Source organism: Mycobacterium sp. (assembly GCF_052143115.1).
Classification (GTDB): domain Bacteria; phylum Actinomycetota; class Actinomycetes; order Mycobacteriales; family Mycobacteriaceae; genus Mycobacterium.
In genome coordinates this window covers 54,719-109,151 of sequence record NZ_JBKQTQ010000066.1, presented here as the reverse complement: position 1 = coordinate 109,151, position 54,433 = coordinate 54,719, and the positions used below count along the sequence as shown (strand labels likewise).

Annotated in this window: 52 protein-coding genes, 1 tRNA gene and 5 pseudogenes (1 of these 58 only partly in view); 30 read left to right on the top strand and 28 right to left on the bottom strand. The window is 64.8% G+C overall.

From position 1 onward, the window contains the following. Positions 1-286 precede the first annotated feature (286 nt). Positions 287-457 (bottom strand): annotated as a pseudogene (locus tag ACLQI9_RS07740) (helix-turn-helix domain-containing protein); the annotation flags it as partial. Between the two features lie 109 nt (positions 458-566). Between ACLQI9_RS07740 and ACLQI9_RS07735 the strand changes: the two are divergent. From ACLQI9_RS07735 to ACLQI9_RS07705, 7 genes and pseudogenes are all read left to right on the top strand, one after another. Next, positions 567-851: pseudogene (locus tag ACLQI9_RS07735) on the top strand (ATP-binding protein); the annotation flags it as partial. 17 nt (positions 852-868) lie between these two features. Then, positions 869-1,072, top strand: coding sequence for a hypothetical protein (locus ACLQI9_RS07730; RefSeq protein WP_442378107.1), 204 nt, complete (start codon positions 869-871; stop codon positions 1,070-1,072). 324 nt (positions 1,073-1,396) lie between these two features. Then, positions 1,397-2,152: a long-chain fatty aldehyde decarbonylase gene (locus tag ACLQI9_RS07725; RefSeq protein WP_442378106.1), complete on the top strand. Its 756-nt coding sequence runs from the start codon at positions 1,397-1,399 to the stop codon at positions 2,150-2,152. Continuing rightward, a complete protein-coding gene (locus tag ACLQI9_RS07720; protein WP_442378105.1) occupies positions 2,149-2,817 on the top strand; it encodes a hypothetical protein in 669 nt (222 codons plus the stop codon). Before ACLQI9_RS07725 ends, ACLQI9_RS07720 begins: the two co-directional genes overlap by 4 nt. A 2-nt stretch (positions 2,818-2,819) precedes the next feature. Continuing rightward, the gene (locus ACLQI9_RS07715; protein WP_442378104.1) at positions 2,820-4,031 is read left to right on the top strand and encodes an SDR family oxidoreductase; all 1,212 of its coding nucleotides are present in this window, start codon (positions 2,820-2,822) and stop codon (positions 4,029-4,031) included. Positions 4,032-4,352: 321 nt separating this feature from the next. Then, positions 4,353-4,844: an acyl-CoA thioesterase gene (locus tag ACLQI9_RS07710; RefSeq protein ID WP_442378103.1), complete on the top strand. Its 492-nt coding sequence runs from the start codon at positions 4,353-4,355 to the stop codon at positions 4,842-4,844. Between the two features lie 15 nt (positions 4,845-4,859). Beyond that, the gene (locus ACLQI9_RS07705) at positions 4,860-7,466 is read left to right on the top strand and encodes an MMPL family transporter (RefSeq protein WP_442378102.1); all 2,607 of its coding nucleotides are present in this window, start codon (positions 4,860-4,862) and stop codon (positions 7,464-7,466) included. A gap of 209 nt (positions 7,467-7,675) precedes the next feature. On the opposite strand, the gene ACLQI9_RS07700 is transcribed toward ACLQI9_RS07705, so the two are convergent. Next, complete coding sequence (locus ACLQI9_RS07700; protein WP_442378101.1) at positions 7,676-8,128, bottom strand: hypothetical protein; 453 nt, start codon at positions 8,126-8,128, stop codon at positions 7,676-7,678. Between the two features lie 74 nt (positions 8,129-8,202). On the opposite strand from ACLQI9_RS07700, the gene ACLQI9_RS07695 reads away from it, so the two are divergent. Together ACLQI9_RS07695 and ACLQI9_RS07690 are read left to right on the top strand one after the other, a co-directional pair. Further along, complete coding sequence (locus ACLQI9_RS07695; RefSeq protein WP_442378100.1) at positions 8,203-8,367, top strand: hypothetical protein; 165 nt, start codon at positions 8,203-8,205, stop codon at positions 8,365-8,367. A gap of 287 nt (positions 8,368-8,654) precedes the next feature. Further along, positions 8,655-8,900: pseudogene (locus tag ACLQI9_RS07690) on the top strand (tyrosine-type recombinase/integrase); the annotation flags it as partial. Between the two features lie 76 nt (positions 8,901-8,976). On the opposite strand, the gene ACLQI9_RS07685 reads toward ACLQI9_RS07690, so the two are convergent. Continuing rightward, positions 8,977-9,048: transfer RNA gene (locus ACLQI9_RS07685), tRNA-Thr, on the bottom strand. A gap of 79 nt (positions 9,049-9,127) precedes the next feature. Next, the gene (locus ACLQI9_RS07680; RefSeq protein ID WP_442378099.1) at positions 9,128-9,874 is read right to left on the bottom strand and encodes a hypothetical protein; all 747 of its coding nucleotides are present in this window, start codon (positions 9,872-9,874) and stop codon (positions 9,128-9,130) included. A gap of 125 nt (positions 9,875-9,999) precedes the next feature. Between ACLQI9_RS07680 and ACLQI9_RS07675 the strand changes: the two genes are divergently transcribed. Beyond that, positions 10,000-10,719 (top strand): response regulator transcription factor, encoded by a 720-nt coding sequence (locus ACLQI9_RS07675; RefSeq protein WP_442378098.1) that lies wholly within the window; start codon positions 10,000-10,002, stop codon positions 10,717-10,719. A 53-nt stretch (positions 10,720-10,772) separates the two neighbouring features. Continuing rightward, a complete protein-coding gene (locus tag ACLQI9_RS07670; RefSeq protein WP_442378097.1) occupies positions 10,773-12,278 on the top strand; it encodes a sensor histidine kinase in 1,506 nt (501 codons plus the stop codon). A 203-nt stretch (positions 12,279-12,481) separates the two neighbouring features. Here the strand turns inward: ACLQI9_RS07670 and ACLQI9_RS07665 are convergent, their stop codons facing one another. Beyond that, entirely contained in the window at positions 12,482-12,904 is a 423-nt protein-coding gene (locus tag ACLQI9_RS07665) for an HIT family protein (protein ID WP_442378096.1), read from the bottom strand. A gap of 243 nt (positions 12,905-13,147) precedes the next feature. Here ACLQI9_RS07665 and ACLQI9_RS07660 point away from each other — a divergent pair, with 243 nt between their 5' ends. Further along, a complete protein-coding gene (locus ACLQI9_RS07660) occupies positions 13,148-13,684 on the top strand; it encodes a YceI family protein (protein WP_442378095.1) in 537 nt (178 codons plus the stop codon). A gap of 16 nt (positions 13,685-13,700) precedes the next feature. Here ACLQI9_RS07660 and ACLQI9_RS07655 read toward each other — a convergent pair whose 3' ends face one another. The 10 genes from ACLQI9_RS07655 to ACLQI9_RS07610 all read right to left on the bottom strand — a co-directional run bounded on the left by ACLQI9_RS07655 (position 13,701) and on the right by ACLQI9_RS07610 (position 23,153). Beyond that, positions 13,701-14,579 carry an SDR family NAD(P)-dependent oxidoreductase gene (locus tag ACLQI9_RS07655; RefSeq protein ID WP_442378094.1) on the bottom strand — a complete coding sequence of 293 codons (879 nt, stop codon included), beginning with the start codon at positions 14,577-14,579 and terminating at the stop codon, positions 13,701-13,703. Further along, complete coding sequence (locus ACLQI9_RS07650) at positions 14,576-15,001, bottom strand: nuclear transport factor 2 family protein (protein WP_442378093.1); 426 nt, start codon at positions 14,999-15,001, stop codon at positions 14,576-14,578. Before ACLQI9_RS07650 ends, ACLQI9_RS07655 begins: the two co-directional genes overlap by 4 nt. 14 nt (positions 15,002-15,015) lie before the next feature. Further along, positions 15,016-17,070 carry an oxidoreductase gene (locus ACLQI9_RS07645; RefSeq protein WP_442378092.1) on the bottom strand — a complete coding sequence of 685 codons (2,055 nt, stop codon included), beginning with the start codon at positions 17,068-17,070 and terminating at the stop codon, positions 15,016-15,018. 15 nt (positions 17,071-17,085) lie between these two features. Continuing rightward, the gene (locus tag ACLQI9_RS07640) at positions 17,086-18,213 is read right to left on the bottom strand and encodes an NDMA-dependent alcohol dehydrogenase (protein ID WP_442378091.1); all 1,128 of its coding nucleotides are present in this window, start codon (positions 18,211-18,213) and stop codon (positions 17,086-17,088) included. 153 nt (positions 18,214-18,366) lie between these two features. Beyond that, complete coding sequence (locus ACLQI9_RS07635) at positions 18,367-18,930, bottom strand: nuclear transport factor 2 family protein (RefSeq protein ID WP_442378090.1); 564 nt, start codon at positions 18,928-18,930, stop codon at positions 18,367-18,369. 5 nt (positions 18,931-18,935) lie between these two features. Next, the gene (locus tag ACLQI9_RS07630) at positions 18,936-19,142 is read right to left on the bottom strand and encodes a ferredoxin (protein WP_442378089.1); all 207 of its coding nucleotides are present in this window, start codon (positions 19,140-19,142) and stop codon (positions 18,936-18,938) included. A 2-nt stretch (positions 19,143-19,144) separates the two neighbouring features. Continuing rightward, positions 19,145-20,500 (bottom strand): cytochrome P450, encoded by a 1,356-nt coding sequence (locus tag ACLQI9_RS07625; RefSeq protein ID WP_442378088.1) that lies wholly within the window; start codon positions 20,498-20,500, stop codon positions 19,145-19,147. Then, positions 20,497-21,324, bottom strand: a complete 828-nt coding sequence (locus ACLQI9_RS07620) for an SDR family oxidoreductase (protein WP_442378087.1) — start codon at positions 21,322-21,324, stop codon at positions 20,497-20,499. The genes ACLQI9_RS07625 and ACLQI9_RS07620 overlap by 4 nt, the downstream gene beginning before the upstream one ends. Further along, the gene (locus ACLQI9_RS07615; RefSeq protein ID WP_442378086.1) at positions 21,325-22,539 is read right to left on the bottom strand and encodes a cytochrome P450; all 1,215 of its coding nucleotides are present in this window, start codon (positions 22,537-22,539) and stop codon (positions 21,325-21,327) included. After that, the gene (locus tag ACLQI9_RS07610) at positions 22,536-23,153 is read right to left on the bottom strand and encodes a TetR/AcrR family transcriptional regulator (protein ID WP_442378085.1); all 618 of its coding nucleotides are present in this window, start codon (positions 23,151-23,153) and stop codon (positions 22,536-22,538) included. Before ACLQI9_RS07610 ends, ACLQI9_RS07615 begins: the two co-directional genes overlap by 4 nt. A 178-nt stretch (positions 23,154-23,331) precedes the next feature. On the opposite strand from ACLQI9_RS07610, the gene ACLQI9_RS07605 reads away from it, so the two are divergent. From ACLQI9_RS07605 to purD, 5 genes and pseudogenes are all read left to right on the top strand, one after another. Continuing rightward, positions 23,332-24,801, top strand: a complete 1,470-nt coding sequence (locus ACLQI9_RS07605; RefSeq protein ID WP_442391415.1) for an aldehyde dehydrogenase — start codon at positions 23,332-23,334, stop codon at positions 24,799-24,801. A 14-nt stretch (positions 24,802-24,815) separates the two neighbouring features. Next, positions 24,816-25,565: an SDR family oxidoreductase gene (locus tag ACLQI9_RS07600; RefSeq protein WP_442377027.1), complete on the top strand. Its 750-nt coding sequence runs from the start codon at positions 24,816-24,818 to the stop codon at positions 25,563-25,565. After that, the gene (locus tag ACLQI9_RS07595; RefSeq protein ID WP_442377029.1) at positions 25,562-26,419 is read left to right on the top strand and encodes an NAD(P)-dependent oxidoreductase; all 858 of its coding nucleotides are present in this window, start codon (positions 25,562-25,564) and stop codon (positions 26,417-26,419) included. Before ACLQI9_RS07600 ends, ACLQI9_RS07595 begins: the two co-directional genes overlap by 4 nt. Beyond that, positions 26,419-26,853: a carboxymuconolactone decarboxylase family protein gene (locus ACLQI9_RS07590; RefSeq protein ID WP_442377031.1), complete on the top strand. Its 435-nt coding sequence runs from the start codon at positions 26,419-26,421 to the stop codon at positions 26,851-26,853. Before ACLQI9_RS07595 ends, ACLQI9_RS07590 begins: the two co-directional genes overlap by 1 nt. A gap of 19 nt (positions 26,854-26,872) precedes the next feature. After that, positions 26,873-28,120: pseudogene (purD, locus tag ACLQI9_RS07585) on the top strand (phosphoribosylamine--glycine ligase); the annotation flags it as partial. Between the two features lie 18 nt (positions 28,121-28,138). On the opposite strand, the gene ACLQI9_RS07580 reads toward purD, so the two are convergent. The 3 genes from ACLQI9_RS07580 to ACLQI9_RS07570 form a co-directional block, all read right to left on the bottom strand. Further along, positions 28,139-29,347, bottom strand: a complete 1,209-nt coding sequence (locus tag ACLQI9_RS07580) for an FAD-dependent oxidoreductase (RefSeq protein WP_442377033.1) — start codon at positions 29,345-29,347, stop codon at positions 28,139-28,141. Next, complete coding sequence (locus tag ACLQI9_RS07575) at positions 29,340-30,071, bottom strand: TetR/AcrR family transcriptional regulator (protein ID WP_442377035.1); 732 nt, start codon at positions 30,069-30,071, stop codon at positions 29,340-29,342. The genes ACLQI9_RS07580 and ACLQI9_RS07575 overlap by 8 nt, the downstream gene beginning before the upstream one ends. Before the next feature lie 74 nt (positions 30,072-30,145). Further along, entirely contained in the window at positions 30,146-31,726 is a 1,581-nt protein-coding gene (locus ACLQI9_RS07570; protein WP_442377037.1) for a gamma-glutamyltransferase family protein, read from the bottom strand. Positions 31,727-31,866: 140 nt separating this feature from the next. Here ACLQI9_RS07570 and ACLQI9_RS07565 point away from each other — a divergent pair, with 140 nt between their 5' ends. After that, the gene (locus tag ACLQI9_RS07565; RefSeq protein WP_442377039.1) at positions 31,867-33,042 is read left to right on the top strand and encodes a thiolase family protein; all 1,176 of its coding nucleotides are present in this window, start codon (positions 31,867-31,869) and stop codon (positions 33,040-33,042) included. On the opposite strand, the gene ACLQI9_RS07560 is transcribed toward ACLQI9_RS07565, so the two are convergent. Together ACLQI9_RS07560 and ACLQI9_RS07555 are read right to left on the bottom strand one after the other, a co-directional pair. Next, a complete protein-coding gene (locus ACLQI9_RS07560) occupies positions 33,039-33,746 on the bottom strand; it encodes a TetR/AcrR family transcriptional regulator (RefSeq protein ID WP_442377041.1) in 708 nt (235 codons plus the stop codon). The two genes, ACLQI9_RS07565 and ACLQI9_RS07560, sit on opposite strands and share 4 nt — an antisense overlap. 75 nt (positions 33,747-33,821) lie before the next feature. Beyond that, positions 33,822-34,730, bottom strand: a complete 909-nt coding sequence (locus ACLQI9_RS07555) for an alpha/beta hydrolase-fold protein (protein WP_442377043.1) — start codon at positions 34,728-34,730, stop codon at positions 33,822-33,824. 175 nt (positions 34,731-34,905) lie between these two features. Here ACLQI9_RS07555 and ACLQI9_RS07550 point away from each other — a divergent pair, with 175 nt between their 5' ends. Further along, a complete protein-coding gene (locus ACLQI9_RS07550; protein ID WP_442377048.1) occupies positions 34,906-35,574 on the top strand; it encodes a TetR/AcrR family transcriptional regulator in 669 nt (222 codons plus the stop codon). A 5-nt stretch (positions 35,575-35,579) separates the two neighbouring features. On the opposite strand, the gene ACLQI9_RS07545 is transcribed toward ACLQI9_RS07550, so the two are convergent. Beyond that, a complete protein-coding gene (locus tag ACLQI9_RS07545) occupies positions 35,580-36,437 on the bottom strand; it encodes a DUF429 domain-containing protein (protein ID WP_442391413.1) in 858 nt (285 codons plus the stop codon). Positions 36,438-36,490: 53 nt separating this feature from the next. On the opposite strand from ACLQI9_RS07545, the gene purB reads away from it, so the two are divergent. Together purB and ACLQI9_RS07535 are read left to right on the top strand one after the other, a co-directional pair. After that, complete coding sequence (gene purB / locus ACLQI9_RS07540) at positions 36,491-37,909, top strand: adenylosuccinate lyase (protein ID WP_442391411.1); 1,419 nt, start codon at positions 36,491-36,493, stop codon at positions 37,907-37,909. Further along, positions 37,906-39,156 (top strand): cytochrome P450, encoded by a 1,251-nt coding sequence (locus tag ACLQI9_RS07535; RefSeq protein WP_442383972.1) that lies wholly within the window; start codon positions 37,906-37,908, stop codon positions 39,154-39,156. The genes purB and ACLQI9_RS07535 overlap by 4 nt, the downstream gene beginning before the upstream one ends. On the opposite strand, the gene ACLQI9_RS07530 is transcribed toward ACLQI9_RS07535, so the two are convergent. Next, a complete protein-coding gene (locus ACLQI9_RS07530) occupies positions 39,153-39,773 on the bottom strand; it encodes a hypothetical protein (RefSeq protein ID WP_442383974.1) in 621 nt (206 codons plus the stop codon). The genes ACLQI9_RS07535 and ACLQI9_RS07530 overlap by 4 nt on opposite strands. 86 nt (positions 39,774-39,859) lie before the next feature. Between ACLQI9_RS07530 and ACLQI9_RS07525 the strand changes: the two genes are divergently transcribed. Both ACLQI9_RS07525 and ACLQI9_RS07520 read left to right on the top strand, forming a co-directional pair. Further along, a complete protein-coding gene (locus ACLQI9_RS07525; RefSeq protein ID WP_442383976.1) occupies positions 39,860-40,753 on the top strand; it encodes a phosphoribosylaminoimidazolesuccinocarboxamide synthase in 894 nt (297 codons plus the stop codon). A 123-nt stretch (positions 40,754-40,876) separates the two neighbouring features. Further along, the gene (locus ACLQI9_RS07520) at positions 40,877-43,024 is read left to right on the top strand and encodes a S9 family peptidase (RefSeq protein WP_442383978.1); all 2,148 of its coding nucleotides are present in this window, start codon (positions 40,877-40,879) and stop codon (positions 43,022-43,024) included. Here ACLQI9_RS07520 and ACLQI9_RS07515 read toward each other — a convergent pair. Beyond that, positions 42,950-43,399: a DoxX family protein gene (locus tag ACLQI9_RS07515; protein ID WP_442383980.1), complete on the bottom strand. Its 450-nt coding sequence runs from the start codon at positions 43,397-43,399 to the stop codon at positions 42,950-42,952. The genes ACLQI9_RS07520 and ACLQI9_RS07515 overlap by 75 nt on opposite strands. A gap of 93 nt (positions 43,400-43,492) precedes the next feature. Here ACLQI9_RS07515 and ACLQI9_RS07510 point away from each other — a divergent pair, with 93 nt between their 5' ends. Continuing rightward, positions 43,493-44,056: a TetR/AcrR family transcriptional regulator gene (locus tag ACLQI9_RS07510; protein ID WP_442383982.1), complete on the top strand. Its 564-nt coding sequence runs from the start codon at positions 43,493-43,495 to the stop codon at positions 44,054-44,056. A gap of 5 nt (positions 44,057-44,061) precedes the next feature. Here ACLQI9_RS07510 and ACLQI9_RS07505 read toward each other — a convergent pair whose 3' ends face one another. Beyond that, positions 44,062-45,654 (bottom strand): DHA2 family efflux MFS transporter permease subunit, encoded by a 1,593-nt coding sequence (locus ACLQI9_RS07505; protein WP_442383984.1) that lies wholly within the window; start codon positions 45,652-45,654, stop codon positions 44,062-44,064. 77 nt (positions 45,655-45,731) lie between these two features. Between ACLQI9_RS07505 and ACLQI9_RS07500 the strand changes: the two genes are divergently transcribed. The 3 genes from ACLQI9_RS07500 to ACLQI9_RS07490 all read left to right on the top strand — a co-directional run bounded on the left by ACLQI9_RS07500 (position 45,732) and on the right by ACLQI9_RS07490 (position 48,705). Next, positions 45,732-46,220 (top strand): glutathione peroxidase, encoded by a 489-nt coding sequence (locus tag ACLQI9_RS07500; RefSeq protein ID WP_442383986.1) that lies wholly within the window; start codon positions 45,732-45,734, stop codon positions 46,218-46,220. Between the two features lie 79 nt (positions 46,221-46,299). Next, positions 46,300-47,004, top strand: a complete 705-nt coding sequence (locus ACLQI9_RS07495; RefSeq protein WP_442383988.1) for a DUF2334 domain-containing protein — start codon at positions 46,300-46,302, stop codon at positions 47,002-47,004. A 27-nt stretch (positions 47,005-47,031) separates the two neighbouring features. Next, entirely contained in the window at positions 47,032-48,705 is a 1,674-nt protein-coding gene (locus ACLQI9_RS07490; protein WP_442383990.1) for an FAD-binding dehydrogenase, read from the top strand. 67 nt (positions 48,706-48,772) lie between these two features. Here ACLQI9_RS07490 and ACLQI9_RS07485 read toward each other — a convergent pair whose 3' ends face one another. Further along, a complete protein-coding gene (locus ACLQI9_RS07485) occupies positions 48,773-49,411 on the bottom strand; it encodes an MBL fold metallo-hydrolase (protein WP_442383992.1) in 639 nt (212 codons plus the stop codon). On the opposite strand from ACLQI9_RS07485, the pseudogene ACLQI9_RS07480 reads away from it, so the two are divergent. The 3 genes and pseudogenes from ACLQI9_RS07480 to purQ all read left to right on the top strand — a co-directional run bounded on the left by ACLQI9_RS07480 (position 49,388) and on the right by purQ (position 51,093). Further along, positions 49,388-50,115, top strand: a pseudogene (locus ACLQI9_RS07480) (ATPase). The gene ACLQI9_RS07485 and the pseudogene ACLQI9_RS07480 sit on opposite strands and share 24 nt — an antisense overlap. A 67-nt stretch (positions 50,116-50,182) precedes the next feature. Next, a complete protein-coding gene (gene purS, locus ACLQI9_RS07475; protein WP_325679977.1) occupies positions 50,183-50,422 on the top strand; it encodes a phosphoribosylformylglycinamidine synthase subunit PurS in 240 nt (79 codons plus the stop codon). Further along, on the top strand, positions 50,419-51,093 hold the full coding sequence (gene purQ, locus ACLQI9_RS07470) for a phosphoribosylformylglycinamidine synthase subunit PurQ (RefSeq protein ID WP_442383995.1): 675 nt from the start codon (positions 50,419-50,421) through the stop codon (positions 51,091-51,093). The genes purS and purQ overlap by 4 nt, the downstream gene beginning before the upstream one ends. A gap of 13 nt (positions 51,094-51,106) precedes the next feature. Here the strand turns inward: purQ and ACLQI9_RS07465 are convergent, their stop codons facing one another. From ACLQI9_RS07465 to ACLQI9_RS07455, 3 genes are all read right to left on the bottom strand, one after another. Further along, on the bottom strand, positions 51,107-52,534 hold the full coding sequence (locus ACLQI9_RS07465; protein ID WP_442383997.1) for a WS/DGAT/MGAT family O-acyltransferase: 1,428 nt from the start codon (positions 52,532-52,534) through the stop codon (positions 51,107-51,109). A gap of 105 nt (positions 52,535-52,639) precedes the next feature. Then, positions 52,640-54,274, bottom strand: a complete 1,635-nt coding sequence (gene fadD12 / locus ACLQI9_RS07460) for an acyl-CoA ligase FadD12 (RefSeq protein WP_442383999.1) — start codon at positions 54,272-54,274, stop codon at positions 52,640-52,642. Between the two features lie 3 nt (positions 54,275-54,277). Continuing rightward, positions 54,278-54,433, bottom strand: partial view of a lysophospholipid acyltransferase family protein gene (locus tag ACLQI9_RS07455; protein WP_442384001.1) — the 3' portion only. It continues 642 nt past the right edge of the window; only the last 156 of its 798 coding nucleotides appear in the window; its start codon lies beyond the right edge, outside the window — the gene reads right to left on this strand; its stop codon occupies positions 54,278-54,280.

The window sequence follows — 54,433 nt, the reverse complement described above, 5'->3', positions numbered from 1 at the left end:
CGATCGCCTTGCCAAGAAATGCATTGAGTTTGTCTTCGGTAGCGGTCATCGCCAGCTCCTCTGTTCACCGCGGCTCAACGCTAAACCGGTCCGGCGTCAACCGGCGCTGATTTCACATCTCCCGGTTGTCTTACATTTTGCCTACCGGCTACGCGCAGCACGCGGTCGCTGCGGTCATCCGACCCTCCGCCGCTTCCGGCCCCCGGTTTCCCAGTTCACCAGCATAGGGCGCAAGACGGCGAAGACGCGGTTTAATCAGGCCGCCATCAGCGGCACGTATCGCGCGTTAAGTGGGCGTATCCCTGCTGTCTGTCTCCTTGGCCAGCACGCGATACACAGTTGCCCTGCTAACGCCGAGCGTGCCCGCGATGGTGGTGACTGGCTCGCCGCTTGCATGCATCCGCCGCGCCAACGCCGCCTTCGACTGATCGAGCGCCTTGGGTCGGCCGACGTGCCTGAGACGTGGATGTCTCTGCCGGATTCGGACGATGTTCAAGGTAAGACCGTCTCTGTTGTGACATTCTGCGGGTGTGTCGGCTCCTCCGGCGGCTGCTCCTTCAGGCGTGGTGACGTTTCTGTTCACCGATGTGGAGGGTTCGACCCGTCGGTGGGAGGCGGACGCCGATGCGATGCGGGCGGCTCTGGCCGCACACGACGAGGTGTTGCGCGGGGCGATCGAGGGGCACGGGGGCTGGTTGTTCAAGCACACCGGCGACGGCGTGTGTGCAGTGTTCGCCTCCCCCACGGGTGCGGTCGATGCGGCGGTGGCTGCCCAGCGGGCGTTGGGGTTGCCTGTCCGGATGGGGCTGGCGACCGGCGAGGCCGAGTTGAGCGAGGGGGATTACTTCGGAGCGACAACGACCTGCCGGTGATCAGTAAGCCCGACCACCGCTATCGGCCGGTCCAGTACTACGACGCAGTGGAGACCGAGGCGTTCGGGCAGGCCCGCATCACGGCCGCCGTGCGTGCCCGGCTGGACGAACTGATGCCCGAACCGCTCGACGCCGTACTTGAACGCGAGGCGCGGCAGCGCGTCCCCGTCGCCGAGCGACCGCGCGAAAGGGAAGACTGATGCGGTACATCGACGTGGAACGGGCTGCGCGAGAGGAGAATTGGCGCCGCCAACCTGGCGTTGGCTCTCACCCACGCTGCGCGCGAGGCGTTAGAGGTCAAGCGCGGACGGCCGACCAAGGGGCAACGACTATGACCGCGCCCAACACACCACCAGCAACCAAGTGCACCAAGACCGCGCCAAGCGATGCATCGGATGAATTGATGAGATCGGCGCGGCTTTAGCGGGGCCGATCTGACCCAAGCGGACTCAGTCGAATTCGAGTAGCCGACTACTCGTGTCGTTCGACGTTACGCCGTGTCTGATTTACAGGAAGAGACGTCCTTGGAGGCTATCGTGCAACCTGTTCCGAATCCCGAGCGTGTGGGTACGCGGCACGTCGACGAGCAGCTGTCGATGGATCGGTTGATGGGGCTGGCGGTGTTTGGCGAGAAGGTCGCCTCGCGCACGTATGCTCTCATGGCCGACCTCAGACCTGACGACGCGTCGCTACTGCGCAAGTTTGCCAGCATGGAGGGCAAGCACGGTACATGGTTCGCCGCGGCGAGCGCGGCCAATGGTTTTCATCCGGACCGCGCTTTCGCCAATAAGGAGCTCGGTTACTTGATCGCGCAGGTGGACGACCACCATCGCGCCGGAGACTTCGATGCGCTCGCGGTGCTACAAGGGTTCATCGTCGAGTGCCTTGCGATCTCGACCTATGCACCATTCGTCGAGGTTGGTCGTCGGTGGAACATGCATGAGTTGTTCGCGCGCGTACTCGACGAAGAGCGCTACCACGTGGACTGGGTGACACGTTACTTGCGGTTGCGCTTCTTCGATCGCGACGCCGACTTTGTCGCGCTCGTCGAACGTGTCAATACGCAGGGAGTGGACTGCGTCGGCGGAACCCTGATGAACATCACGGACTACCTCGCATGCGTCGGGGTCTCGGGCGCCGACTGTGCCGGCGCGATGACCGACGAATACACGGGCCTCCTCGAACGCGTCGGCATCGAGGAGCGGCGTGCCATGAAGAGCGTGATGAGTTTGTTCATTCCTCTCGTTCGAAAGTATCGCCGTGGGGAGAAGACGAAGTGAGTCATCCCCCCGCAGCTGCCGCGGCCCAGCACGATGAGCTCGATGGCGACGAGCTTCTCCTCTGGGCAATCATGCGGACGTTCGAGGTTCAAGCGTTTGCCCAGTATCGAGAACACACGCCCCAGCTTGCGGTACCAAAGGACGGAGTAGGCGCGTTGCTCATCCGGGTCTCGGGGGATGATCGTCTCCTCGACGGAAGCGTGCTTGGTGCTTCGATGAAGGCGCTGGTGGCAAGTGCGAGCGAGGCTCGCCACGAAGGCGAGATCCTGGTGATCCAGGGGCTGGTGCTCGAGCGCGTCCGTCAGGTCGTGTACTCCAACCTCGCGGGACTCGACACGCTGTCGGAACGCTCGAGGTCGATGGCCGCAGTGCTGCAAGCGGCGAGCGCTGCGACCGTCGCGCTCGCTCCACCGTTGTTCGCGTTCGCATGCAGCGGCCGAGGACAGCAGCCGTTCTCGATGTTCGCCGAGGCTTCAGATGACGTGCTCCACAAGCTCGACTCCGTTGGAGAAGGGGTAGACGAGGTATTCGGTTCGCGCTTCGGTTTGCGATTCGCGGACATCATCGGCGACTTCGTGGCCGATCTCGTGCCTACCTGCGGGAAGTTCGGCATGGACCGCCGCAAGGTCATGTCACATCTCGCTGGCGCGCTCATGGGGATCTGACGATGCGCCCCCGGAAACCATCCATCATGGTCACCGGCGCCAGCGGCTACATCGGGCGCTTGATCGCGGCGACGCTGCTCGAGCGAGAGCCACAGACGACGACGATCCTCGCACCGGTCCGAGCGAATCACGACCATGCGAAGCTGCGCTCGCTGATCGCGGACGAGCTACCGACGAGAGATGCGGACGTTCGTGCTCGCATGCTCGATCGCCTCGTATTCTTGCCCCTACCACCCACCGGCAGCTTTGCAACCCAGCTCGTGCCACACCTGTTGCAAGCGCTCAACGAGTACGAGCTCGTGTCGGTGGTCCACGTCGCCGGTTGCCTCAGTTACTTCAATGAAGCCAAGCTGCGCGAGGGGAACGAAGAGCTCACGACGCTCATGCTCGAGCTGGCGCGAACGCTTGGCGTTGGTATGTTCGTCTACCTATCAACGGCGTTCTGCTCGGGGTATCAGAACGAGCCGATCCCCGAGGCTCTCCACGGAGATCCGCCATCCGATCCGAACGAGTACACCAAGTCCAAACGTCGCACCGAGTCGATCGTGGCGTCGAGTGGTGTCCCGTTCCAGATCCACCGGCCCTCGGTCGTGGTTGGCCGGAGCACCGACGGGTATTACTCGGGAAAGCCTTACGGGGCTTACCAGCTCTGGACCGGCCTCTGCCGCTTCCTCTGTGACCGATACCGAAACGTGATCCACGTCGTCGCGCCTGAGGTGCCTCTCAACGTCGTGCACCAAGATGCCGTTCAGGCGGGTTTCTACGCGGCGTTCAAGAGTCTGCCGGCTGGCGCGATCGTTCACCTCGTCTCGCGCAGGGCTGCCGTCCCCACGGCGCGCGAGTGCTGGCACCTGTGGATGGAGGCATGTGGTCGACCGGCCGAGGTCTACTATTACGACCAGTTGTCGGACCTCGACCGCACATCGCTCGACGAGCCACAGCGTCTGCTGGTGGAGTTTGGCGAGGCCAACATCGAGATCTCGACACATGACTGGCAGTTCGAGACAGGGGCTCTCGACCTGCTGCGCCACGGGACACTGCACTATCCCGACGCGACCCGGTCCTCGATGGCATCGTGTCTCGACTGGTTTCTCGCGAGAAACGCTTCCGCGCAGGCGTTCATGAGCGCTCACGCGCCGCTGCGTGACGGCGTTCGTCCGATCGCGGTTCCGGTGCCAGCCGGATCAGGCCGGGAAGTCGAGCCGCACGACTAGTACCAGTACCGCGACACAGGGGAATGGACCGGTTCCGCGGCACGGTCCGACATCCATCCGAGCGAGAAGTGATTCACAGGAAGAGCGGAAGATCGGAAGAGTTTTTCGGTTCTCCCGCAGGATCTGTGGGTTGACGACGGCGTGATCGCGCCGCGCAACGCCCCTCACCTCGTCGCCCTGGTCCGTGCTGGCGCCCGCTTCGAGAAAGGCAAACTCGTCTGGCAGTCATGGCCAGCGCCAGCGATTCCTTGTCACCCTCCGCTCAAAACGGGTAGTGGACTACGCGTGTCATGGCCAGCCGGCCGTTCCTAAGCTGCGTCGATGGACTTCGCTCGGCTCGACTGCCTCGCCCGCATGGGCATGATGTCCGCAGCGCTTCGGCGCCGATGGAGCGGCACGGTGGCGATGGCGCAGGTCGACTTCTATCGGCCGCTCAAACCGCTTGAGAAGTTCGAGATCGGAGCGCAGGTGCTTTCGTGGAACCACCCCTGGTTCTACATGCGGCAGACGTTCCGTACGCGTCAGTGCCCCAACAGGATCGTCGCGACCGGGTATGTGAAGACGATCTTCTGCTCGCCGTCCGGGCAGGTGGCGCCTGAGGACGTGGTCCGAATGGCCCTCGGTCATGACTTGCAGGCGCCTACCAAGCCCGATCATCTTCGGGTCAAATCCGAACTCATGGGTCCTGCCGCCGTTGTCAACGCGTCCGTCGTGGAGCCGCACCCCCGAGCGGTGATGGAGATGAGCCACGAGCCGGTCCACCACACACCCGGCCTGTTGATCGAAGAGCCCGCTGAAGCTCTCCCTGCCTAAACGGAAGGCGCTGTCGTGCTACAGAAAATCGCCATATCGGCCATCGCCGCCCCGCGGCGAATCATCGCCGTCGCACTGCTGATCATGGTCGGCGCGGCTATCTTCGGCATTCCGGTTACCACGAGCCTGTCCACCGGTGGTTTTCGGGATCCGACGTCGCAGTCCTGGCGCGCGTCGCAGCTGCTGGCCGACAAGTTCGACATCGGCGACATGCAGCTGGTCCTTGCTGTGACCTCTGATGCCGGTGCGCACAGCGAGGCGGCCCGTGCCGCCGGTGACAAGCTGGTTTCGCTGTTGAAGAGCTTGCCGTACGTGACCGACGTGAAGTCCGCGTGGACAGCACCGCCGGGCGCGGGCCAAGCGCTAGTCAGCAAGGACGGCAAGACCGGATTGATCGTGGCCGGCATCACCGGTGGTGAGACCGGCGCGCAACAGCACGCGACGGATCTGCTCGGTCGGCTGCCCCGCTTCAACGGCGTCACGGTCAAGGCAGGTGGTGAGGTGACCACCTACGTCCAAACCATCGAACAAACGAAAATAGACTTGCTCGTGATGGAGGCCATCGCCTTCCCGTTGAGTTTTGTTGTGCTGGTTGGGGTTTTCGGCGGACTCTTAGCGGCGGCGCTGCCCTTGGCGGTTGGCGTGTTCGCGATCCTGGGCTCGATGGCGGTGATGCGGGCAATTACGTTCGTCACCGACGTCTCGGTTTTTGCGTTGAACCTGATCCTGGCGATGGGACTCGCGCTAGCCATCGACTACACGCTGCTGATCGTCAGCCGGTTCCGCGACGAGTTGGCCGACGGCGCAGGACGCGACGAGGCATTGATTCGCACTATGGCAACCGCGGGCCGGACCGTGCTGTTCTCGGCGACTACGGTCGCGCTGTCGATGATCGCGATGGCGTTGTTCCCCATGTACTTGCTGAAGTCGTTCGCGTACGCGGGTGTCGCCGTGGTCGCTTTGGCAGCGATTGCCTCGGTGACGTTAACACCGGCGATGATCGCTCTCCTCGGTGACCGGCTCGACGCCTTGGATCTGCGCGCTGGGATCCGCGGTATGCTGGGCCGCCCCCAGCCGGTGCGACGGGCGATCCGGCAGACATTCTGGTATGGCTGGACGAAAGCCGCTATGCGGCGCCCAATTTCAGGCGGCCTGGCGATCGTCGCAGTGTTGCTGCTACTGGGCGCACCGTTCCTTGGCGTCAAGTGGGGTTACTTCGATGAGCGAGTGCTGCCCGGCTCGGCGTCCGCACGCGAAGTCGGTGAGGCGCTGCGTTCCGATTTCGCGGTCAATTCTTTGACTGATGTGATCGTCGTCATTCCCGATATGGCCGAGGTGACACCAACCGAACTCGGCTTGTATGCCGCCGGGTTATCAAGTGTGCCGGATGTGTCCTCGGTCTCGTCACCCGCCGGCACGTACGCCCACGGCGCCTTGGTCGGCCCGCCCTCGGCCCCGGCCGGATCAAAAGCCGGCAGCGCATTCTTGACAGTTAACTCCCTCGCGCCGCTGTACTCGCGGGCATCGGAGACTCAACTGAATCGGCTGCACGCCGTCGCAACTCCCGGTGGCGCAGAGGTCCAGATGACAGGCTGCGCGCAGATCAACCGCGACAGCGCGAAGGCGGTTTCCGCACGGCTGCCGCTGGTGTTGTCGGTCATCGCGGCGATCACCTTCGTGCTGCTGTTCGTGCTGACCGGCAGCGTTGTGCTACCGCTAAAGGCATTGTTACTCAACATGTTGTCGTTGACCGCCACATTTGGTGCGCTGGTATGGATCTTCCAGCAAGGGCACCTCGGTGGCTTCGGCACGACGGCCACCGGCACGCTGATGGCAAGCGTACCTGTGCTGTTGTTCTGCCTTGCTTTCGGGCTCTCGATGGACTACGAGGTGTTCTTGATTTCGAGGATCCGGGAGCTTTGGATGGCATCAGGAAAGACCCACGCTGACAATGCCGAAAGCGTCGCATTAGGCCTGGCCCGCACTGGCCGGGTGGTGACGGCCGCGGCGGTGCTGATGGCGGTCACATTCGCCTCGCTGATGGCCGCGAAGGTGTCAATCATGTGCATGTGCGGTGCTGGAGTGTCGTTGGCGGTCCTGATGGACGCCACGCTGGTTCGGATGCTGCTGATGCCGGCATTCATGCGGATACTGGGCCCGCTGAACTGGTGGGCGCCTGGATCTCTGGCGCGCCTGCATCGGCGCTTCGGTATCTCCGAATCCGGGGAGTTGCCCGAACTTGCGCGCCCCGGAAGCCACCACTCCGGTGAGGCGATACGGGGGCTAGCCGATTTGCAGAGACGACCACACCGACGCGATGACCGCGCTGGGCGCGATGGAGACGCCGAAACCCGAGGCGGGCAATGTTGTGCCGCTCGACGAAGTCGGCGGAAGGGAAATGAGCGGCCCGCTGCATGGAGTATGTCCGAAGCATGCTTCGGGTGCTTGGTCGCGACATACGCACAGAAGACGAGCCAGATTAGCCACGCGCCAAAGATGAGTAGCGGGATGACGCATGTGGGTGAGATCAGCAACACAGTAGGCCTCCAAGCCATAACTGGCTGCTCCGGAAGCCAGCGTCGTCCGGTTTGGAGTCCTGGCCGAGGTCCGTTCGCCACCTGATACCAGGCGGAGATACCTGGGCTGACCGCAATTCCGAAGCGACGGCTGACCCGCTGATCTCGAATATCTCAGCTGAGACGAATTCGAGGATTCGTCGTGCGGTACGACTGCGGTGTGTGGTGTTGCTCACTCGTACTGGACCGCGCGATGGCTGCGCTTGTGCGATGGAGGGGGCCGACCTACGGCGAAAACGTTGCGCCGCTGTGGGGTTAGTCCTCGTGCTGAGCCAGGTCCTTCAGCTGCCGAATCAGTTCTTCTAACAACTCGCTGTCCACGTGGATGCGGATCACCACCGGCTCGGTGATGTTCTGCCCTTCGGCGGCCAGTAGCCGCGCGGGCATACTTTCAACAATCGCAACGTAGTCCTCGATGAAGTCCTCCATCCCGGCCAGCGGTTCGTCCACGAGGCGGGCGCAGGTGTCGAGTGCATTGATGAACCTGGCGGGGGCGGAGACGCCGCGAACACGTTGTGCCAGTTGCAAGTACCTGTCGTAGAAGTCCATGAGCCGAGTCGTGGCGTGGACGATGCCTTCGGGATCAGCGGCACTCTCGTCATCCTCAGTGCCGAAAACCGATTTGAAAGCGTCGGTCAGTATGAACCCGTTCATCTGGTGGCCGACCTGCTCGACGTCGTACATCATGTTCGCCGCCAACTCCTGCAACTCGCCGACGATACGAGCCGGCCGCCACCATCGCCGGGTTCGCCGTCACAAGCCCTGTCGCTGCACTTCCCGCCATGGCAGAGTTCCGCACCGCGATTGCTCACCTTCGCAATGTGCTGGGTGAGGCGACCTACGAATCGCTCGCCCGCGAAGGCGCGACGATGACCGTCGCAGCCATCGTGACGTACGCATACGACCAAATCGACGAGGCCCGAACAGAACTCGAACACCCCAGCTGAATGCCCCCTCAGGAGCGGAGGCGCTCGGCGGGGGGTAGGGGTGCAAAAGGCTGTCCGAGCGCCGTACCCGCACCCCAAGTGCAGTGCCCCGCTGGGCGCGCCGGGTGAGGGGCGACGGCCCCGGCTGATTTACCTCCGGCCGGGGCCGTTCGCTTACTCTCCGTGTTTAAAACGTACTTCGTAGTCAAAACGTACTTCGACGGTTCGCTACCAGCCGGGTGCACAAGCGCTTACCGCGGGCGAAATGTGTTGCGCCGTAACCTACTGCTACGGAGAAGCGACGGCGAAGAGGCACGCTCAGCGACTTCTGGCGGGAACTGTGCAGCGCGGCCAAGGTGAGGCAGATTCGGCTGCACGACGCACGGCACTCCTGCGCCAGCATCATGCATGCGCAGGCGGTACCGATCGCGGTCATCTCCGGCTGGCTTGGGCACGCCGATCCGGCGTTCACCATGCGGACCTATGTGCACGCGCAGAACGACGCGTTGAAGGCGGCTGCGGCCACTTTGCAGAAGGTTGTGACACGCTCGTGACACCAAGCCACCAGTCGAACACCCTTGCTGCGTGCAGTCAAGAGAGTTTATGCAGGTAGGAACGGGTGTGCAACGGAGCCTCCTGTCAGGATTGAACTGACGACCGCTCGCTTACAAGGCGAGTGCTCTACCACTGAGCTAAGGAGGCCGGCTTTAACCGGTGTCAGCCTAGCGGGGCGACGATGCGGGCCGGAACGGCCCGCTGAGGAGCCGCGCAATCCGACGGTTCACTCGACGTCGGGGCCGGAGCGCTCGTGGTCGATGACCCGCTGGGAACGCACGGTCCGCGGCGGAGTACGGCGTGACGGGCGGCGGCCGGGCAACGGAATCCGCTCGGCGATGCTGCTGAGCGGATTGACCACCATGGTCAGCGACATGACGGCATCCTGCAGGGCGGCGATGGCCGGTTCCAGCGCCTCCATCCCCGGTGCCAGGCGGCTGAGCGTGTCGGCGACGGCGGCGAGCTGCTCAAGCGGCCCGTTGCGGGCGGTCAGCTTGTCGATCAGACCGCCCTCGGCGAGTAGGCGATCGGCCAGCCCGTCTTCAGCGAGCAGCCGCTCGATCAGCCCGTCGTCGGCGACCAGCTGATCCGCCAGCCCACCGGGCTTCAGCGCGCGTTCCAGCCCACCACCCTCGGCGGTCAGCCGATCGAGCAGCCCGCCTTGCTGGGTCAGCATGTCGACCACCCCACCGGGACGCAGCAGCCGATCGATCGGCCCGTCGGTAGCAAGGGCGCGCCCAATCGGCGCGTCGTCGTCGAGCAACCGGGCCAGCTGGTTGGCCCGGGTGATGGCGTCGTCGATGCCCAGCATGTGCGCGACCGCATTCGACCCCGTCGCCGGGCCTGCCTCACCCAATGTTCGATGCGCCAGGCCAAGCGCCGACGTCGCAACGCCAAGGCCCGCGTCGGCGGCGGCGAGTCCGACTCGCACGGGCGCGGTGGCGATGCTCGCCAGGCTTTTGCCGAGGTTCATTCCCCGAGTGTATTCGCGCCGCTCGCAGCGGCCGGGGACTGTTCGCAGAGCAGTGAGCGCCAACTGACAGCAAGTCCACAGCATTTGTCGAGGCTGTGTTGACCTAAGTGCGAGGAAATAGACAGATGGCATCGGCAATAGCAACAGAAGCTACTCCGGAGGCACGGGTACTCGTCGTTGACGACGAAGACAACATCGTCGAACTTCTGTCGGTCAGCCTGAAGTTCCAGGGCTTCGAGGTGCACACCGCGAAGAACGGACCGGCGGCGCTGGATTTGGCTCGCGAGGTCAAGCCGGATGCGGTGATCCTCGACGTGATGATGCCTGGGATGGACGGCTTCGGAGTGCTGCGCCGGCTACGCGCCGACGGCATCGACGCGCCTGCGCTGTTCCTCACCGCCCGCGACTCGTTGCAGGACAAGATCGCCGGCCTGACCCTCGGCGGAGACGACTACGTCACGAAGCCGTTCAGCCTGGAAGAGGTCGTCGCTCGGTTGCGAGTCATCTTGCGGCGCACCGGCAAAGGTGTCACCGAGCCTCGCGCTGCCCGGCTGACGTTCGCCGACATCGAACTCGACGAGGACACCCACGAGGTGTGGAAGGCCGGCACGCCGGTGTCGCTGTCGCCCACCGAGTTCACGCTGCTGCGCTATTTCGTGATCAACGCCGGCACCGTGTTGAGCAAACCGAAAATCCTGGACCACGTCTGGCGCTACGACTTCGGCGGTGACGTCAACGTTGTCGAGTCCTACGTGTCGTATCTGCGCCGCAAGATCGACACCGGCGAGAAGCGGCTGCTGCACACCTTGCGCGGGGTGGGCTATGTGCTGCGGGAACCGCGATGAGACGCAGCGCGGCCGCGCCGTGAAACAGCGCAGCGTAGGCGCAGAATAACCAGATGCCGAGACACCATCGGGCCGCACTGCCGCTACGGGTCGGCTTGGTCGCCGCCACCCTGCTGCTGGCAGCATGCGGGCTGACAGCCTCCGGCATCGCCGTCACCTCGATCCTGCGACACAACCTGATCAAGCGGGTCGACCAGACGCTGCAAGAGGGGTCGCGCCGTAGCTGGGCGCAGGCGCCGCTTGGGACCTCCCCCGTGCGCCGCGGCCCGACCCTGGAGCGTCCGCCGTCGCACTTTTACCTGCGTACCATCTCCCCAGACGGGCGCACCTGGACGGTTGTCAACGACAGCAATGCGCAACCCGCATTGCCTGAAAACAACGATGTCGGCCCCAAACCGACAACGGTCGGATCGGTCGATAACTCCGGCGTGCAATGGCGGGCGGTGTCGGTGCGTGGGCCGGATGGTCGGTTGGTCACCGTTGCCTACGACCTTTCCGACGTTCGGGAGACGGTCCGGTCACTGGTCTGGTTGCAGCTCGGTATCGGTGCCGCAGTGTTGGTGGTCCTCGGGCTGGCGGAGTTTTGGTCGGTGCATCGAAGCCTGCGACCGTTGATGGAGGTCGAACAGACCGCCGCGGCGATCGCCGCCGGACAGCTGGATCGACGTGTCCCCGAACGTGATCCGCGAACTGAGGTCGGTCGGCTTTCCTCGGCACTCAACGGAATGCTCGCGCAGATTCAGCGGGCGTTGGCGTCCTCTGAATCCTCGGCGGAGAAGGCGCGTACCTCCGAAGAGCGGATGCGGCGCTTCATCACCGACGCCAGCCATGAACTGCGCACTCCATTGACCACCATCCGCGGCTTCGCGGAGTTGTATCGTCAGGGCGCCGCCCGCGACATGGAAATGGTGATGTCGCGAGTCGAGAGCGAATCGCGCCGGATGGGCCTGCTGGTCGACGATCTGCTGTTGCTGGCCCGGCTGGACGCGCAGCGACCGATCGAGCAGAACCGGGTGGACCTGCTGGCGCTAGCCAGTGATGCCGTGCACGACGCGCAGGCGATCGCGCCGAAACGCAACATCACCATGGAGGTGTTCGACGGTCCCGGCACCCCGGAGGTGCTCGGCGACGAGCCCCGACTACGTCAGGTGCTTGGCAATCTGGTGACCAACGCATTGCAGCACACACCGGAATCCGCTGACATCACCGTGCGGGTCGGGACCGAAGGCGACGACGCGATTGTGGAAGTCGTTGACGAAGGACCCGGCATGAGTCAGGAGGATGCGCTGCGTATCTTCGAACGGTTCTATCGCACCGACACGTCACGCGCGCGGATCAGCGGAGGCACCGGGCTGGGGCTGTCGATCGTCGACTCGTTGGTCCTCGCCCACGATGGCACCGTCACCGTGACCACGGCGCCCGGGCAGGGCTGCCGCTTCTACGTCAGCCTGCCGCGCATCGCCGACGTGCCGGCCCGCGTCGGTTCGGGCCGTGATGACGGTTTCGCGCGCCGGACGCGCAGAGCCGGGCAATCGAGCCGGACGGCTACCCGGACATAGAGTTATACGACGGCGAGCAACGTCCGCACCTGTGCACGATGAGAGCAGCCAAGGGCCGATTCGATGACGACTCAGAATCAAAACGACGATTCAGTCGAGGGCGATGACTCTGCGGTCGCGCTCGCTGCGTTGTATGCAGCTGAACGGACCGAGGTGCAAAACATTCTTGGGCACGCACTTAGCCTGTTAAGCGTCCTCATGGCCTACTCGACGTTCATCGGTGTTGCCTGGGCGGCGAGGGCCGCCTTGATCTTGGCCTGCGCCTCGTCCAGGGATGCCGGAGATGGATTGTTATCGACGTTGGCGAAGCCGAAATCGCTCAGGCTGCGGGTCGGGAAGACGTGCACGTGCAGGTGGGGAACCTCGAGCCCGGCGATGATCACCCCGGCACGCTGAGCGTCGAACGCCCGGCAGACGGCCTTACCGATCAGCTGCGCCACCGACATAACCCGGCCGAGCGCGGCCTTGTCGATGTCCTGCCATTGATCGATCTCTGCTCGCGGCACGACCAGCGTGTGTCCCTGCGTCATCGGCTGAATGGTCAAGAAAGCGACGACCTCGTCGTCCTCGTACACGAACCGGCCTGGCAGTTCTCGGTTGATGATCTTGGTGAAGACGGTAGTCATGAGCGCCGCTCCTCCTCATCGCTTCGTCCCCCGCAAGCGGGGCCCCACTGCATCGTCGCCGACGCGGGCCGTGCGCCTCAGCATATGAGTCCGGTCGCGCCGCCACCCTCGGCGGGGCATCTGGCGCACTTCGCTGTTGCGGATAGGCCGCAGGGACTATCGTCGAATGTTAGCTGGTGCAGATGCCGACGGGTTGGCAGCGGCGCTCCGCGGTCAACCCGCGCTGATATGCAGGGAGATGACATGTTAACTGTCACAACATTTCTCAGCAGTCCGGAGTCGGTGGGCGTTTGGAACGTGGTTCCCGAGCGATCCTCCATCCGGTTCGAGAACAAGACGATGTGGGGCGCGATGAAGGTCCGCGGCGATTTCACCGAATTCAGCGGCGGGGGGGAAATTCAGGACGCTCGAACGGTATCCGGCCGACTCGAGGTCAAGGCCGCCTCGGTGCACACCGGACTGGGAAAGCGCGACGAGGATCTGCGCTCACCGGACTTTTTCGATGTCGAGAAGTATCCGAACATCACCATCGTCGTCACCGGCGGCGAGGCCACCGGCGCGGATACCGTCCGCCTGCAGGCCGACCTCACCGCCAAGGGAATCACGGCGCCGCTGCCGCTGCAGACCACCGTCGAGGTGCTCGGTGGCGGCGAGGTGCGGCTGACAGCAGAGACGACGGTCGCACGCAAGCAGTTCGCCGTGGAAGGCAACATGTTCGGCATGGTGGGCGCCAAGACGACGCTGAAGGCAGACCTCGTGTTCCATCACGAGACCGGGTAGGCCCCAAACGAGCGGACTAGGCGGCCCCACTGTCGATCAGCGCGGAGACCTCCGCCACCGACCACGGTGGTGAGTCATGGTGGTCTCGGTAGCCGATCACCGCAGGGGTGGTTCGCGGGTACCGTCCTATGAAACCGCCTGACGCAACAAAGATTTCGCCGGTCAGCCGCTCAGCGAGATCACTGGCCAGATAGACATAGGTGGGAGCGACGTAGTCCGGTCCGGCTACGTCCAGCGATCCTTGCAACGAGACGTCGTCAAGCAGCCCCCGCCGGTTCAGCTCAGTGACGTGCGCGACGTAGTCCGGCCCGGTGGACAACCGCGTTCTGGCACCGGGGCACACCACATTGGCGCGCACGCCATGCTCTTTCAGTTCGGCGGCGATCGCCAGCGTCAGGCTGTTGACCGCACCCTTGCCGGCCGGGTACCCGGTGCCGCCGTAGTCACCCAGAAACGCGAACGAGCTGGTGTTGACGATGCTGCCGGCGCCTTGGTCGACCATCTTCGGGGCGGCTGCGCGGCAGGTCGCGAATACCGTGCCCAGGTGCGCCTCGATCAGCTCATCGAACTGGGCGGGGGTGATGTCGAGTATGGACGATCCCGGCGGTTCGGCGATGCCGGCACAGTTCAAGAGGATGTGGATGGCGCCGAACTCGTCAATGCACCTGTTCACCAAAGATTCGGCGGCCCGGTCATTTGATGGTGACCCGGCATGGGCCACCGCGCGTCCGCCGGCGGCGGTGATCCCTTCGGCGGTGGCTCGGGCAGCGTCTGCGTCGCGGCCGTTGACCACCACACCGGCACCGTGCCGCGCCAGCAAGGTCGCGACGGCCGCGCCGATGCCCCGCGATCCGCCGACCACGACGGCGCCGCGGTCGGCTAGCAGCGAGCTCACTCCTCGGTGCCGAATGTCATCATGTCGAGGTTCCAGTAGCCGCGCATATTCGTGATCAGCCCGGCCTCGTTGACGCGGTAAGTGAACACGCCGCGCACCTTGCTGGTGATTCCGTTGTCAAACTTGCTGCGCAGCACCAGGATATGCGCGATCTCGTTGGGGTCGCTGGACGGAAATGTCTCCTCGCAGGTGATTCTGAGCTGGTTGGCGGCGATGTTGGCGTCATAGAACCCGGCGACCCCGTCCTTGCCCCGCACGCCGGTGCCTTCGGGGTTGGTGACGGACTTGCCGATCGGGTCCTCGACGACGACGTCGTCGGCCATCAATGCCAGCCAGCCTTCCCGGTCATGGGCCTGCACGCAACGCCATGACGACTGCGAGGCAGTCAATGCGGGGGACTGCTGAACGGTTTCCTGGGACATGTTTACTCCAATCGTTATATGGCGCAGGCGGCACGGGCGCCGTCCTCGGTGGCTTTGCGAATCAGGCCCAGACCGGTGCAATCGCCGGCGGCGTGCACCTCGGTGTCGGGCATAGCGGACACCAGTGTGTCGAACATCGCGGTGTCAGGTTCGGGCGCGCCGGCCACCACGACGGTGTCGGCGGGCAGGTGAGATGGTTTCCCTCCGGCGGGAGTAAACACCACAGCATCTTCGGTGATGCGCTCGACGGCTGCTCTGACGTGGACGGTGACGCCGAGGCGATCCAGGCGGTCCATGTGCTCGGTTCGGCGCTTGTTGCCGACCTCCGGGGCAATTTGCTTGCCAGACTCCAGGATCGACACCAGCCGTCCCCGGCGTGCGAGGAATTCGGCGAGTTCGACCGCGACCAGGTCACCGCCGATGACGGCGACGCGCCGACCGACCGGGATCCATGCGCGCGAGGCCAGCCGAACCGCGGCGGGGCGCACCAACCGCTGTCGCCATCCAGACAATGCCTGCGCGCACAGCCGTTGCCACGCCGGAGCCGCCGGTTCCGCACGGCCGCCGAGCAGCTCACGCAGCGCAGGTCCGGTGCGCACATGCGAAAGCCGGTCGCCCGGGATCGTCGGGACGGCGACGCGGCCACCGGTGGCCACCACCACCGCGTCCGGCGCAAGGGTGATAACCTCGCGAGCTGAAATAGCCTGACCCAATTCAACTCTCGCGCCACTGGCCCTGATCTCGCCGCGCAGGTAATGCAGGAACGGCTCATTCTCCGGATGCAGGATGGATGCCCAGCGCAGCGCGCCGCCCAGCTGTGCGCCGCGCTCGAACAGCGTTACCCGATGTCCACGCTCCGACGCGACCCGGGCCGCCTCCAAACCGGCCGGCCCGCCACCGATCACCACCACACTTTTGCTTCGCACCGGGCGCTTGGTCGCCAGTTCGCGCTCCTTGCCGGTGCGCGGATTGACCGCACAATCCACCGAGAACCGCAGTTCCATAGCGTCGATGCAGTTTTCACAGGAGATGCATTTGCGGACCCGGTGTGCCTGGCCGGACCGCAGTTTGCGGGGCAGGTCGGGATCGGCGAGCAGGGGACGGCCCATCGCGATGAAATCGGCGCGGCCGTCGGCCAGGATCCGCTCGGCCCGCTGCGGGTCGTGGATGCGCCCGACGGCGATCACCGGCACGTCGACGACCTCTTTGACCGCGGCCGCAGCGCCGACATTGAGTTGGTCACCGTCGTCGGAGCCGTTCACCATCCCGGTGACCAGTCTGTCGATCACCCCGCCGCTGACGTGGAAAGCGTCCACCCCGGCTGCCGCCAGTTCTGGCGCCACTTGCGCGGTCTCGTATATCGGCCGGCCCCCGGCGACGCGTTCGTACCCGGAAATCCGCAGCGTGATCGGCAGAGCGTCGCCGATCTCGGAGCGAATCGCCGCCAGCGTTTCCAGCACTACCCGGACGCGGCCCCGCACCGAATCGCCTCGATAGTCGTCGGTACGCCGGTTACGTTGCGGGGCAAGGAAAGAGCCGAGCAGCATGTATCCGTGTGCGGCATGTAACTCGATGCCGTCGTAGCCGGCCTCGGCGGCGCGGCGCACCGCCGCCTTGAACAGGTCGAGCACCTCGGTGAGCTGCTGCACGCTGATCTCAGCTGACGGCCGGCCGGTCAGGTACGACGGAATCACCGACGGACCTAGCGACGTCACCCCGTGCATCTCCGGGCCCAGGCCGTCGGGCCCGGCGTGGACGATCTGCGGCTGAATCTTGGCGCCGTGCTGATGAACCGTGTCCACCAGTGCCCGGTGGGCGTCCACCGCCTCGTCGGTGCCGAGGTGCAAGCCCCCGGGGGTTTCCGGATGCTGGTGGTCAATCCCGGTGGCGCCAACCGTGATCAGGCCTACACCGCCGCGGGCACGCGCGGCGAAATAGTCCCGAGTGCGCGCTGACGGCAGCCCGTCGGGCGTGCCGTACATCGTCTCCATTGGTGACATCACCAGCCTGTTGCGCACCGTCATACCGCCGATTCGACCCGGCCGCAACAGATGCGGGAAGCTGGTCACCCAAGACCGCGCCTTTTACCGGTCGGCGTCGGTGTAGCGGATGACGCCGCGAATGTTCTTGCCCTCCAGCATGTCCTGGTAGCCGTCGTTGATCTGCTCCAGCTTGTACTGACGGGTGATCATGTCGTCGAGGTTGAGCTTTCCGGCCTTGTACATCGACAACAGTTGCGGGATGTCGTACTGGGGGTTGCCGCCGCCGAAGATGGTGCCCTGCAGGTTCTTTTGCATCAGGGTCAGCATCCCCAGGTTCAGGGTGACGTTGTTGTCCATTAGGCTGCCGATCGCGGTCAGCACGCAGGTGCCGCCTTTGGCGGTTATGATCATGTAGTTCTCGACGTCGGCACCCTGGAGTTCGCCGACGGTAACGACCACTTTGTGGGCCATCAGGCCGTAGGTCACTTCCATGATTCCGCCCATCGCGGCAAAGACGTCGGGGTAGACGTGCGTGGCGCCGAACTTAAGGGCCTGGTCGCGCTTCCATTCGACCGGGTCGATCGCGAAAATGTAGCGGGCGCCGGCGTTGACCGCGCCCTGCAGCGCGGCCATGCCCACGCCGCCGATGCCGACAATGGCGACGTCCTGGCCCGGTCGGATGTCGGCGGTGCGGACCGCCGAACCGTAGCCGGTGGTCACGCCGCAACCCACCAGGGCGGCCACTTCGAACGGCACCGACGGATCGATCTTCACCACCGAGCTGCGGTGCACGACCATGTACGGCGAGAAGGTGCCCAGCAGTGTCATCGGAAAGACGTTTTGGCCCCGGGCCTGTATCCGGAATGTGCCGTCGCTTACCGCTACGCCGTTGAGCAGCCCGGCGCCCAAGTCGCACAGGTTGCGCATGCCCGACTGACAGGTCGGACAACTGCCGCAGGACGGGATAAAGGACAGCACCACGTGGTCGCCCTCGGCCAGGTCCTCGACTCCTGGACCCACCTCAGTGACGATGCCGGCGCCCTCGTGGCCGCCGAGAACCGGGAAGCCGCCCATCGGGATGCCACCAGTCACCAGGTGGTGGTCGGAATGGCACATCCCGGCCGCTTCCATCTGGATTTTGACTTCGTGCTTCTTCGGGTCGCCGATCTCAATTTCCTCGACCGACCAAGGCTGGTTGAACTCCCAGAGCAGCGCGCCCTTTGTTTTCATAGAAGACCTCCATCAGCATGCCCTGACCCGTGTCTCGGTGAAAGGGACCGGCCTGGGCCGGACGGCAATTTAGAACGTGTTCTCATTCGCAGCCCATTATGACGTGCGTCACTGTGCTGTAAACAAGGGGGGACCGTCAACCATGGCGTGCGATCACCAGATGGGTACTGGAGCCTGTCCCAGCGGGTAGTAGCCGGGCAGCTTCTCGCCGGCCAGGCTGCGTTCGATCCGGTTCTGCATGCCGGTGCTCAGATCGCCGGACTCGATGAGGGCCGCGAACATCTTCGCGACATGACCGAAGTCGAAGAAATCGCGTTGCCACTCGATGAGTTTGTCGGCGTTGAGCCGGAACCAGCTACCGCCGATGCCGTAGATCTCGTCCTGGCTGCCGTCGGTCTTGTTGACGATCTGTTTCCAGAAGCCGACGATCTCGCCCTGCTTGTCGTCGATAAGCACCTTCTGGTACTCGTACACCCAGTTCTCCAGGCCTTCCATCTCCAAGCCCAGCGCGACATCGCGGATCTCGTCGACGCCGACGCACATCACGTCTTCCTTCGGGCCGATGTTCCAGCCGTAGGTGGCCTCGGCAGCATAGAAGTCTGCCAACGGCTTCCAGTCGCCCGCCTTTTCGCAGTCCTTATTGGCCTGCAGCCAGGACTGCACCCACTCTTCGAGCTCTGCACGCGTGAATGACGCCTTGGATGACTTGGATGGCATCGGACTCAGTCTTCTTTCTGTTTGATGAATAGCGCTTGGGTTGGACACATTTCAACCGCCCGGTCAATCTCCTCGCGGGCATCGTCTGGCGGCTCGGCATCGATGATCTCGACCTTGCCCCGCTTGGGTACTCGAAAGTAGTCGGGCGCCTCCAACTCGCACATCGCATGGCCCTGACACAAGTCCAAGTCGGCTTCGACCCGGTATCCCATGATCAGCTCCCGTTGCGGCGGCGGTAGCGCACCTTGGCGGGCCGGGCCAGCTGCACCACCATCTTGGAGTGATCGTTGCGGTAGCTGTCGGCGGGCTGCGCCATCTCAAACGCGTACTCCCGCAATAGAACCGAGAAGATCGCTTTGATCTGCATGGTGGCGAACGCCGCCCCGACGCAGCGGTGCCGCCCAGCCCCGAACGGAATCCAGGTCCACCGATTGACGATGTCGGCCTGCTCGGGCTTGTTGTAGCGGTCCGGGTTGAATGCTTCGGGGTCGGGAAAGTCCTCCGGAATCCGGTTCGAGATGGCCGGGGAAGCAGCGACGTAATCGCCGTCATGGATCGGAAAGCCCTCGACCTCGAATTCGCCCTTGGCGACCCGCATCAGGATGATCAGTGGCGGATGCAGGCGAAGAGTCTCCTTGACCACGTTGTCCAGCTTCGGAATCTGGCGCAACGCATGGAAACTCACCTCCCGGCCATCGGCGTAGAGCTCCTCGAGCTCGGCAAGCACCTCGGCGTAGACCTCGGGATGGCGGATCAGCTCGATCAACGTCCACGCTGAGGTTCCGGAGCTGGTGTGGTGTCCGGCGAACATCAGCGAGATGAACATCCCGGTGACCTCGTCGGCGGAGAACCGGGGATTGCCCTCCTCGTCCTTGATCGACACCAGCACGTCGAGCATGTCGCGGTCGGCTTTGTCCTTGGGTGGATTGGCGACGCGGTGATTCATGATTTCCTGCACCAGTGCCACCAGGTCTTTGCGGGCTTGGTCGCGGCGCTGGAAGCTTTCGATCGGCAGGTAGGCGTCGACGTAGCACAACGGGTCGGTGCCGCGCTCCAACTCGTGGTAGTAGTGCGCGAACCGGGAGTCCAACTGGTTGCGGAACTTCAGCCCGATCAGGCACGCGGTCGAGGTATAGATGGTCAACTCGGCAAAGAAGTCGAGCAGGTCGACCTCGCCTTCATCGCCCCAATCGGCGATCATCCGCTTGACTTCGCCCTCGATGGTGGCTGCGTGGCCCTTCATCTGCTCGCCCCGCAGCGCCGAGTTGTGCAGCATCTCCTTGCGGCGCTCCGGGCTGGCGTCGAAGACCACGCCCTTGCCGAAGATCGGTGTCATGAACGGATACGCTTCGGCCTGGTCGAGATCCTCGTCGGCAGAACGGAAGAAGAACTCGTTGGCGCGTGAGCCCGATAGCAGGATGACGTGTTTGTCCGCCAACTGGAACCAGCCTACGTCGCCACACTCGTCGCGCGTGCGCTGCATCAAGCCGATCGGATCGGTTCGGAATTCTTCGAGATGACCGTGCTCCTCTTCGCCGCCGGAAACCCGCGGCACGATGGCGGTTGTCACTGTCCTGGCATCTCCTCTTCACCCAGTGCGAGTTTTTGGCGTTGTTTGTTGTCAGCCAAGGGCGCTTCGGGCTGAATTTCCATGTTGACTACGAAACCGCCCCTGGGTGTTTCGGCGACGAACGCGATCGCCCGGGCGAGGTCGCCGGCCCGGAGGAAGTAGTCGTGGCGGGCCTGACCCCACTTGGCCCAGTCCTCCAGCGCCGGGCCGATCGACTCGGCGGGCAGGCTCCACCCCATCGCGGTCTTCGTCGGGCCGGGGTGCACGATCGAAGCGCGAACGCCGCTGCCCTCCAGTTCCATCTGCAGATTGGTCACCATCGCGACCAGCGCGGCCTTTGCGGCGCCGTAGGCGCCCATGTGCGGGCGTTGGCGCAGCGCGACGTCGGAGCCCACGAAAATCAGGTCGCCGCGTTGACGCTCGACCATGCCCGGAAGCACCGCGGTGGCCAACCGGTTGGCCCCGATCAGATGGATCTGGATCTGCGATTCGAAAGTCTCGGTGTCGATTTCGTGCAGCCGCCCGAAATACGTGTCGCCGGCGCCGGTGACCAGAACCTCGATGTCGCCGAGCTGCTCGGTGGCCTGGTGCACGAAGCCTTTGACCGACTCGGCGTCGGTGACGTCGAGGGGCAGGGCGATCGCCTCGCCACCGTCGGCGCGGATCGTCTCGACGATCTCCTGGCACTTCTCGACGCGCCGCGCGCCCAACGCCACCGGGAATCCGTGGGCGGCCATCTCGACGGCGGTGGCCGCCCCGATACCCGACGATGCGCCGGCAACGATTGCGGGCCTACGGGCCGGATGTGGTTCGAAGCGTGGCATTTACGAGACCTCCACGGCCATGGGCAGGTGGGCGAACCCGCGGACATTGCTGGAATGGACGCGGACGGCGTTGGCCTCGTCGACCTGATATCCGCGGATTCGCTTGGACAATTCGGTGAGCGCTACCCGGGCCTCCATCCTGGCCAGGTGGGCGCCCAGGCAGAAGTGTGCGCCGCTGCCGAAACTCAGCAACTTGGAACCGATGTCGCGCCCGATGACATAGTCGTCGGGATCGTCGAACACCCGCTCGTCGCGGTGTCCCGAGCCGGGCAGCAGCAGTAGCACATCACCTTCGGGGATCGTGGTGTCGTAGAGCGTGAGCTCTCCGGACACGGTGCGGGCCAGGATCTGGCTGGACGTGTCATAGCGCAGGGTTTCCTCGACCCACAGTGGCACCCGCGACAGGTCCTGGTAGACCGGAGTCAGTTGATCGGGATTCTTGTGACCCCAAAAGGCAGCATTGGCAAGAAGTTTGGTTGTGGTCTCGTTGCCCGCGATGACCATCAGGAACATGAACCCGAGGATTTCCTCATCGGTGAGCCGGTCACCGTCGATTTCGGCTTCCAGCAACGCCGAGGTCAGGTCGTCGGTCGGCTTCTTGCGACGCTCGGCGATCATCTGCTGGTAGTAGACGATGAGGTTGATCGACGCCTCGATCGCCGACGCCGGCACGTCGTTGACCCCGTCCTCGCGGTGCATCACGCCATCGGCCATGGCGCGGATGCGGTCGCGATCGGGTTCCGGCACACCCATCAGTTCGGAGATGACGTCCATGGGCAGTTTGCCGGCGAATTCCGCGACATAGTCGACAATTTCGCCGGAACCCGCCTTCTCCAGCATGGCGTCGAGGTGTTGCACGGCCAGCTCGGTGACTCTGGGCTCGAGCTCCCGGATCCGCCGCGGCGTGAAACCCTTCGATACCAGCGTGCGCAGCCGCAGATGGGCGGGATCGTCCATCGCCAAAAACGACATCGTCTTCGACGCATGCGGTCCGCGCGACACCGGGTCCAATGAGACGCCGTCGCGGTTGGACAGTGTAGTGCTGTTGCGAAATCCCTGATGTACGTCGCGATGTCGCGACAACGCCCAGAACCCGAGTTCTTCATTGCGGTAGAGCGGGGCCTCGTCGCGCAGCCGCCGGTAGTACGGGTAGGGATCCTCGTGGAAGTCGTAGTCATAAGGGTCCAGGAGGGGCTTGTCGATCTGAAGGGTCATCGGTTTTCCCTGGTTGTCAGAATGAGGCCGACCGCGTAGCCGAGGTGGTCGGCGATTTGGTGATAGGTGTAGGCCCCGCTGGCGGCGTTGACCAGGGCGCCGAAGAACGCCATCTCGAGTACGGACACGGTCCGGGTGTCGGCGTTGGGCCCGATTGCTGACGTGATGCGGCGATGGATTTCCGCGCCGATCCGGTCGCGCACGGTCCGTACCGCCGGGTCTCCGGCGCCACCGAGCAGCGCCGCCGTGCACGCCGCGGCAACTTCGGGTTCGTCGGCCACAACCAGTGCCAGGTGACGCAAGGCCTTGTCCACCCGAGTCGGCATGGGTTCGTTGACGTCGGTGAAGTAGGGGACCCGTCGCACCAGATCCAGATAGACCTCGGCGATCAGGTGGTTCTTCGACGAGAAGTAGGTGTAAGCGGTCGCCGGGGCCACCTTGGCGCGGGCGGCCACGGCGCGAACCGTCAGGTCGGCGTAGGACTTCTCCCGCAGGACCTCGACGCCGGCCGCGAGCACCTTACGGAACGTCTCTTCCTGGCGACGGTTGCGCGGCACTTCCCCGGCCGGACTGCCGGCCCCGGGAGTGATCGCGACCACTGGATCGCTGGACACTTGTCCAAGTTATCTGATACTTGCAATGCGAGGCAAGCCCGATCAACAAAATAGCAGGAACGAGGCCGTATGAGAGCCTGTGGAGAGACCCGCCCTTGCACTTCGACGGGCCCGACGGCTATTGTTCGACTGGACTATTCCGGACAGGTGTCCACCGCTACGAGGCGCGGAGGGGAAGATGGCATTGCTGGCCGACGGGGTAAGCGCCCTGCTCATCGACGGCAAGCTGACCAGCGGCAGCGGGGGCACCTTTGCCACGATCAACCCGGCCACCGAGGAAGTCCTCGGTGTCGCGGCCGATGCCGACGCCGAGGACATGGGCCGTGCCATCGAGGCGGCGCGGCGGGCCTTCGACGAGACGGACTGGTCACGTAACACTGAACTGCGGGTGCGGTGTGTACGCCAGCTGCGCGAGGCGATGCAGCAGCACCTCGAAGAGTTGCGAGACTTGACCATCGCCGAAGTCGGCGCGCCGCGGATGCTTACCGCAATAGCTCAGCTCGAAGTGCCCGTCAACGATCTGGCTTTCGCGGCAGATACGGCCGAATCGTACGAATACAACCAGGATCTTGGCGAGGCCTCGCCGATGGGCATCCCTACCCGGCGCACGATCGTCCGTGAGGCCGTCGGCGTTGTCGGGGCCATCACCCCGTGGAACTTCCCCCACCAGATCAATCTCGCCAAGATCGGGCCCGCGCTGGCCGCGGGCAACACCGTGGCCTTGAAGCCCGCCCCCGACACACCCTGGTGCGCTGCGGTGCTCGGGGAGCTCATCACCGAGCACACCGATTTTCCGCCGGGGGTGATCAACATTGTCACCTCGAGCGATCATGGCGTAGGCGCGTTGTTGGCCAAGGACCCTCGGGTGGACATGGTGTCGTTCACCGGGTCGACGGCCACCGGCCGCAGCGTGATGGCCGACGGGGCCGCCACCATCAAGAAAGTGTTCTTGGAGCTCGGCGGCAAGTCGGCGTTCATCGTGCTTGACGACGCCGACTTGGCCGGTGCGGTTGGCGTGGCGGGATTCTCGGTGTGCATGCACGCCGGGCAGGGATGTGCGATCACGACCCGGTTGGTGGTGCCACGGGCTCGGTATGACGAGGCTGTCTCCATTGCGGCCGCAACGATGGGGGGAATCAAGGCCGGCGACCCGACCGACCCCGGAACCATTTGCGGGCCATTGATTTCGGCTCGACAGCGCGATCGGGTGCAGGACTACCTCGACTCGGCGATCGTTGAGGGCGGGACGTTCGCGTGCGGAGGAGGCCGGCCGGCCGGCCGTGACGTCGGTTTCTTCATCGAGCCCACGGTGATCGCGGGGCTGGGCAACGACGCCCGCTGCGCCCGCGAGGAAATCTTCGGCCCGGTCCTGACGGTGATTCCGCACGACGGCGACGATGACGCCGTTCGCATTGCCAACGACTCGCTGTACGGCTTGTCTGGCACCGTATTTGGCACCGACCCAGATAGGGCGGCGCGGATTGCCGCGCGGGTACGGGCGGGCACGATCAATGTCAACGGCGGCGTCTGGTACTCAGCCGACGCGCCATTCGGGGGTTACAAGCAGTCCGGGAACGGTCGCGAGATGGGGCTGGCCGGTTTCGAGGAGTACTTGGAAACCAAAACCATTGCGACAGTGGCCAACTAGAGGAGCTCAAGAGCGTGAGATTCGAAAACAAGGTCGCCATTGTCACCGGATCCGGTGGTGGTATCGGCCAGGCGTACGCCGAGGCATTGGCCCGGGAAGGCGCGGCGGTCGTGGTGGCCGACATCAATGTCGAGGCAGCCGAAGGGGTGGCCAAGCAGATCGTCGCCGACGGCGGCACCGCCATCAGCATTCCCGTCGACGTGTCCGACCCCGCCTCGGCCAAGGCCATGGCCGACCGCACGCTGTCCGAGTTCGGCGGCATCGACTACCTGGTGAACAACGCCGCGATATTCGGCGGCATGAAGCTGGACTTCCTGGTCACCGTCGACCCGGAGTACTACAAGAAGTTCATGAGCGTCAACCTCGATGGCGCGCTGTGGTGCACCCGCGCGGTGTACAAGAAGATGGCCAAGCGCGGCGGCGGCGCGATCGTCAACCAGTCATCCACCGCGGCGTGGCTGTACTCGAACTTCTACGGCTTGGCCAAGGTCGGCCTCAACGGCTTGACCCAACAGCTGTCCCGCGAGCTGGGCGGCCAGAACATCCGGATCAACGCGATCGCGCCCGGACCCATCGATACCGAGGCGAATCGGACCACCACGCCCAAGGAGATTGTCGACCACATCGTCAAAGGTCTTCCGCTGTCCAGGATCGGAACCCCCGAGGATCTGGTCGGCATGTGCCTGTTCCTATTGTCCGATGAGGCATCCTGGATCACCGGGCAGATCTTCAACGTCGACGGCGGGCAGGTAATTCGATCGTGACTCAAGACGTGAAGCTCGGGTATGTCGGTCTGGGTAATATGGGCACACCGATGGCCAAGAAGATGGTCGAATGGCCTGGCGGTCTAACGATTTACGACATTCGACCCGAGGCGATGACCCCGTTGGCCGAGCGAGGCGCCCTGCTGGCCGACAGCCTCGCCGACGTGGCTGCCGCTGACATCATCAGCGTCACCGTGCTGAACGACGCGCAGGTGCGGGACGTTGTCGGCGAACTGGCGTCACACGCTAAGCCCGGCACGGTCATTGCGATCCACTCGACGATCAGCGATACCACCGCGGTTGAGCTGGCCAGCGCGCTGAAAGAACAAGATATTCACGTGATCGACGCTCCGGTCAGCGGCGGCGGGCGTGCCGCTCGGTTCGGTCAACTGGCGACCATGGTTGGCGCCAGCGACGAAATCTTTGCCCGTGTCGAGGGGCCTTTCTCGCATTGGGCGGAGTTGGTGGTGCACGCGGGCCCACCCGGCGCAGGGACCCGGATGAAGCTGGCCCGCAACATGCTCACTTTCACAACGTGGGCCGCAGTAGGTGAGGCGTGGAAGCTGGCCGACGCCGTCGGGCTGAACCTGCAAGACCTCGGCAACGTGGTGCGCCACACCGACAAGCTGACCGGTGGCGCGGGATCGATCATGTACCGCGACGATGCCAAAGACCTTGAGCCGGGCCACTTTCTCTACGACGGATTCACCCATACCCGGGAACTCGGGGAAAAGGATCTGAGCCTCGCGCTGGCGTTGGCCGAGTCGGTTTCGGTCGATTTGCCTCTGGCTAAGCTGGCCATCGAGCGGTTGGCGCCGGGCCTTGGAGTACCGCACACACGGAAAGAGACGTAATGGACGAGCTTCGCCGCAAGGGCCTCGAGAAAATGAACGAGGTCTACGCGTGGGAAATGCCCGATGTGCCCGGCGAGTTCTTCTCCCTGACGGTTGAGCACCTCTTCGGCAGAATCTGGACACGGCCGGGTCTGTCGATGCGCGACCGGCGGATGATGCTGCTCGCGGTGCTGACAACGCTCAACCAGGACGAGTTGCTGGAAGTACAGGTCAACGCCATTCTGCAAAACGGGGAATTGACCCGCGAAGAGCTACGGGAGATAGCGATCTTCCTCACGCACTACGTGGGCTTCCCGCTGGGATCGAAGCTCGACGGCGTCATCAAACGGGTGTGGGCCAAACGTAAGAAGGCCGCCGCCGAGGGCACCGGCGAAGACAAAAAGGCCAATGTCAACCAGGCGGTGAAGATGCACGTCGGTGAGACGCTCGACTAGTCCACTAGAGTGACCTCTCGTGCGCGTTCTGGTGATCGGTTCCGGTGCCCGCGAACATGCCTTGCTGTTGGCGCTGCGCGACGATCCCCAGGTCGAAGCGCTCGCCATCGCACCCGGCAACGCCGGAACCGCGTTAATAGCCGACCAACACCAGGTCGACATCACCTCCGGCGATGACGTCGTCGCGTTGGCCCGCCAGGTCCGTGTCGACCTGGTGGTCATCGGACCCGAAGTCCCGCTGGTACTCGGAGTGGCCGATGCCGTGCGCGACGCCGGTATCGCCTGCTTCGGGCCCAGCAAGGCAGCGGCGCAGATCGAAGGTTCCAAAGCCTTCGCCAAAGATGTGATGGCGGCGGCCGGCGTCCGCACCGCGTCGAGCGAGATCGTCGACAGCCCGGCGCGTTTGGACGCAGCGCTGGACCGATTCGGACCGGCCGCCGGCGACCAGGCCTGGGTGGTCAAAGACGATCGGCTGGCCGCCGGGAAGGGTGTGTTGGTCACGCAGAGTCGCGACGCCGCGCGTGCTCATGCCGCGGGCCTGCTCGAGTCTGGGCACCCGGTGCTGTTGGAGTCCTATCTTGACGGTCCCGAAGTGTCGCTGTTCTGCGTCGTCGACGGCCAGACTGTCGTGCCACTGCTGGCCGCACAGGACTTCAAGCGGGTCGGCGACGGTGACACCGGCCCCAACACCGGCGGCATGGGCGCCTATGCGCCGGTACCGTGGCTGACCTCAGACGTCTACCAGACGATGGTCAGCGATATCGTGGAACCCGTTGCGGCAGAGCTGGTCCGACGCGGCAGCCCATTTTCCGGGTTGCTCTACGCGGGTCTGGCGGTTACGTCCAACGGGCCTGCGGTGATCGAATTCAACTGTCGGTTCGGCGATCCGGAAACACAGTCGGTGCTCGCGTTGCTCGATTCACCGCTGGGCCAGTTGCTTTATGCGACGGCCACGGGCGAGCTGGCTAGTTTCGGTGAGCTGCAATGGCGCGACGGTACGGCAGTGACGGTGGTGCTGGCGGCGGAAAACTATCCGAGTCGGCCGCGGGTGGGTGATGTGGTGGTGGGATCGGAGGCCGACGGAGTTTTGCATGCCGGAACGGCCCGTCGCGATGACGGTGCGGTCGTGTCGTCCGGCGGCCGAGTGCTCTCTGTGGTCGGCACTGGCGCAGGCCTGTCCGAGGCGCGTTCTGCCGCCTACGACATCATCAGGTCAATCCGACTGCCCGGCAGTCACTTTCGCGCTGATATAGGGTTAGCGGCCGCAAGCAGGCAAGGTGCGCGTCTAGTCGGGGGCGAGGCCGCTGCGGATGTGTTCGCGGCGGAAACCAAGCCCCATTGTCCGGCCCAATAGCCGTTTGACCGGCGCGGAATGGGTCAACAAACGCAATATCCACAACGGGGGATCGGTCTTGCTCAATCGGGCGAGATTCGCTGTCTGCGCACGCTGCAGAAATTGGGCCACCTTTGTCGGGGTCTGCCGGCGTTTCTGGACGGCACGCAGATGATCGTCAACTACCCGGCCGTTCTGCAGCGGCCCGGCAAGTGAGTTGGCGGCGGCCACCGCGTCAGCGATGGCGTAGTTGACGCCGATCCCGCCGACCGGGGACATCGCATGCGCGGCGTCGCCGATACACAACAACCCGGGTAGCCACCACTGGCGCAACCGGTTGGCCCGCACCGACAGCAGCTTGACCTGGTCCCAATCGGTCAGCGCCTCAAGGCTCCTCGCCAGGAAGGGGGCGGCCGCAGCCACTCTGGACCGGAACGTCGGCAGTCCGTCAGCCTTCACCGTTTCGAAGCCGCCCTTGTCGATGATCGTCCCGCACTGCCAGTAATCACCGCGATTGATCGCGACGACGATCTGGCCCGCGCCGAGGTATCCAAGAGTTTCGGGCGCAGAGTCAGCACGCGGAAGCCGGAACCACAGCACATCAATGGGCATCGGAAACTCCGTGACCGGCAGTCCAGACTGTTCCCGGAGGACCGACCATCGTCCGTCGCATGCGACCGTCACGTCAGCATGAATTTCGAGCGGGCCGCTCGCGCTTTGCGCGGTGACGCCGACGACCCGACCGTCATCCCAGAGCAGCCCGGTTACTTCGGTGTTCATCTCGAGACGGAAGGCGGGGTACCGCTTGGCCTTGTCCACCAGAAAGTTCAGGAAATCCCACTGCGGCATGAAGACGACGTACTTGCAGGCGGTTGGCAGGTGACGGAAATCGACGAGGTCGAACGTCTGACCTTTGAATCCGATACCCAACTGGTTCATCGTCTGGTGCGGTACATCGCGCAAGAACTCGTCGAGTATTCCGAGCTCATGCATCAGCTCTGTCGTCGACGGGTGCACCGTGTCCCCGCGGAAGTCGCGGAGAAAGTTGCCGTGCTTTTCCACCAGGATGGTCTGCACACCCGACCGAGCAAGCAGATAGGCCAGCATCATCCCGGCTGGGCCGCCACCGACCACCAGACATGTGGTCTTCCATTTAGTCATTAGTCATCCCACCGTGCTTCGCACGTCGTAACGCGGCGATCCAGTTCTTCACTGCGCGAGCGTCGGCGCGATATAGCGTGCCGGCCGGTACGCCCAGATACCGTTCGATCGCTTCGATGTGCGCGCCATGGGTAGCCACCATCTCCTTGACGTTGGGGGCAACCGAGGATTGGCCGACGGCTGTCAGCAGGTGCTGAGCCATCGCGTCCTGAAGTGCTTGCACGAGGGCGACGATGATCGCGCCGGCCTGCTCGGGGTAGGAGGTGGCGAACCGATGCTCGTCGACACCCTGGCGGACGATCACGCTCAGCAGCGGTGCCAATCGTTTCGCTGTGGCGCGATCCACCAACATCCGGAAGGCGAGATTGTCGGGCGCGTACCAGACCGGCAGCATTGCCACCATGAGATTCTGCCGCGCGGACTTCCAGCGGATGATCTCGCCGAAGAAGAGTTGCAGCTTCTCGGCCGCTCCTAACTCGGGGTCCTCGGCGATCCGCGCAAGGGCACGTTCGGAATCGTCGACCAGCCGTTCAGTGAGGGCTTCGACAACCGCCGGTTTGGAATCGAAGTAGTGGTAGAAGGCGCCCTTGGAGATCTGCAGGTCCTCGAGGATGTCTTGAATAGTCAGGCGCTCATAGCCATTGGACAGAATCAGCCGCTGTGCGGCGTCCAGAATCGCATCGCGTCGCGCGGCCTGCTCGACAACGTTGACGGTCCGGGCCATCTATGCTCCTCATTAGTAAACCGGCGGTCGGTTTATTAAATGATTCTGACTGACCCGATGGATCGGGTCAAGGTCTAGAACGCCGCGGCTTGTCCGTCGCGACGGGGGTCGCTCACTGCAAGGTATCCGTCGTCGAGCCGCCAGATCGCTTGGCAGCTGCCGAACTGGTTGTAGTCGTCCGTGGTGACCAACTCGTGGCCTCGCCGCAATAGCTCGTCGAGCGTTGACGGCGGAAAGCCCTTCTCGCAGCAGACTTGCAGGCCCTGCACCCAGCGGAAGCGCGGGCCGTCACATGCCGCCTGGGGGTTCTGGCCGTGGTCGACGATGCGCGTCACCACCTGCACGTGACCTTGGGGCTGCATCGGGCCGCCCATCACCCCGAAGCTCATCACCGGTGCGCCGTCCTGACTAAGAAAGCCCGGGATGATGGTGTGGTACGGGCGCTTGTTCGGGCCCACTTGGTTCGGATGTCCCTGTGCTACAGTGAAATCCGCCCCGCGGTTTTGTAGCGAGATCCCAGTGCCTGGTACCACTATGCCGGAGCCGAACCCCATGTAGTTCGACTGGATCATCGACACCATCACCCCCGAGGCATCGGCGGCGGTGAGATAGACGGTGCCGCCGCGCGGTGTCCCTGCGGACGCCGATTTCGCCTGAGCCTGATCGATCAGCTTCGCCCGCTGCCGCAGGTACTCCTGGTCCAGGAGGTGCTCCGGGTGCACCGGCATGTGCTCGACGTCGGCCACGTAGGCCTGTGCGTCGGCGAAAGCAAGCTTCACCGCTTCGATTTGCAGATGCACGCTGTCGGCGGAATCCGCTGCGAACGAGCTCATGTCGAACTGCTCGAGTATTCCGAGAGCGATCAGCGCGACGATGCCCTGGCCGTTGGGTGGTATCTCGTGGAGGGTGTACCCACGGTAGGCGCCGTTGATCGTCCCTACCCAGTCGGCACGATGCGCGGCGAGGTCGCTGGCGCGCATTACACCGCCGTTCGCCGTCGCGTGGGCCTCAAGCTTCGCCGCCAGTTCTCCGCGATAGAACGCCTCGCCGTTAGTCGCCGCGATCGTCGTCAGCGTGGCCGCGTGGTCGGGAAGGGTGACCAATTCGCCGGGCTTCGGCGCCCGACCGCCGGGCATGAACGCCTCGGCGAACCCCGGCTGGGATTCGAACAGCGGGACCATAGCGGCCCACTGGTCCGCGATCGTCGGGGAGACCAGAAAGCCGTTGCGGCCATACGAGATCGCGGGCTCGAAGAGCCGCTCGAACGGCAGCTTGCCGAACTCGGCATGCAGTTCGACCCACGCCGACACCGCACCCGGCACGGTCACCGAATTCCAGCCATGCGCGGGAACAGCCTTGCCGCCGAAGTACTCTGGCGTCCACGCCGCAGGCGAACGCCCCGAGGCATTCAGCCCGTGCAGCTGTCGGCCATCCCAGACGATAGCGAAGGCGTCCGAGCCGATGCCGTTAGAGACCGGTTCCACCACCGTGAGGGTGATCGCGGTGGCGATGGCGGCATCGACCGCGCTGCCGCCGTCGGCGAGCATCCGAAGACCCGCCTGGGCGGCCAGCGGTTGCGATGTGCAGACAACGTTGCTGGCCAGGACGGGCTTTCGCGGCCAGGCGTAGGGCAGGGCCCAATCGAAAGGTTGCACCGGCACCTCCTGCCGCACGGGTGCGAGATTCCAGTGTCCCAACGCCTGCTATGTGCAGCAAGCACCCGATATCGTCGGCGCTACGGTAGCTGATACGATTGCCGTCTCGAAGTCCTCCCGAATCCCAAAAGGTTGGCCACATGCCCAAGCCCGTCGTCGTCAGTGCCGTCCGGACCGCTATCGGAACGTCATTCAAGGGTTCATTGGTCAACACTCCGCCCGAGATCCTCGCCACCACCATCCTGCAAGAAGCGGTCCGACGCTCCGGAGTCGAGCCGGCCAATATCGACGATGTGATCTTCGCCGAATCTCATTACGGCGGCGGTGATCTCGCGCGCTACGCGGCGGCGAGCTCCGGGATGTTCTCGGTGCCCGGCCAGGCCGTCAACAGGCATTGTGCGGGCAGCCTCACGGCGGTTGCCAATGCGGCCGCGCAGATCGGTTCGGGCGCCGAGAAGGTCATTGTCGGCGGCGGAGTGCAGTCGCTGTCCATGAGCCCGCTGATGAACTGGCGTATCCCCGGGCCGACCCTGGAGTTCGAAGAGCGATGGATCCCGCCCACGCACGTCGAGTCGCCCGATGCGCCGACCCGCGACATGTCGATCACGGTGGGGTGGAACACCGCCCAAGCAGTCGGGATCAGTCGCGAAGAGATGGATGCCTGGGCGTTGCGTTCGCACCAACGCGCCATTGCGGCAATCGATGACGGCGCCTTCGTCGACGAGATCGTCCCGTTGAAGATCAAGGGCCTCGACGACGCATTGGTGGAGTTCAGCGTGGACGAGCACCCTCGCCGCGAGACCAGCCTGGAGAAGCTTGCGTCGCTGAAGGTGCTGCACCCTGAGATCGAGGGTTTTTCCATCACCGCAGGCAACAGCAGCGGCACCAACGACGCGGCCGCCGCGCTGACACTGGCCGACGAGGACTTCGCCCGGTCCGCCGGGCTCACCGTGCTGGGCTCGGTCAAGGCATGGGCGTCCGCCGCCATCGAACCGAAAGACACCGGTCTGGGCGCGGTGAAGGTGATCGGCAAGGTGCTGGACCGCGCCGGTCTGGCGCCCGGCGACGTCACACTGTGGGAGATCAACGAGGCGTTCGCCTCGGTGCCGATCGCCGCATGCCGGGAGTATGGGCTCGACGAGGATCGGGTCAACATCTACGGCAGTGGCTGCAGCCTGGGGCATCCCATCGCGGCCTCCGGCGCCCGGATGCTCACCACGCTGGTGCATGAATTGGGCCGCCGCGGCGGCGGGATCGGTGTGGCAGCGATGTGCGCGGGTGGCGGCCAGGGCGGCGCCGTCGTCGTCGAGGTCTAAACGGCTTCTTTGCGCGACGCGATGAGCCGGCTTGCGTGCTCGAGAATGCAGTTGAGGCCGTACTCGAAGTTGATGTCGTCGGCTACGCCGATCCGGTGACCTTTCTCGGTCAGTGCGGCGATCAGCGGCATCGTCTCGGGATCGATGACCGACATTCCGCTGCGGCGATACGGTTCAGCCCCGCCGGATCTGTCCTGCAGCCGTTCCAGGACGGCCGCACCTTGGGTGTGAACCGAGATGCTGGCGTAGGTGTCGAAGGCGTCCTCGGGCGATAGGCCCGCCTCCACCAGGGTGGCGACCGCCTTCTCGAGCTTCTGGAAGGCGGCCTGGGTTGCCTCCCGGCCGAAGGTGCCGCGGATCAGGATCAGATCGCAAAGGATCGGATTGCTCCGGAAGGTCTGGCGCATTTTTCGAGCGTGATTGCGCAACGAATCCCGCCAATCCTGGCCTTCGACAAACGGTGTCGCGAAGTCGTACTGGCCAAGTGCGCGATCGGTCATCGCGTTGAGCAGATCGTCCTTTTTCCGGAAGTACCAGTAGATGCTCGTTACACCGACGTCGAGGTGCTTGGCCAAAAGCGGCATGCTCAAGCCGTCAACCGATACTTCCCTGGCTACTTCGAACGCGCCTTTGATGATCTCGTCGACGCTGATCGACCCACGTTGACGCCGCTGCCGCTTGTCCGCGGTTGCCTGCCTCGCCAATTCGGTGACCTCCGACGCTTCGAACGCACTATCGTATCAGATATCGTAAGGCTTCTGGTAATGGCTTGAATCAACTTACGCAGTCAGCAGCGGTGCCATCCAGGTCAATTCGGCGGGCAGTTGCGCGCCCCAGAACGATGCGTTGTGCCCGCCGGGCGAGAACCCGCCCGACGGCGGGCTGGGCAGCTGAGCGACGAACTGCCGAGTCGCGTTGTAGAACGGATCGCTGTTGCCGCAGTCGACCCTAATCGGGATGGACGCCAGCGCGCGCATCCCGAATACCGAATTGGCCGACCAATCGTCAGGACCGTCGAATGCGCCCGGTGCGGCCGCCCCGGGCGACAACCACAGTGCCGGACTCACCGCGCAGATCGCTGCGGTGCGGGCTGCTCCGAGTCGGCCGCCGAGCAACAGCGCGCCATAACCGCCCATCGACCAGCCCAGAAAAGCGACCCGGGAGGTATCGAGGCCCTTGCTGTCCAGCATCGGGATGAGCTCGTTCAACACCATGGCGCCGGAATCCTCGCCGGAAGCCCTTTTGTGCCAATAACTTCCGCCACCGTCGACAGAGACCACTGCGAAAGGCGGTAGGCCGGCGTTGACGGCTTGGGCCAGGCCCTGTTCGACGCCGCCGTCCATCACGGTGGCCGCGCTACTTCCTTTGCCGTGCAGCGCGATCACCGGTCGCAGGGGTTTGGTTTGACCCGGCGGCCGGGCGATCGCCCAGTTGGTGGCTACCCCGCCGCGGGCCGCCGACACGAACGAGCCGGTCACCATCGTCGGGGCCGCGACCGGCGCGGGAGCCGGGTCCAGCGGCGGGCGCGGCGCCAGCGGAACGCCGGTGCCGGTCATCGTTACCGGCGCGGTGAGCGGAGGCCGCGCTGGAATCAACCTGTCCAGCGCGTAGACGCCCAGCGCTCCCGTCGCCGCAGCGGCGCCAAGGCGCAACACAGCGCGACGACTCAAGTCCGACATGCCGGTCATGATAAAGCGCCGCTGCTCATCGCCTCGCGGCTGCGTGGCTGGAGGTACCCACATCACATCGGGCGTTTGCCCGAAAGGGCAATGCGGCACCAGCCTGACTGGCACCATGACGTAGGTGACTGCAGCTATTAGCCGCACGGGAGCTGTCGCTCCCGCGGCAGCTGTCACGCCCAAGGTGGCTGTCGCCCCCGCGCCTGCAGTCACTGCCAAGGCAACTGCCACTCTCAAGGGTGCCGCGACTCCAAAGGGCGAACGTCGGCGATACGCGCTGGTCAGCGCCGCCGCCGAACTACTGTGCGAAGGCGGGTTCGAGGCGGTCCGCCACCGCGCCGTCGCGCGCCGGGCAGGCCTTCCGCTGGCCTCAACCACCTATTACTTCTCTAGCCTCGATGACCTCATCGCCAGTGCGGTCGCCCATATCGGGATGCTGGAGGTGGCACAGCTGCGCGCCCAGGTCGCCACGTTGTCCCGCCGCCGCCGCGGCGCCGAGACCACGGCCGACCTGCTGGTCGACCTCCTTGTCGGCAGCGAATCTGGTCCGCGCTTAATCGAACAGCTGATTTCGCGCTACGAGCGCCACATCGCCTGTGCCCGCCTGCCTGCGCTGCGCGACATCCAACGGCGCATCTTGCGTCAGCGCGTTGACGCCATCGCCGACGTGATCGAGCGGTCGGGACGCTCGATGCGCCTCGAGCTTGTCTCAGCGTTGATTTGCACGGTCGATGGCGCGGTGGTCTCCGCCTTGGTAGACGAGGGGGAGGATCCCCGTACCGTCGCGCGGGCCACTGTGATCGACGTCATTGACTCGCTGGCACCGATCGACCAGCGCGTCGTACAGATTTGACCCCGTCAGCGGTCCAGCTGTCGGCGGATCGCGGCTAACCCGCGTTGTGCTTCGTCGAGCAGCGCGGCGAGGTGCGCGAGCCGCTCACGCAATTCGTCCGTGTCGGGCTGTGTGGCTGGACGACGGCGGGGCGCGGGCGCCAGATCCGCCGGAAGAGTCGGTGTGACGATGTAGCCGGTCGCGAAGTCGCCATATACGGTCACGTCTTCCGGCCGGTGATACCAATACAGCGCGACGTAGGCACAAAGCACGGCGTCGACCGGATCTTCGTCTCTGTCGAGCTGTCCCGGTCGAGTAGCGGCGGCAACGCGTCTGCGCAGTTCCACCCACGACACGCTGTGATTCACCCGCAGCCGCGGTGTTGCCTTGTCGAGTCCCTCGATCAGCGTCATCAATTGCAGCAGCTCATGCTGACGGACCTCGAAGGGGCCCCTCTTGTACTTCAGGATCTTGTCCAGGCCGAACAACACGATGGTCGCCGGGTGTGGATACACCTCTATCGCCCGTCGTGGCGAACTCGATAGAGGATTCATGTCGAGAGTGAGAGCCGTCGCTATCCGGGCGCCGCGAGGATCGTTGAATTCGGGCTTCTCAGCAAATGCCGGGCGTGCTCCCGCGTCGAACCGTTGGAAGTCGTGGTTGAGCGCCGCTTCGCAGGGCCGGTGCCCGGTCAAATTCTTCACGATCAGCGGCGCGTCGATGGCCACCAGGCAGTCGTTGCTGACATAGGGCGACACCGCGGCCTCGATGCTCGCGTCGTCGTGCGCGGTACCGACGTGCAGAAGTCGGCCGTCGGAATCGATGACCGCAACACCGGTGCTGTTCTTTTCGCCCCAGGCGAGATCGAGCCCAACGAAGTGCATGGGGCTACTGTGCCTGATCCGCGGGCGTAGCGGCGCCGTTAAGCTGTGTGTTTGTGACAATCCCGAACGTACTGGCCAACCGCTACGCCAGCGCCGAGATGGTGGCGATCTGGTCGCCGGAGGCCAAAGTCGTCGCCGAGCGGCGGCTCTGGCTGGCGGTGCTGCGGGCGCAGGCGGAATTGGGGGTCGAAGTCCCCGAAGCTGCCGTGGCCGACTACGAGCGGGTGCTCGACGATGTCGACCTGGCTTCGATCGCCGCCCGCGAGCGGGTGCTGCGCCATGACGTCAAGGCCCGCATCGAGGAATTCAACGCGCTAGCCGGCCACGAACAAGTGCACAAGGGCATGACCAGCCGCGACCTGACCGAGAACGTCGAGCAACTGCAGATTCGCCGGTCGATGGAATTGGTGTTCTGCCACGGCGTGGCAGTGGTGGCCCGGCTGGCCGAGCGTGCAGTGACCTACCGCGACCTGGTGATGGCCGGACGCAGCCACAACGTCGCCGCGCAGGCCACCACATTGGGCAAGCGGTTCGCCTCGGCAGCGCAGGAGACCCTGCTGGCGTTGACCAGGCTGCGGGAACTGATCGACCGCTACCCGCTGCGCGGCATCAAAGGCCCGATGGGCACGGCCCAGGACATGCTCGACCTGCTCGGCGGCGACGTGGCGAAGCTGGCTGAACTGGAACGACGCATTGCCGACTTCTTAGGATTCACAACGGTTTTGACCAGTGTGGGACAGATATATCCGCGTTCGCTGGACCACGACGTGGTGTCCGCTCTGGTGCAGTTGGGCGCGGGGCCGTCGTCACTGGCGCAGACGATCCGACTGATGGCCGGCCATGACCTCGTGACCGAGGGTTTCGCGCCGGGCCAGGTCGGCTCGTCGGCGATGCCGCACAAGATGAACACCCGCAGTTGCGAGCGGGTCAACGGGCTACAGGTGCTGCTGCGCGGCTACGCTTCGATGGCCGCTGAATTGGCCGGCACGCAGTGGAACGAAGGCGACGTTTTCTGCTCGGTAGTACGCCGAGTTACGTTGCCGGACAGCTTCTTCGCCGTCGACGGGCAGATCGAGACGATGCTGACCGTGCTCGACGAATTCGGTGCCTACCCCGCCGTGATCCAGCGCGAGCTGGACCGATACCTGCCGTTCCTCGCCACCACCAAGGTTCTGATCGCGGCGGTGCGCGCGGGGATGGGTCGTGAAGCCGCCCACGAGGTCATCAAAGAACACGCGGTGGCCGCCGCACTGGCGATGCGGGAACGCGGCGCCGAGCCCGAGCTGCTCGAGCGGCTGGCCGCCGATCCGCGACTGCCGCTGGACCGGCCGGCGCTGGATGCCGCGCTGGCCGACAAGCAGGCGTTCATCGGTGCCGCCGGCGACCAGGTCGACGCTGTGGTCGCGGCGGTGGACGCAGTGGTCGCGCGCTACCCGGACGCGGCCAAGTACACGCCGGGCGCCATCCTATGACTCTCGCCGGCGCCCTTTCGGGGATCGACTTCACCGATCTGGACAACTTCGCCAACGGATTTCCGCACGAATTGTTCGCTGTCCATCGGCGCGAAGCGCCGGTGTACTGGCACCAGCCGACCGTGCACACTCCCGACGGAGAGGGCTTCTGGTCCGTTTCCACGTATGCGGAAACGCTTGCGGTGCTGAAGGATCCGGTGACATTCTCATCGGTCACCGGTGGTGATCGACCGTTCGGCGGCACGCTGTTGCAGGATCTGGCCATCGCGGGCCAAGTCCTGAACATGATGGACGATCCCCGCCACTCGCAGATTCGGCGACTCGTCAGCTCCGGGCTGACGCCGCGGATGATCCGCCTCGTCGAAGATGACCTTCGCGGCCGGGCGTGTCGGCTGTTGGACGCGGTGGTGCAGGGCGAACCGTTCGACTTTCTGGTGGACATCGCCGCCGAACTGCCGATGCAGATGATCTGCATCCTGTTGGGAGTGCCGGAATCCGAACGACATTGGCTCTTCGAGGCCATCGAGCCGCAGTTCGACCTCGGCGGATCGCGCAAGGCGTCCCTTGCCCAGATGTCGGCCGAGGAGGCCGGGTCGCGGATGTATGCCTACGGCCAGGAGCTGATCGCGTCGAAGCGTGCTGCGCCGACCGACGATATGTTGTCGGCAGTCGCCAACGCAAAGCCGGACGACTTCGGAGGGGAAGCCGCGCCGGCCATGTCCGATCTCGAGCTGTATCTGTTCTTCAGTCTGCTGTTCAGCGCCGGCGCGGAGACGACGCGCAACGCAGTTGCGGGTGGGCTGCTGGCGCTGGCGGAACATCCGGAGCAACTGCGCGCGCTGCGTGAGGATTTGGGCATGCTGCCCACGGCGGTCGAGGAGATGGTCCGGTGGACGTCGCCGTCGCCGTCCAAGCGGCGCACTGCCACACGCACCGTCACGCTCGGCGAAGTGTCGATCGACGTGGGACAGAAGGTACAGATCTGGGAAGGCTCCGCCAACCGTGACGCCAGCGTCTTCGACCGCGCCGATGAGTTCGATATCACCCGAAAGCCCAATCCGCACTTGGGTTTCGGCCAGGGTGTGCACTACTGTCTGGGTGCCAATCTGGCCCGGCTGGAATTGCGAGTGCTGTTCGAAGAGCTGTTGTCGCGTTTCCACACGGTGCGGGTCGTGCGGCCGGTCGAATGGACTCGCAGCAACCGGCATACCGGTATCCGGCACCTGGTCGTCGAATTGCGCGGTTAGTGCACTCTGACGGCAATTCCCGCCGACCGTAGCTCGAGGGCGGCCAGGCCTCGGATCGCGCGCGGATCCGCCACGCGCCAGGCACCGACGGGGTCGGGGCTGACGGCGGCCAGCCTGCGCAGCGGCCGGTTGGCCAATGCCCGCAGCGCCAGCAATTGTTCGCCGGCCGGTGTGGTCGCCAGCGTGCTCACGGTCCACTTGCGCCGGAAGAACCGGATGCGCAACACCAACCAAGGCATCACCACCGCAAGGGCCGGCGGCGCAGCGACGGCCAGCGCCAGCACCACCGCCAACCAGGTCGCGGTGGTGTCCAGGTTGTGCCCGGCCCCGGCGATGTCGAGGGCGGCCTTACTGGCCGCCGTCAGCGGCTTGCTCACCGTGTCACCGACCAGCGGGATGCTATCGGCGCTATGGCCCGCCGACTTGAGGCTGTCGGCGACACCGCCCGCGCCGCCTTCGACCTGTCGACCCACCGCGGCGATGGTCGACACCGCGCTGTGGACGGCCAGGCCGACGAGCACCCAGATGAACGTCCAAATGACGACGACGACATCACTGAGCAACTGGGCCAACAGTCGGCCCGGAGTAGTGGCATAAGGGAGAAACCGCGATTTCATAGCCTGATCCCAACACAGGGTCGCTTTGCAGGTGGCCTTTGAGGTGGCCGGCACGACCCGAGGAGGAGCCCGGCTAGGCTGTCCCGATGCGTCCCGCTCTGTCCGACTATCGGCACCTGGCCAGTGGCAAGGTCCGCGAGCTGTACCGCACCGACGACGATCACCTGTTGTTCGTGGCAACCGACCGGATTTCAGCGTTCGACTATGTGCTCGACAGCACGATTCCCGACAAAGGCCGGATTTTGACCGCGATGAGCGTGTTCTTCTTCGACCTCGTCGAGGCGCCCAACCACCTCGCCGGTCCGCCCGACGATCCGCGCATCCCCGACGAGGTCCTCGGCCGCGCACTGGTGGTGCGAGAGCTGAAGATGCTTCCGGTGGAGTGCGTCGCCCGCGGCTACCTGACCGGTTCGGGACTACTGGACTACCAGCAGACCGGCAAAGTCTGTGGCATCACATTGCCTCCGGGCCTGGTGGAGGCCAGCAGGTTCTCCTCACCGCTGTTCACGCCCGCGACGAAAGCCGAACTTGGGCAACATGATGAGAACGTCTCGTTCGCACAGGTGATCCAGCTGGTAGGCGGCGTCCGTGCCAACCAATTGCGCGACCGTACTGTACAGACCTATGTACAGGCGGCCGACCACGCGCTAAGGAGAGGAATCATCATCGCAGACACCAAATTCGAGTTCGGCATCGACGCGCACGACAACTTGGTGCTGGCCGACGAGATTTTCACACCCGATTCCTCGCGATACTGGCCGGCCGCCGATTACCGCGTCGGCGAGGTGCAGACCAGTTTCGACAAGCAGTTCGTCCGTAACTGGCTGACGGGCCCCGACTCCGGTTGGGACCGCTCGGGATCTCAACCTCCACCGCCGCTGCCCGAGAGCATCATCGACGCCACCCGCGACCGTTACATCGAAGCCTACGAACGGATTTCCAGCCTGCGCTTCGACGACTGGATCGGGCCGGGAGCATGAGCCGCGCCGGCGACGATGCAGAGCGGAGCGATGAGGAGGTCGGGGCATGACCGGCGCCGGCGACGATGCAGAGCGAAGAGATGGGGTGGGGGCCGCTCCCGCTTGCGGGGGAGAGCGGCGCTCATGACCGGGGCATCTGGACCGCCCGTCGCCAAGCGGGTGGAGAGTCGGCGGGAGTTTCACGGTGACGTGTTCGTCGACCCATATGAATGGCTGCGCGACAAGTCCAGTCCCGAGGTGATCGCTTACCTGGAATCGGAGAACGAGTACGCCGATCAGGCGACCGCCCAGCTTGAACCGCTGCGGCAGCGGATTTTCGACGAGATCAAAGCACGCACGAAGGAAACCGACCTGTCGGTACCGATCCGACGTGGCGACTGGTGGTATTACGCCCGCAGCTTTGAAGGCAAGCAATACGGTGTCCAATGTCGCTGCCCGGTAACCGATCCGGCCGATTGGAACCCGCCGATCTTCGACGAACACACCGAGATCACCGGTGAGCAGATACTTCTCGACGAGAACGTCGAAGCCGAGGGACACGACTACTTCTCGCTGGGCGCCGCCAGCGTCAGCCCCGACGGCAATGTGCTGGCGTACTCCATCGACGTAGTCGGTGATGAGCGTTATACGTTGCGGTTCAGAGACCTCCGCACGGGCGAGCAATACCCGGACGAGATCGTCGGTATCGGCGCAGGGGCGACCTGGGCCACCGACAGCCGAACCGTCTACTACGTCACGGTCGACGCGGCGTGGCGTCCCGAAACGGTGTGGCGGCACCGGCTCGCCTCGGGTTTGCCCGCGGAGAAGGTGTATCACGAAGCCGACGAGCGGTTTTGGGTTGCGGTGGGCCGGACCCGCAGTGATGCCTATGTGCTGATCGTGTCGGCGTCGGCCATCACCTCGGAGGTCCGCTACGCGGATGCAGGCGACCCACACGCCGAGTTCGTCACGGTGCTGCCCCGGCGCGACGGTGTCGAGTATTCGGTGGAACACGCAATCGTCGACGGGCAAAACCGGTTTTTGATCTTGCACAACGACGGTGCGGTCAATTTCACGCTTGTGGAGGCGCCTGCCGAGGATCCCGGGGCGCAGCACACGTTGATCGGCCACCGCGACGATGTGAGGCTGGATGGCGTTGACGCGTTCGCCGGCCATCTGGTGATCAGCTACCGCGGCGAAGCGCTGCCGCGAATTCAGCTGTGGCCCATCGACGGCGATGGCTACGGACGGCCCGAGGAGATCTCGTTCGACTCTGAGCTGATGTCGGCCGGCCTTGGCGCCAACCCGAATTGGGACTCACCTAAGCTGCGCATCGGCGCGGGATCGTTTGTCACCCCGGCGCAGATCTACGACCTGGATCTCGTCACTGGCGAGCGCACCCTTTTGCGCGAGCAGCCGGTGCTCGGCGACTACCGGCGCGTGGAGTACGTCGAACGCCGTGACTGGGCGTACGCGGCCGACGGAAGCCGGATTCCGATCTCAATCGTGCACCGTGCTGACATCGAATTCCCCGCTCCGGCACTTGTTTACGGCTACGGCGCTTATGAGATTTGTGAGGATCCGCGGTTTTCCATCGCTCGGCTGTCGCTGCTGGACCGTGGAATGACGTTTGTCGTCGCGCATGTCCGCGGCGGCGGCGAGATGGGTCGGCTGTGGTACGAGCACGGCAAGCTGCTGGAGAAGAAGAACACGTTCACTGACTTCGTCGCGGTTGCGAACCATCTGGTGGACTCCGGACTGACCCGACAGGAGCAGCTGGTCGCCTTGGGCGGCAGCGCCGGTGGGCTGCTCATGGGCGCGGTGGCCAACACGGCTCCCGATCTGTTCGCCGGAATCCTGGCGCAGGTCCCATTCGTCGACCCGCTTACGACGATTCTCGATCCATCGCTGCCGCTGACCGTCACCGAGTGGGACGAATGGGGAAACCCATTGAGCGACAGCGATGTTTACCACTACATGAAATCCTATTCGCCGTACGAGAACATCGCGGCCCAGAAGTATCCGCCGATCCTTGCGATGACCTCGCTGAACGACACCAGGGTCTATTATGTCGAACCCGCGAAATGGGTAGCGGCCTTGCGGCACACCAAAACCGATGGCAATCCGGTGCTGCTGAAGACCCAGATGACCGCCGGCCATGGTGGTATCAGCGGGCGTTACGAGCGCTGGAAAGAGGTGGCCTACCAGTTCGCCTGGTTACTGGCTGCCGCCGATCGCGACCACTACGGCAGCGGCCAGGTAGACGATCTCCTCAGCGGTGCGCAGGGGTAGCTGCGTAATCATCGACTTGGGCGGATTGGGCATCCGCGCCGCGTAGATGTTGGCCGGGAACATCGCCAGCATCAACAGCAGCAGGCAAACCGCCGCAGCGACCCGGGTGGCCGGTACCACCAGGCCTGCGGCGCCGAGGAACTCCAGCACCCCGGTGAGAGTCACCAGCAGACCGGGTGCCGGCAGCTGTGGAGGCACGATCGCAATCAGGGCAGCGCGCAGTGGCGGGACGAAGTGCGCGACACCGGTCAGAACGAACATCGCGGCCAGGCCGATGGCGATCGCTTTAGTCCAGGTGTCGACATAGTCGACGCCGAGCCAGCCCACGATTCGGGCCACGATGCTTCCCGCGAGCAGGGTGATCAACGGAGCCATGTCAACTCTCCAATCTAGACACTGACAAGTTCTGTTGCGGCGAGCTTACGGACTTAACTAGTCATTGTCAAGTTTGCCAGTTATGCTGGCATTATGAGTCGTCCGACCTACCATCACGGGGACCTGCGGGCCGCGATCCTGACCGAGGCCGCACGTCTTGTCGATGAGCGCGGCGCCGACCGGGTGTCACTGCGCGAGTTGGCGCGGGAAGCGGGGGTGTCACACGCCGCGCCGGCGCACCACTTCACCGATCGGCGCGGCTTGTTCACCGCGCTGGCCGCTCAGGGGTTCGAGTTGTTGGCCGCGGGCCTGGCTGAGGCGCGGCCCCGATTCCTCGATGCTGCGCTGGCGTACGTGCGATTTGCCATCGAACATCCCGGCCACTACCGGGTGATGTTCGACAAGTCGCTGGTCGATCCGTCGAACCGCGAACTGGTCGCCGCCCAAGCGGCCGCCGGAGCTGAGTTGTCTCGCGGCGTCGCGTCGCTGCCGGATCAGCACGCCCAAGCCGATCCGCGCGGTGCACAGCTGGCGGCTTGGTCACTGGTGCATGGGTTTTCGATGCTGTGGCTCAACGACGCGGTAAACGCTGAGCTAAAGGCCACCGATCCGATGGCCACCGTCGAGCGGATTGCGGCGATGCTGTTCGAGGAGTAGCGCTCCTAGTAGGCCGGCACCGGCGGCTGGCGCTTGGCCGCCGACGGCGGCTTGTTGGGCAGGAACGCGACGGGCACAAGCGCCAACGCGACAACGAGGATCGACACCACGATGACGACCGTGTACGCGTGTGTGAGGTCGTGCATAAGCCGGATGGTGAAATCCGGTAAGACCTCGTGGTGGGACGGCGCCGGTGCACCGTGCTTCACGAGTTTTCCTTTGAGGATCCCGAGTTTCTCTGCGGTGGTGATGCTTTCGCTGCGGTTGAACTGACTCGTCAAAATCACCGACATCAATGCGGTGCCGACCGAAACGGCGACGTGCTGAGTGACACTGAGCAGTGTTGACCCGCGCGCCACCTGGTGGGGCGCTAACGTCTGTACCGCCGCTCCGGACAGCGGCGTCAAAGTGCAGCCTAGGCCGATGCCGGTAATGATCAGTCCCACCAGCAGGATCGGCAGGTAGTCCGCTTGTTTCCAAGCACCGTAGGCGAATACGGTCAGTCCGGTACTGATCAGCGCGATCCCGACGAGCAGGATATTGCGGGGTCCACGTTTGTCCATCAAGGTACCGGCGAGCGGCATCGCCAGCATCGCACCGAGTCCCTGCGGGATCAGCTGCAGCCCCGACTGCAGCGGCGTCTCATGCAGCAGCTGTTGGAGATAACTGGGAATCACCAGGACGGCGCCGAAGAATCCGACCGAGAACACGAACATTGCCGAGTTGGCCGACGTCACCACCCGATTCTTGAACAGCCGCAGGTCGATCAGTGGGTGCTCGGCACGGTGCAGCGCATGCAGAACAAACGTGGTGATCAAGGTCATTCCGATGGCCACCGGTATCCACACATGGTTGTCGGTGAACGTGCCGCGTCGTGGAACCGACGAAATACCGAAGAGCAGTGTTGCCAACCCGGGCGACAGCAGCAGCATCCCGACGAAGTCAAACGTCTCCGACGGTCTCGGGCGATCTCTCGGAAACAACAACGCCGCGAGAACCAGCACGATCACGCCGAGTGGCAGGTTGATCCGGAAAATCCATGGCCAGCCGTAGGCGCCGATCAGCCAGCCGCCGAGGACCGGCCCGCACATCGGGCCCAGGAGCATCGGGATACCCAGCACCGCCATCAACCGGCCGAGCCGCCGTGGTCCGGCCTCGCGCGTCAAGATGATCAACGTCAACGGCACCAGGATCCCGCCGCCGAGTCCTTGTATCACTCGAAACGCGATGAGCTCGGTGATGTTTGATGCCATCGAACACAGCAGGGACGCCAAGGTAAACCACAAAACCGCGCCTAAGAACAGCCGCTTGGTGCCGAACCGGTCGGATGCCCAACCGGCCAGCGGGATCACGGTGGCCTGCCCGAGCGCGTAACCCGTTATCGTCCACGCGACGATGGCCTGAGTGGATCCGAACTCCCCGATGAACGTGCGCTGTGCCACGCTGACGACCGTGCCGTCCAGGATCGCCATCACCGAGGCGAAAATGCAGACTCCGGCGATGCGCAGTAGGCCGGCGTCGAGATTATCTGGATAGTCAGGCAGATCGCCGGATACCGGTTCGATGTTCGCAGTCAACGGCGCCGCGCGAGAAACCATGATCGCCAGCCTAACGACAAACTAGCTAGCTGACCAACATACTTTGCGCTAGGTGCGATGGGGGTAGCCTGCCGGGTATGACTGTGACCCAGATCGCTTTGACCACACTCGACGGTCGTCCGACGTCACTGGCCGACTACAGCGACCATGCGGTCCTGGTGGTCAACGTGGCGTCCAAGTGTGGCCTGACGCCGCAGTACGCTGCGCTGGAACAGCTTGCGCGAGACTACGGCGACCGCGGGCTCACGGTCCTTGGAGTTCCGTGCAATCAATTCATGGGCCAAGAGCCCGGCACCGCCGAAGAAATCCAAACCTTTTGTTCCACCAGCTACGGCGTGACGTTTCCGCTGTTAGCCAAAACCGAGGTCAACGGGCCTGGCCGGCATCCGCTCTACGCGGAACTGACCAAGACACCCGACGCCGGCGGGGAGGCCGGCGACGTGCAGTGGAACTTCGAGAAGTTTCTGATCGCTCCCGGCGGAAACGTGGTCAACCGATTCCGTCCACGGACGGTGCCCGACGCGCCGGAGATTATCGCCGCGATCGAGGCTGTACTGCCGAATTAGCTGGTCACAGAGCCGGATCGACGCTCATTGTCCGCGTGTATGTCACCATCTGGACACCTGGCATCGTCAAAATTGTGGTGTGTCTGGGAAGTTGATCGTTTCGGTCTCCGGGATCTGTGAACGTACGTTGGATGACGTCGCCGAGTTCTGCGCGCTGATGGACACCCGGGCGGTGCCGGTGTCGTTGTTGGTGGCCCCGCGGTTGAAGGGCGGCTACCGGCTTGATCGTGACCCGCACACCGTCGAGTGGCTGGCCGGCCGGCGTGCCGCCGGTGACGCGATCCTGCTGAACGGCTATGACGAGGCCGCAACCAAGAAACGACGCGGCGAGTTCGCGGCGCTGCCCGCCCACGAGGCCAACCTGCGACTGATGGCCGCCGACCGAGTGCTCGAGCACCTCGGGCTGCGCACCCGGCTATTCGCGGCGCCGGGTTGGACGGCGTCGCCGGGCACGGTTAATGCACTGCCGCGCAATGGGTTTCGACTCCTCGCCGATCTGCACGGGATCACCGACTTGGTCCGGCAGACGACCGTGCGGGCACGGGTGCTGGGCATCGGAGAAGGATTCCTGACTGAGCCGTGGTGGTGCCGGATGCTGGTGCTGTCGGCCGAGCGGGTGGCCCGCCGGGACGGCGTCGTCCGGGTCGCGGTCGCGGCCCGTCACCTGCGCAAACCCGGGCCGCGGCAAGCGATGCTGGACGCGGTGGACCTGGCGTTGCTGCAAACCTGTTCACCTACCGTGTATCAGTGGCGGGCCCTTCAGACGGTTCTCGACGCAGCCTGACAGCTCGGGTCGCTACTGTGTAGCGCCATGAGCGATACCGCAGCCGGATCGGCGGGGCCGACCGCTGATGTCATCATCGTCGGGGCGGGCCTGGCCGGCCTAGTGGCCGCCTGCGAAGTGGTGGACCGTGATATGCGGGTGCTCATCCTCGACCAGGAGAACAGCGCCAACCTCGGCGGGCAGGCGTTCTGGTCGTTCGGCGGCTTGTTCTTCGTCGACAGCCCCGAGCAGCGCCGCCTGGGCGTTCGCGACAGTCACGAACTCGCTCTGCAGGATTGGCTTGGCACTGCGGCGTTCGACCGTCCGGAAGACTACTGGCCGAGGCAATGGGCCCATGCCTACGTCGATTTCGCCGCAGGGGAGAAACGTAGCTGGTTGCGTGCCAGGGGCCTGCAGATCTTTCCGCTGGTCGGGTGGGCCGAGCGCGGCGGCTACGACGCGCAGGGGCACGGCAACTCGGTGCCCCGCTTCCATATCACCTGGGGAACCGGGCCGGCCATCGTGGAGATCTTCGCGCGGCGGTTGCGGGACCATCCGAAGGTGCGTTTCGCGCACCGGCACCAAGTGGACGAGCTGATCATCGAGGGCGACGCGGTGACCGGGGTCCGGGGCACCGTCTTGGAACCCTCAACGGAACCGCGCGGCGTGCCGTCATCACGAAAATCGGTTGGGCAGTTCGAGTTTCGCGCTTCGGCGGTGATAGTCACCAGCGGGGGTATCGGCGGCAATCACGATATGGTGCGAGCGAACTGGCCGAAGCGGATGGGCCGCGTCCCCGAGCAACTGCTGTGCGGGGTGCCCGCCCACGTCGACGGCCGGATGATCGCGATCACCGAGAAGTCCGGCGCCCGGGTGATCAACCGCGACCGGATGTGGCATTACACCGAAGGCATCACCAACTACGACCCGATCTGGCCGCTGCACGGCATCCGGATCATCCCGGGTCCGTCGTCGCTGTGGCTGGACGCCAAGGGCAAGCGGCTGCCGGTACCGCTGTATCCAGGTTTCGACACTCTCGGCACGCTGGAGTACATCGCGAAGTCGGGCTACGACTACACTTGGTTTGTCCTGAACGCCAAGGTCATCGAGAAGGAATTCGCCCTGTCCGGGCAGGAACAGAACCCAGACCTGACCGGGCGCAGCGTCCGCCAGCTGCTGTCGTCGCGGGCCCGGTCCGGGCCGCCGGGTCCGGTGCAGGCCTTCGTCGATCGGGGCGTCGACTTCGTCAGCGCAAACTCATTACGCGAGTTGGTGACTGCCATGAACAAGTTGCCCGATGTGCTGCAGCTGGACTACGCGACGGTGGCGGAAGAGGTCACCGCGCGCGATCGCGAGGTGGCGAACCGTTTCACCAAGGACAGCCAGATCACCGCGATCCGTGCTGCCCGTAAGTATCTCGGCGACCGGCTGGGCCGAGTGGTTGCTCCGCACCGGTTGGCGGATCCCAAAGCCGGACCGCTGATCGCGGTCAAGTTGCACATCCTGACCCGAAAGACGTTGGGCGGGTTGGAGACCGATTTGGACTCGCGAGTGCTCAAGGGCGATGGGACTCCGCTCGACGGGCTTTACGCGGCCGGCGAGGTGGCCGGTTTCGGCGGCGGTGGTGTGCACGGATACCGGGCCCTGGAGGGAACGTTCCTGGGTGGGTGCATCTTCTCGGGTCGCGCCGCCGGCCGCGGTGCCGCAAGCGACATCGCCTAACCGGCCGAGCAGACACAAAAGCCCCCGACACGCCGCCGCGTTGGGGGCTTTTGCGTCTGCTCGCGCATTAAAAGGTGACCGCGTCTTCTTCGGGCAGCACCTGGAAGTCGGTGGTGGTCATCTCGGTGAGTCGGCCGTAGTAGATGCCGCGGGCATCCGGAGTGATGATGCCCTGGTGAATGGGCACTGCCCGGTTCGGCGCCACCGCCCTCAGGTAGTCCACTGCCTCGGAAATTCTCATCCACGGCGCCGCCGCCGGAGCGGCCAAGATGTCTATCGGCTCGTCCGGGACGAACAGCGCATCGCCGGGGTGCATGAACCGGGCGGGGTGCTCGCCGTCACCGACCAGGTACGAGATGTTGTTGATCACTGGAATTTCCGGGTGGATCACGGCATGTCGGCCACCGAGTGCGCGGATGGTCAAATCGCCGACCGAGAGCTCGTCGCCGACCTGCACCGGCTGGCACGGCAGATCAAGCTGCTCGGCGGTCTGCGGATCCGCGTAGAGCGCTGCGCCTGGATTGGCGTCGAGTAGCGCGGGCAACCGGGCGGTGTCGACGTGATCGGGGTGTTGATGAGTGATAATGATGGCCGACAGGCCGGTGATGCCCTCGAAACCGTGCGAGAAATTTCCCGGGTCGAACAACAGGGTGGTGTGGCCGAAGTCGGCGAGTACGCAGGAATGGCCAAAATGCGTGAGTTGCATGTCTACGATTGTGCGCTCATGGGGTGCCTGGCATGCGCCTAGTCCTGGCGACGATGCTGATCGCAAGCTGCGTGGCCGTCGGGTGTGTGTCGTCGGCTGCCGCCCACGCGGACCAGGAGACCTGCCCGCCAGTGTGCGACCGGATCCCGGACACGGCATGGGTCCTGCCCAACGCGATACCGCTGAACTCGACATACCGCTGGCCGTCGCTGGCCGGGGTGGCGATGCCGATGACCGGGACGGCGACGCCGCGGTTCCGGTTTGAGGAGGTGTGTGCCACTCCCGCCTTCCCGCAGGACACCCGCAACTCGGCGGTCGCGGGCCGGGCGACTGTCACCAACGCCGGAGGTCAGTGGCAGTTGCAGGCCCAGGTCCTGCATTGGCGTGGCGACACTGCACGCGGCGGCGATAACGCGTCGTCGGTGTTCGGCGTCGCCGCGGACGCGCTGCGCGGTTGCCAGCTGGGCGCTGCGGGAGAGTCTCCATCGGTCACCGTCGACGAGCCCAATCGGCTGGCCGCGGTGATCAGCGGACCGGTGATCATGCACACCTACCTGGTCGCGCACCCGGAAAACAGCACCATCAGCGAACTGACGCTGTGGTCTTCGGAGCCACCGCAGGTCCCCTGGCCGGTGATTTCCGACGCCCCAGTTCTGGACGCCATGACGTCGCCGGTTTGCGCGGCCTACATCGGCTCGTGCTAGTAAGACGTCCCCGGTATCGACCGGTAGAGTTGGCGCCGAGCAAACCGAATCAGTAGGAGGAGCGCGGGTGGCCCGGGTGGTTGTGCACGTGATGCCCAAGGCCGAGATTCTCGACCCGCAGGGTCAGGCGATCGTCGGCGCATTAGGGCGGCTTGGGCATGCCGGCATCTCAGATGTGCGGCAGGGCAAGCGGTTTGAACTCGAAGTCGACGACAGTGTCGACGATTCGGCGCTTGCCGAGATCGCCGAGTCGCTGTTGGCGAACACAGTGATCGAAGACTGGACAGTAAGCCGGGAAGCGCAGTGACGGCTCGTATCGGCGTCATCACCTTTCCCGGGACGCTCGACGACGTGGACGCCGCTCGGGCGGTGCGTGTCGTCGGCGCCGAGCCCATCAGCCTGTGGCATGCCGACGCCGACCTCAAGGGTGTTGAGGCGGTGGTGGTGCCGGGCGGGTTCTCCTATGGCGACTATCTGCGGGCCGGCGCAATCGCCAGGTTCGCTCCGGTGATGGGCGAAGTCATCGCTGCTGCCGGCCGTGGGTTGCCGGTTTTAGGGATTTGCAACGGTTTTCAGGTCCTATGTGAGGCTGGGCTGCTGCCCGGCGCGCTGACCCGAAACGCCGGACTACATTTCGTGTGCCGCGATGTGTGGCTACGGGTGACGTCGACGGCGACGGCGTGGACGTCGCGCTTCGAGCCCGACGCCGACCTGCTGATCCCGTTGAAGTCGGGTGAGGGGCGCTACGTGGCCTCCGCCGACGTGCTGAACGAGCTGGAAGGTGAAGGCCGGGTTGTGTTCCGCTATCACGACAACCCGAACGGCTCGCAATCCGACATCGCCGGTATCAGCTCAGCCAACGGCCGCGTGGTTGGGCTGATGCCGCACCCCGAGCACGCCATCGAGGCGTTGACCGGGCCGTCCGACGACGGGCTCGGTCTATTCTATTCGGCGCTGGACGCTGTTCTGGCCGCGTAATAGCGGGTGGGGGTCAGCGCAACGCGTGCTCAGCCACCAGATCCGGCTCGCTGCTCTGCTCTGAAAGACCTGCAGCACTGCGTAATTCGCCAAAGGCCTCGACGAGCGCATCGGTCGCTTCATGCGGATCATTGAAGGTCTGGTCGTCGGTGAGCACCGCCACGCCGAGCTGGTCGACGTAGCTCCACACGGTGATGTTGACCGGGGCACCGGGGGAGAGCACGCCGGTCGAGTAGATCTCGCTGACCGGCGCGCCGCCGAAGTGTCCGCGCTGGCGCGGCCCGGCCACGCTGGAGACGGCCACATTCATCATCTTGTTCGGCGCGTCGCGATGACCCAGCCACCGAAATGCCGCGGGGGCAATCGCCGTCGGCAAATAGGCCATCAGTTGGCCGTACAGGCGTGGGCCGAGGATTTCGTGGTCTTCCTTGGCGATCTTGGTCGCCAGTGCCACCAGCCGCGCCCGCTCGGCGGGGTCGGCGACGTGCACCGGCAACGAAATGGACAGACCGCTGATCTCGTTGCCGGTGACGCGGTCCGACTTGTCGGTGGCGGTCGGTACCGACGCGATGATCGGTCGATCGGCTTTGCCGTCGTAGCTTAACAACAGCTTTCGCAAGCCACCCGCCGCTGTCGCCAGCACCAGGTCGTTGATCGTGATGCCCAACGCCTTGGCGGTCGTTTTAACATCGGCTAGCCGCAGCGCGGCAGTGGCGAATCGCCGCTGCGGCGATACCACGTGATTGAGGAAGGTCGGTGGCGCGTCGAACGCGTCGGCCAGGTCCGGGTGGTCGCCGCGCTCTTTGGAGCGGCGGCGCACCCGGGTGAACCCTAGTGTGGCATCTCTGAGGAGCCCGGGTAGCTCGGCGACTTGCCGGATGTGGTCGCGTCCGGCGGCGCGCAGCAGCTCAGCGGTCGTCGGTGTGACGCCGGCACCGTCGTTGTCGCGTTCATCGGTCGGCCCGTCCTCCAGATCCATCGCACGTGCCAACAGATTGACCGAGGCGACACCGTCGGCCAGCGCGTGATGAACCTTGCCGATCAACGCGAACCGGCCCCCGGCCAGGCCCTCGGCGAAGTGAAACTCCCAAAGCGGGCGGCTACGGTCCAGCGGCGTGGAGGCCACCTCGCCGATGACCCGGTCGAGCTCTCGGCGGCCGCCGGGCGCCGGCACCCGCACTCGCCGGACGTGGTAATCGAGGTCGACCTCGCAGTTCTCCAACCACATCGGGTGATGCAGCCGCCAAGGGATATCGACGAGTTTGTAACGCAACGGGTCCAGTAGGTGTAGCCGGCGGCGCAGATGGCGCCGAAAGGCCTCGTAGTTGAACTCGCCGTCGAAGTCGGCGGCGTCGATGATCGCCACCTTCAGCGTGTGGGTGTGCAGGTTCGGCGTCTCGCTGTAGAGCAGCATGGCGTCCATACCGTTGAGTCTTTTCACGCGCTGCACCTTGTCTTTTACGGCCTCGTGCGACGACCCGACAGGTCCATGCAAGCACCTATGAGATGGAGTTTTCGCCGGTTTCGCCGATTCCGGTTCCGCAGTTCACAAGTCGCCGGGAGCGCTCAGCATCGCCTGTAGGTCGCGTCGCGCGATTTTGCCGGTGCCGCCCCGCGGCAGCTGGTCGAGCAGCACGATTTCCCGCGGGACCTTGTAGTTGGCCAGGTTGTCCCGAACATGCGCGCGTAATGTCTCCGGGTTGGCCGAGGCGCGGTCGCGCAACACCACGAACGCGGCCAGGCGTTGCCCGTATTGTTCGTCGTCGACGCCGAGCACCGCCGTCTCGGTGACGTCGGGATGCCGCGCCAAGACCTTCTCGACCTCGATCGGGTACACGTTCTCGCCGCCGGAGACGATCATCTCGTCGTCGCGTCCCACCACGAACAACCGGCCGGCGTCATCGAGGAACCCGACGTCGCCCGACGCCATGAAGCCGTCGCGAAAAGTTTTGCCCGCCCCGGTGGTGTACCCGTCGAACAGGGTGAGACTGCGCACGAAGATCGAACCGGTCTGGCCGCTCGCCAACTCGGCTCCTGCGTCGTCAAGGATGCGAATCTGTGTGCCCTGCACCGGCTTTCCGGCGGTGTCAGGCGCGGCGCGCAAGTCGCTCGGCGTCGCGGTGGCCACCATGCCGGCCTCGGTGGCGTTGTAGTTGTTGTAGATCACGTCGCCGAACCGGTCCATGAACGCCACCACCACGTCAGGACGCATCCGTGAGCCGGACGCCGCCGCGAATCGCAGCGACCGGCATGGGTACCGATCGAGCACCTCGTCGGGCAGCTCCATGATCCGGTCGAACATCACCGGCACGACGACGAGCCCGGTTGCGTGCTGCCCGTCGAGGAGTTGCAGGGTTGCCTCGGGGTCGAATTTGCGCCGCGTGACGATCGTGCACGCCATCAGCGCCGAAAACACCAGCTGGGAAAAGCCCCACGCGTGAAACATCGGCGCCATGATCACGGTGGCCTGTTCGGCCCGCCACGGTATCCGGTCGAGCACGGCCTTCAGTTCGTTGGGCCCTCCGCCCGATGACGGCTGCGCGCCTTTGGGTGTGCCGGTGGTGCCGGAGGTCAGCAGGATCAGCCTGCTCTTGCGTTCGGCCGGGCGTGTCCGCTGTCCGGCGTGCGCATCGGCCAACGCCTCGACACTGAGATCCGTTGTGGCGGGCGGTGTCTCGGCCCAGCCGAGGATACGTGTCGAGTGTGGACTTTCGGCAAGTGCGCGGTCGACGGTGGCGGTGAACTCTTGGTCGTAGATCACCGCGTCCACCCTTTCGCGAGTGACCACCTCGGCCAGCGCGGGGCCGGCGAACGAGGTGTTCAGCAGAAGCACGTCGGCGCCCACGCGATGGGCAGCGACCAGTGCGGTGACGAAACCCCGGTGGTTGCGGCACATGATCCCGATCAGCTTCGGTGTGCCGCCGGGCAATGCCTGCAACGCGGCGGCGAACGCGTCGCAGCGCTCGTGTAGTTGCCGCCAGGTCAGCGTGCCCAGCTCGTCGATCAGCCCCGGCCGGTCGGGGCAGCGCTGCGCCGCGGCCGCGAAGCCGGCAGTGGGCGTCATGCCCTCGCGGCGCATCGCGGCGGCCATCCGCAGATACCGGTCCGGCCGCATCGGCGCGATCAGCCGTGCCCGCAGCAGGGTCTGCAACAGGCCAATCGTGTCGGTGACCGCAGACATCGCTTAGCCCAGGATGGGGAACCGGCGCTGACCGGCTAGCCGCTTCAGCGCGGCCTCCATCACCGCACGTACGTGGGCGTCGACCTCCTCGACATCGGGGTCGTCGCCGAAGCGAGCGATGACGTCGATGGGCTCCAGCACCTCGGTGACGATCTTGGC

Coding starts and splice junctions, on each gene's coding strand:
- ACLQI9_RS07485 (WP_442383992.1), bottom strand. CDS start 49,411: ATGCAACTCACGCATTTTGGCCATTCCTGCGTACTCGCCGACTTCGGC.
- ACLQI9_RS07510 (WP_442383982.1), top strand. CDS start 43,493: ATGAGTCGTCCGACCTACCATCACGGGGACCTGCGGGCCGCGATCCTG.
- ACLQI9_RS07635 (WP_442378090.1), bottom strand. CDS start 18,930: ATGCCATCCAAGTCATCCAAGGCGTCATTCACGCGTGCAGAGCTCGAA.
- ACLQI9_RS07650 (WP_442378093.1), bottom strand. CDS start 15,001: ATGTCCCAGGAAACCGTTCAGCAGTCCCCCGCATTGACTGCCTCGCAG.
- ACLQI9_RS07515 (WP_442383980.1), bottom strand. CDS start 43,399: ATGGCTCCGTTGATCACCCTGCTCGCGGGAAGCATCGTGGCCCGAATC.
- ACLQI9_RS07535 (WP_442383972.1), top strand. CDS start 37,906: ATGACTCTCGCCGGCGCCCTTTCGGGGATCGACTTCACCGATCTGGAC.
- ACLQI9_RS07575 (WP_442377035.1), bottom strand. CDS start 30,071: ATGGCCCGGACCGTCAACGTTGTCGAGCAGGCCGCGCGACGCGATGCG.
- ACLQI9_RS07710 (WP_442378103.1), top strand. CDS start 4,353: ATGGACTTCGCTCGGCTCGACTGCCTCGCCCGCATGGGCATGATGTCC.
- ACLQI9_RS07520 (WP_442383978.1), top strand. CDS start 40,877: ATGACCGGGGCATCTGGACCGCCCGTCGCCAAGCGGGTGGAGAGTCGG.
- ACLQI9_RS07630 (WP_442378089.1), bottom strand. CDS start 19,142: ATGGGATACCGGGTCGAAGCCGACTTGGACTTGTGTCAGGGCCATGCG.
- ACLQI9_RS07565 (WP_442377039.1), top strand. CDS start 31,867: ATGCCCAAGCCCGTCGTCGTCAGTGCCGTCCGGACCGCTATCGGAACG.
- ACLQI9_RS07525 (WP_442383976.1), top strand. CDS start 39,860: ATGCGTCCCGCTCTGTCCGACTATCGGCACCTGGCCAGTGGCAAGGTC.
- ACLQI9_RS07680 (WP_442378099.1), bottom strand. CDS start 9,874: ATGAACCTCGGCAAAAGCCTGGCGAGCATCGCCACCGCGCCCGTGCGA.
- ACLQI9_RS07660 (WP_442378095.1), top strand. CDS start 13,148: ATGTTAACTGTCACAACATTTCTCAGCAGTCCGGAGTCGGTGGGCGTT.
- ACLQI9_RS07620 (WP_442378087.1), bottom strand. CDS start 21,324: ATGCCACGCTTCGAACCACATCCGGCCCGTAGGCCCGCAATCGTTGCC.
- ACLQI9_RS07615 (WP_442378086.1), bottom strand. CDS start 22,539: ATGACCCTTCAGATCGACAAGCCCCTCCTGGACCCTTATGACTACGAC.
- ACLQI9_RS07695 (WP_442378100.1), top strand. CDS start 8,203: ATGGCAGAGTTCCGCACCGCGATTGCTCACCTTCGCAATGTGCTGGGT.
- ACLQI9_RS07590 (WP_442377031.1), top strand. CDS start 26,419: ATGGACGAGCTTCGCCGCAAGGGCCTCGAGAAAATGAACGAGGTCTAC.
- ACLQI9_RS07545 (WP_442391413.1), bottom strand. CDS start 36,437: ATGCACTTCGTTGGGCTCGATCTCGCCTGGGGCGAAAAGAACAGCACC.
- ACLQI9_RS07670 (WP_442378097.1), top strand. CDS start 10,773: ATGCCGAGACACCATCGGGCCGCACTGCCGCTACGGGTCGGCTTGGTC.
- ACLQI9_RS07530 (WP_442383974.1), bottom strand. CDS start 39,773: ATGAAATCGCGGTTTCTCCCTTATGCCACTACTCCGGGCCGACTGTTG.
- ACLQI9_RS07605 (WP_442391415.1), top strand. CDS start 23,332: ATGGCATTGCTGGCCGACGGGGTAAGCGCCCTGCTCATCGACGGCAAG.
- ACLQI9_RS07500 (WP_442383986.1), top strand. CDS start 45,732: ATGACTGTGACCCAGATCGCTTTGACCACACTCGACGGTCGTCCGACG.
- ACLQI9_RS07555 (WP_442377043.1), bottom strand. CDS start 34,730: ATGACCGGCATGTCGGACTTGAGTCGTCGCGCTGTGTTGCGCCTTGGC.
- ACLQI9_RS07715 (WP_442378104.1), top strand. CDS start 2,820: ATGCGCCCCCGGAAACCATCCATCATGGTCACCGGCGCCAGCGGCTAC.
- fadD12 (WP_442383999.1), bottom strand. CDS start 54,274: ATGTCTGCGGTCACCGACACGATTGGCCTGTTGCAGACCCTGCTGCGG.
- ACLQI9_RS07580 (WP_442377033.1), bottom strand. CDS start 29,347: ATGACTAAATGGAAGACCACATGTCTGGTGGTCGGTGGCGGCCCAGCC.
- ACLQI9_RS07665 (WP_442378096.1), bottom strand. CDS start 12,904: ATGACTACCGTCTTCACCAAGATCATCAACCGAGAACTGCCAGGCCGG.
- ACLQI9_RS07505 (WP_442383984.1), bottom strand. CDS start 45,654: ATGGTTTCTCGCGCGGCGCCGTTGACTGCGAACATCGAACCGGTATCC.
- ACLQI9_RS07675 (WP_442378098.1), top strand. CDS start 10,000: ATGGCATCGGCAATAGCAACAGAAGCTACTCCGGAGGCACGGGTACTC.
- ACLQI9_RS07640 (WP_442378091.1), bottom strand. CDS start 18,213: ATGAAAACAAAGGGCGCGCTGCTCTGGGAGTTCAACCAGCCTTGGTCG.
- ACLQI9_RS07490 (WP_442383990.1), top strand. CDS start 47,032: ATGAGCGATACCGCAGCCGGATCGGCGGGGCCGACCGCTGATGTCATC.